The 55636-nt window shown below is 69.0% G+C and carries 49 protein-coding genes and 1 riboswitch (2 of these 50 only partly in view); of the genes, 21 read left to right on the top strand and 28 right to left on the bottom strand.

What is annotated here, in order from left to right; all coding sequences use genetic code 11:
* Both G582_RS0100540 and G582_RS0100545 read right to left on the bottom strand, forming a co-directional pair.
* Window positions 1-1149, bottom strand: the 5' portion of a protein-coding gene (locus tag G582_RS0100540) for a hypothetical protein (protein WP_028838164.1). The gene continues 582 nt to the left of window position 1, outside the view; the window shows 1149 of its 1731 coding nt (coding positions 1-1149); its start codon is at window positions 1147-1149; the stop codon falls past the left edge of the window.
* A 15-nt stretch (window positions 1150-1164) separates the two neighbouring features.
* Window positions 1165-1749, bottom strand: coding sequence for an NfuA family Fe-S biogenesis protein (locus G582_RS0100545; RefSeq protein WP_028838165.1), 585 nt, complete (start codon window positions 1747-1749; stop codon window positions 1165-1167).
* A gap of 77 nt (window positions 1750-1826) precedes the next feature.
* On the opposite strand from G582_RS0100545, the gene G582_RS0100550 reads away from it, so the two are divergent.
* On the top strand, window positions 1827-2168 hold the full coding sequence (locus G582_RS0100550) for a 4a-hydroxytetrahydrobiopterin dehydratase (protein WP_028838166.1): 342 nt from the start codon (window positions 1827-1829) through the stop codon (window positions 2166-2168).
* Between the two features lie 134 nt (window positions 2169-2302).
* On the opposite strand, the gene G582_RS0100555 is transcribed toward G582_RS0100550, so the two are convergent.
* On the bottom strand, window positions 2303-3268 hold the full coding sequence (locus G582_RS0100555; protein WP_051246362.1) for an RluA family pseudouridine synthase: 966 nt from the start codon (window positions 3266-3268) through the stop codon (window positions 2303-2305).
* Between the two features lie 453 nt (window positions 3269-3721).
* Here G582_RS0100555 and G582_RS14920 point away from each other — a divergent pair, with 453 nt between their 5' ends.
* Entirely contained in the window at window positions 3722-6826 is a 3105-nt protein-coding gene (locus tag G582_RS14920) for an Rne/Rng family ribonuclease (RefSeq protein WP_051246365.1), read from the top strand.
* Window positions 6827-6929: 103 nt separating this feature from the next.
* Here G582_RS14920 and G582_RS0100565 read toward each other — a convergent pair whose 3' ends face one another.
* The 3 genes from G582_RS0100565 to G582_RS0100575 form a co-directional block, all read right to left on the bottom strand.
* Window positions 6930-7583: a response regulator gene (locus tag G582_RS0100565; protein ID WP_028838168.1), complete on the bottom strand. Its 654-nt coding sequence runs from the start codon at window positions 7581-7583 to the stop codon at window positions 6930-6932.
* Window positions 7584-7661: 78 nt separating this feature from the next.
* Complete coding sequence (locus G582_RS0100570) at window positions 7662-11027, bottom strand: PAS-domain containing protein (RefSeq protein WP_028838169.1); 3366 nt, start codon at window positions 11025-11027, stop codon at window positions 7662-7664.
* 117 nt (window positions 11028-11144) lie between these two features.
* The gene (locus G582_RS0100575; RefSeq protein ID WP_028838170.1) at window positions 11145-13397 is read right to left on the bottom strand and encodes a TonB-dependent receptor; all 2253 of its coding nucleotides are present in this window, start codon (window positions 13395-13397) and stop codon (window positions 11145-11147) included.
* 155 nt (window positions 13398-13552) lie between these two features.
* Here G582_RS0100575 and G582_RS0100580 point away from each other — a divergent pair, with 155 nt between their 5' ends.
* From G582_RS0100580 to G582_RS0100600, 5 genes are all read left to right on the top strand, one after another.
* Window positions 13553-14956: a GntP family permease gene (locus G582_RS0100580; RefSeq protein WP_028838171.1), complete on the top strand. Its 1404-nt coding sequence runs from the start codon at window positions 13553-13555 to the stop codon at window positions 14954-14956.
* 43 nt (window positions 14957-14999) lie between these two features.
* On the top strand, window positions 15000-16298 hold the full coding sequence (locus tag G582_RS0100585) for a hypothetical protein (protein WP_028838172.1): 1299 nt from the start codon (window positions 15000-15002) through the stop codon (window positions 16296-16298).
* Between the two features lie 31 nt (window positions 16299-16329).
* Window positions 16330-17436, top strand: coding sequence for a DNA polymerase IV (gene dinB / locus G582_RS0100590; protein ID WP_282705135.1), 1107 nt, complete (start codon window positions 16330-16332; stop codon window positions 17434-17436).
* Window positions 17437-17523: 87 nt separating this feature from the next.
* Window positions 17524-18735 carry a PGAP1-like alpha/beta domain-containing protein gene (locus G582_RS0100595; protein ID WP_051246368.1) on the top strand — a complete coding sequence of 404 codons (1212 nt, stop codon included), beginning with the start codon at window positions 17524-17526 and terminating at the stop codon, window positions 18733-18735.
* A 209-nt stretch (window positions 18736-18944) separates the two neighbouring features.
* Window positions 18945-21290 carry a Tex family protein gene (locus G582_RS0100600; protein ID WP_028838175.1) on the top strand — a complete coding sequence of 782 codons (2346 nt, stop codon included), beginning with the start codon at window positions 18945-18947 and terminating at the stop codon, window positions 21288-21290.
* Window positions 21291-21303: 13 nt separating this feature from the next.
* Here the strand turns inward: G582_RS0100600 and G582_RS0100605 are convergent, their stop codons facing one another.
* The 5 genes from G582_RS0100605 to G582_RS14930 are packed head-to-tail and all read right to left on the bottom strand — an operon-like array spanning window position 21304 to window position 25847.
* The gene (locus G582_RS0100605) at window positions 21304-22545 is read right to left on the bottom strand and encodes a serine hydrolase domain-containing protein (protein ID WP_051246371.1); all 1242 of its coding nucleotides are present in this window, start codon (window positions 22543-22545) and stop codon (window positions 21304-21306) included.
* Window positions 22546-22555: 10 nt separating this feature from the next.
* Window positions 22556-23158: a mechanosensitive ion channel domain-containing protein gene (locus G582_RS0100610; protein WP_028838177.1), complete on the bottom strand. Its 603-nt coding sequence runs from the start codon at window positions 23156-23158 to the stop codon at window positions 22556-22558.
* Between the two features lie 54 nt (window positions 23159-23212).
* Window positions 23213-23860 (bottom strand): anaerobic ribonucleoside-triphosphate reductase activating protein, encoded by a 648-nt coding sequence (locus G582_RS14925; protein ID WP_246037207.1) that lies wholly within the window; start codon window positions 23858-23860, stop codon window positions 23213-23215.
* 14 nt (window positions 23861-23874) lie between these two features.
* Window positions 23875-24075, bottom strand: a complete 201-nt coding sequence (gene nrdD, locus G582_RS18535) for an anaerobic ribonucleoside-triphosphate reductase (RefSeq protein ID WP_028838178.1) — start codon at window positions 24073-24075, stop codon at window positions 23875-23877.
* The gene (locus G582_RS14930) at window positions 24072-25847 is read right to left on the bottom strand and encodes a ribonucleoside triphosphate reductase (protein ID WP_051246374.1); all 1776 of its coding nucleotides are present in this window, start codon (window positions 25845-25847) and stop codon (window positions 24072-24074) included. The genes nrdD and G582_RS14930 overlap by 4 nt, the downstream gene beginning before the upstream one ends.
* Before the next feature lie 100 nt (window positions 25848-25947).
* On the opposite strand from G582_RS14930, the gene G582_RS0100630 reads away from it, so the two are divergent.
* Window positions 25948-26133 (top strand): oxidoreductase-like domain-containing protein, encoded by a 186-nt coding sequence (locus G582_RS0100630; protein WP_028838179.1) that lies wholly within the window; start codon window positions 25948-25950, stop codon window positions 26131-26133.
* A 54-nt stretch (window positions 26134-26187) separates the two neighbouring features.
* Here G582_RS0100630 and G582_RS0100635 read toward each other — a convergent pair whose 3' ends face one another.
* From G582_RS0100635 to clpS, 7 genes are all read right to left on the bottom strand, one after another.
* Window positions 26188-26589: an acyl-CoA thioesterase gene (locus tag G582_RS0100635; RefSeq protein ID WP_028838180.1), complete on the bottom strand. Its 402-nt coding sequence runs from the start codon at window positions 26587-26589 to the stop codon at window positions 26188-26190.
* On the bottom strand, window positions 26579-27577 hold the full coding sequence (locus tag G582_RS0100640; RefSeq protein WP_156880180.1) for a ribonucleotide-diphosphate reductase subunit beta: 999 nt from the start codon (window positions 27575-27577) through the stop codon (window positions 26579-26581). The genes G582_RS0100635 and G582_RS0100640 overlap by 11 nt, the downstream gene beginning before the upstream one ends.
* Before the next feature lie 14 nt (window positions 27578-27591).
* Window positions 27592-29991: a ribonucleoside-diphosphate reductase subunit alpha gene (locus tag G582_RS0100645; protein ID WP_028838182.1), complete on the bottom strand. Its 2400-nt coding sequence runs from the start codon at window positions 29989-29991 to the stop codon at window positions 27592-27594.
* A 181-nt stretch (window positions 29992-30172) separates the two neighbouring features.
* Window positions 30173-30411: riboswitch (cobalamin riboswitch) on the bottom strand.
* A gap of 16 nt (window positions 30412-30427) precedes the next feature.
* Entirely contained in the window at window positions 30428-31135 is a 708-nt protein-coding gene (locus G582_RS17015) for a 4'-phosphopantetheinyl transferase family protein (RefSeq protein WP_051246377.1), read from the bottom strand.
* A 66-nt stretch (window positions 31136-31201) separates the two neighbouring features.
* Window positions 31202-31528, bottom strand: coding sequence for a hypothetical protein (locus tag G582_RS0100655; RefSeq protein ID WP_028838183.1), 327 nt, complete (start codon window positions 31526-31528; stop codon window positions 31202-31204).
* 35 nt (window positions 31529-31563) lie between these two features.
* The gene (gene clpA, locus G582_RS0100660; protein WP_028838184.1) at window positions 31564-33843 is read right to left on the bottom strand and encodes an ATP-dependent Clp protease ATP-binding subunit ClpA; all 2280 of its coding nucleotides are present in this window, start codon (window positions 33841-33843) and stop codon (window positions 31564-31566) included.
* 71 nt (window positions 33844-33914) lie between these two features.
* Complete coding sequence (clpS, locus tag G582_RS0100665; protein ID WP_028838185.1) at window positions 33915-34244, bottom strand: ATP-dependent Clp protease adapter ClpS; 330 nt, start codon at window positions 34242-34244, stop codon at window positions 33915-33917.
* A gap of 86 nt (window positions 34245-34330) precedes the next feature.
* On the opposite strand from clpS, the gene G582_RS0100670 reads away from it, so the two are divergent.
* Genes G582_RS0100670 through hflD form a run of 4 tightly spaced genes read left to right on the top strand, consistent with a single transcriptional unit; the run spans window position 34331 to window position 36999 of the window.
* Window positions 34331-34798, top strand: coding sequence for a YbjN domain-containing protein (locus G582_RS0100670; protein ID WP_028838186.1), 468 nt, complete (start codon window positions 34331-34333; stop codon window positions 34796-34798).
* Between the two features lies 1 nt (window position 34799).
* Window positions 34800-35264 carry an NUDIX hydrolase gene (locus tag G582_RS0100675; protein ID WP_028838187.1) on the top strand — a complete coding sequence of 155 codons (465 nt, stop codon included), beginning with the start codon at window positions 34800-34802 and terminating at the stop codon, window positions 35262-35264.
* The gene (gene mnmA / locus G582_RS14940; RefSeq protein WP_051246380.1) at window positions 35261-36391 is read left to right on the top strand and encodes a tRNA 2-thiouridine(34) synthase MnmA; all 1131 of its coding nucleotides are present in this window, start codon (window positions 35261-35263) and stop codon (window positions 36389-36391) included. Before G582_RS0100675 ends, mnmA begins: the two co-directional genes overlap by 4 nt.
* Complete coding sequence (gene hflD / locus G582_RS0100685) at window positions 36388-36999, top strand: high frequency lysogenization protein HflD (protein WP_028838188.1); 612 nt, start codon at window positions 36388-36390, stop codon at window positions 36997-36999. Before mnmA ends, hflD begins: the two co-directional genes overlap by 4 nt.
* 84 nt (window positions 37000-37083) lie before the next feature.
* Here the strand turns inward: hflD and G582_RS0100690 are convergent, their stop codons facing one another.
* Entirely contained in the window at window positions 37084-39999 is a 2916-nt protein-coding gene (locus tag G582_RS0100690; RefSeq protein ID WP_169380528.1) for an autotransporter serine protease, read from the bottom strand.
* A gap of 245 nt (window positions 40000-40244) precedes the next feature.
* Between G582_RS0100690 and G582_RS0100695 the strand changes: the two genes are divergently transcribed.
* From G582_RS0100695 to G582_RS0100705, 3 genes are all read left to right on the top strand, one after another.
* Window positions 40245-41420, top strand: coding sequence for a thiolase family protein (locus tag G582_RS0100695; protein ID WP_028838190.1), 1176 nt, complete (start codon window positions 40245-40247; stop codon window positions 41418-41420).
* A 128-nt stretch (window positions 41421-41548) separates the two neighbouring features.
* Window positions 41549-41848, top strand: coding sequence for a hypothetical protein (locus G582_RS0100700; RefSeq protein WP_028838191.1), 300 nt, complete (start codon window positions 41549-41551; stop codon window positions 41846-41848).
* Window positions 41849-42055: 207 nt separating this feature from the next.
* The gene (locus tag G582_RS0100705; protein ID WP_038052275.1) at window positions 42056-42349 is read left to right on the top strand and encodes a hypothetical protein; all 294 of its coding nucleotides are present in this window, start codon (window positions 42056-42058) and stop codon (window positions 42347-42349) included.
* Between the two features lie 138 nt (window positions 42350-42487).
* Here G582_RS0100705 and G582_RS0100710 read toward each other — a convergent pair whose 3' ends face one another.
* The 6 genes from G582_RS0100710 to rlmD all read right to left on the bottom strand — a co-directional run bounded on the left by G582_RS0100710 (window position 42488) and on the right by rlmD (window position 47159).
* Complete coding sequence (locus G582_RS0100710; protein WP_028838193.1) at window positions 42488-42691, bottom strand: cold-shock protein; 204 nt, start codon at window positions 42689-42691, stop codon at window positions 42488-42490.
* Window positions 42692-42824: 133 nt separating this feature from the next.
* The gene (locus G582_RS0100715; RefSeq protein ID WP_038052278.1) at window positions 42825-43574 is read right to left on the bottom strand and encodes an S-methyl-5'-thioinosine phosphorylase; all 750 of its coding nucleotides are present in this window, start codon (window positions 43572-43574) and stop codon (window positions 42825-42827) included.
* A gap of 56 nt (window positions 43575-43630) precedes the next feature.
* Window positions 43631-44188, bottom strand: coding sequence for a hypoxanthine-guanine phosphoribosyltransferase (locus G582_RS0100720; RefSeq protein WP_028838195.1), 558 nt, complete (start codon window positions 44186-44188; stop codon window positions 43631-43633).
* On the bottom strand, window positions 44185-45252 hold the full coding sequence (nagZ, locus tag G582_RS14945; protein WP_083960878.1) for a beta-N-acetylhexosaminidase: 1068 nt from the start codon (window positions 45250-45252) through the stop codon (window positions 44185-44187). The genes G582_RS0100720 and nagZ overlap by 4 nt, the downstream gene beginning before the upstream one ends.
* Window positions 45253-45780 carry a CYTH domain-containing protein gene (locus G582_RS0100730; RefSeq protein ID WP_028838196.1) on the bottom strand — a complete coding sequence of 176 codons (528 nt, stop codon included), beginning with the start codon at window positions 45778-45780 and terminating at the stop codon, window positions 45253-45255. It abuts the gene before it with no gap.
* A 2-nt stretch (window positions 45781-45782) separates the two neighbouring features.
* The gene (gene rlmD / locus G582_RS0100735) at window positions 45783-47159 is read right to left on the bottom strand and encodes a 23S rRNA (uracil(1939)-C(5))-methyltransferase RlmD (protein ID WP_038052281.1); all 1377 of its coding nucleotides are present in this window, start codon (window positions 47157-47159) and stop codon (window positions 45783-45785) included.
* A gap of 87 nt (window positions 47160-47246) precedes the next feature.
* Here rlmD and G582_RS0100740 point away from each other — a divergent pair, with 87 nt between their 5' ends.
* The 4 genes from G582_RS0100740 to G582_RS0100755 all read left to right on the top strand — a co-directional run bounded on the left by G582_RS0100740 (window position 47247) and on the right by G582_RS0100755 (window position 50356).
* Complete coding sequence (locus G582_RS0100740) at window positions 47247-48857, top strand: carboxyl transferase domain-containing protein (protein ID WP_028838198.1); 1611 nt, start codon at window positions 47247-47249, stop codon at window positions 48855-48857.
* A gap of 117 nt (window positions 48858-48974) precedes the next feature.
* Entirely contained in the window at window positions 48975-49481 is a 507-nt protein-coding gene (locus tag G582_RS0100745; RefSeq protein WP_028838199.1) for a bactofilin family protein, read from the top strand.
* Entirely contained in the window at window positions 49478-49834 is a 357-nt protein-coding gene (locus G582_RS0100750; RefSeq protein ID WP_028838200.1) for a hypothetical protein, read from the top strand. Before G582_RS0100745 ends, G582_RS0100750 begins: the two co-directional genes overlap by 4 nt.
* Before the next feature lie 162 nt (window positions 49835-49996).
* Window positions 49997-50356: a hypothetical protein gene (locus G582_RS0100755; RefSeq protein ID WP_028838201.1), complete on the top strand. Its 360-nt coding sequence runs from the start codon at window positions 49997-49999 to the stop codon at window positions 50354-50356.
* Between the two features lie 72 nt (window positions 50357-50428).
* Here G582_RS0100755 and G582_RS0100760 read toward each other — a convergent pair whose 3' ends face one another.
* The 3 genes from G582_RS0100760 to G582_RS0100770 are packed head-to-tail and all read right to left on the bottom strand — an operon-like array spanning window position 50429 to window position 52760.
* Window positions 50429-50662: a DUF6587 family protein gene (locus G582_RS0100760; protein WP_028838202.1), complete on the bottom strand. Its 234-nt coding sequence runs from the start codon at window positions 50660-50662 to the stop codon at window positions 50429-50431.
* Entirely contained in the window at window positions 50659-52515 is a 1857-nt protein-coding gene (gene feoB, locus G582_RS0100765) for a ferrous iron transporter B (RefSeq protein ID WP_028838203.1), read from the bottom strand. Before feoB ends, G582_RS0100760 begins: the two co-directional genes overlap by 4 nt.
* Entirely contained in the window at window positions 52512-52760 is a 249-nt protein-coding gene (locus G582_RS0100770) for a FeoA family protein (RefSeq protein ID WP_028838204.1), read from the bottom strand. Before G582_RS0100770 ends, feoB begins: the two co-directional genes overlap by 4 nt.
* Before the next feature lie 103 nt (window positions 52761-52863).
* Between G582_RS0100770 and G582_RS0100775 the strand changes: the two genes are divergently transcribed.
* Both G582_RS0100775 and G582_RS0100780 read left to right on the top strand, forming a co-directional pair.
* Window positions 52864-53649 carry an enoyl-CoA hydratase-related protein gene (locus G582_RS0100775; RefSeq protein ID WP_028838205.1) on the top strand — a complete coding sequence of 262 codons (786 nt, stop codon included), beginning with the start codon at window positions 52864-52866 and terminating at the stop codon, window positions 53647-53649.
* On the top strand, window positions 53649-55636 hold the 5' portion of the coding sequence (locus tag G582_RS0100780; protein ID WP_028838206.1) for an acetyl/propionyl/methylcrotonyl-CoA carboxylase subunit alpha. 4 nt of this gene lie beyond the right edge of the window; 1988 of the gene's 1992 nt are visible here — the first part of the coding sequence; it begins with the start codon at window positions 53649-53651; its stop codon lies beyond the right edge, outside the window. Before G582_RS0100775 ends, G582_RS0100780 begins: the two co-directional genes overlap by 1 nt.

Consider the following 55636-nt stretch of genomic DNA (forward strand, 5'->3'; position numbering starts at 1 on the left):
TCCGCTGCCGGCCTGCTTCTGCCCGGCGCCGGAGCTTGCGTTGCGCGCACTGCCCTCCGCCGCGGCGTTGCCGCGATCACCGGCCGCGGCGGTGGCACCACCGGCATCCGGCTTCAACGGCGACTCACGCACCTGCCCGGCCGGCTGTGGCACCCGCAGCGCAGGGGCATCGGCGGTGGGCGCGGCGCGCTCGCGCGGCTGCAGGCGCGGGTCGGGCCGGAACACCTCGATTTCGCGCACCTGTTCCTTCAGTTCCGGCGCACGCAGCTGGGCCTGCCGCTGCGCCGGCTGCAGTGCGCGCGGCGCGGGCGTTTCGAGCATCGGCAGCGACTCCACCTGCGGCTGTAGCTGCGCTTCCCGCAGCGTTGCCTGCGGCAGCGCCACGCTGCGTTCGCGCGGCGGCGGCAGCTTGAATCCGTCCGGCTGCGGCTGCGGCACCTCGCTGACCTGCAGCACCTGCCGCGCTTCCGGCGGCGTGGGCGGCGCCTGCTCCAGCGTCGGCACCGGCCGGCTGGCGTCGATGGCCTGCGGCAGCGGCTCCGCCACCTGCTCCAATACCGGCGGCGCTGCGGTTGCAGCGGCGGCTTCCGGCATCGCCTCCGCCTCCGCCACCGGCGTTGGCGTTGGGGTCGGCGTGGTCCGGACGACGGCTGCAGCGGCGGACGGCCCAGACTGCGCGCCCTGTTCGGCCAGCGCACCGCCGCCGGTCTCCGCGTTGCCGCGACCTATGAAATGCACCTGCACCACCTGACCGGGGTCGTCGTCCTGCCGCGCCAGTTCCGCCAGGTTCAGGTACATCAGCCACAGCAGCGTTACCGCCAGCAGCAGGTGCAGCAGGATGTCGGCCGCGCCCACGCCGATCCGCAGCGCGCGTTCGTCGCGCGGATCGTGCGGACGCCCCAGCCGCTGCAGATGGAAAAACGGCAGTCCCAGCCGGGCAGCCTTGCCTTGCGCCGCGTAGGTGAGGCGCTGCGCCAGCGGCTGTACCCACGCTTCGATGCGCGCGCGCGCGGCGCCGGCATCGGCCTGCGGCTGGGCATCGAACCAGTGCTGCCAGCCGACCGGCATTTCCCCGGGAATGTCGGCATGCCCGCGCTTCAGCAGGCGCCGTTGTTCGAGTGCGGTGATCAGGTCCTGTGCCGTCGTCACGCGCGCCGGGTTCCGTCAGTTCGACATGTACGGCGCACTGCCGCTGGCGTGGTCGGTGACGTCACGCACCCCGGTGACGCCCGGCACCTTGTCCAGCAGGGTTTTTTCGACGCCCTGCTTCAGGGTGATGTCGACCATGCTGCAGCCGTGGCAGCCGCCGCCGAAATTGAGCACCACGATGCCGTCTGCGGTGATTTCGGTGAGGGTGACGTGGCCCTTGTGCATGGCCAGCTGCGGGTTGATCTCGTTCTCGATCACCCAGCACACGCGCTCGACCAGCGAGGCCGACTCACCCGGCGCCACGCCCTTGATCCGCGGCGCGCGGATCTGCAGCTGGCCGCCGGTGGCCATCGTGGCGTAGTCGATTTCGGCGCCGTCGAGGAACGGCACGCTGGGCGCATCCAGCCACAGCGTGAAGCCTTCGCAATCGATTGCCCACTCGTCGCCAGCAAGCTCGTCCGGCTCGGAAAATTCCAGGCGCACGTCGGCACGCGCGGTGCCGGGGTGCTGGGCGGACAGGCGCACGCCGAGGCCGGGAATGGCCTCGCGCTCGATCAGCTTGCGGAAATGGGTCTGCGCGGCTTCGGAAATCTGGATCATCCGGCTATTCTAGCGGCGCGGCGTTGCGGCTGCGTATCGCCCGAATCCCGGTTCAGCCCGCGCACGGAGAGCACACCATGGTCGATCTCATCCCCCTCGCCCAGGCGCGCTGCATTGCCCGCCGCGGCCACGAACACCGGCTGGGCGAAGCCCGCATCCGCGAGCTGCTGCCGCAGCTGCAGGGCTGGGAGCTGCTGGAAAACGACCACGTGCTGGCCAAGACCTTCCGCTTCCACGACTACTACCGGACGATCTCGTTCGTGAACGCGCTGGCCCACGTCGCCAACGCCGAAAACCATCATCCCGACCTGTCGGTGCACTACGACCGCTGTGTGGTGCACTTCTCCACCCACGACGTGGGCGGACTGAGCGAGAACGATTTCATCTGTGCGGCAAAGGCGGACCTGCTGGCGGGCTGAGGGCTTCTCGCAGTGCCCGAGGCGGCGGCAGACCCGGTTCGACACGCCGTGAATACGTCCATGTAGGCTTCTCGGCGACATCCATGTCGCCGAGAGTCGTCCCGGGTCTGCCGCCGCCTCGGGCACGCCGACTGTCACCCCAACCGGTCCAGCACCTCGATCAACTCCGGCACCAGCGGCGCGTTGAGCGAATACGGCGCCTTGCCCCCATCGAGGGCGAACTCCAGGGTGGAAGCGTGCAGGAACAGCCGCTTCAGGCCGACCTGCTCGCGCAACCGCTTGTTGGCGGCTTCGTCGCCATATTTGTCGTCGCCTGCCACCGGATGGCCGATGTGGCGGGCATGGACGCGGATCTGGTGGGTGCGGCCGGTTTCAATGCGGATTTCGCAATAACTCTGCCCGCCGCGCCGCTCGAGCACCCGGAAATGGCTCATCGACGGCTTGCCGGCCGGATTGACCTGCACATGCCGCTCGCCACCCTGGCGCAGGCCGACGTGCAGCGGCGCATCCACGCTCATGGTGCCGTCCGGCATGCGACCGATCAGCAGCGCCAGATAGCGCTTTTCGATGCCTGATCCATGATCTTCACGCAACAATCGCTGCAGTTCTGACAGCGCCGAACGCTTCTTGGAAAGCACCAGCAGGCCGGAGGTGTCGCGGTCCAGCCGGTGCACCAGTTCCAGCGTGTCGCGCGGACGCAGGGCGCGCATCGCCTCGATCACGCCGAAGGAAATGCCGCTGCCACCGTGGCTGGCGATGCCAGACGGCTTGTTGATGGCCAGCAGGCGGGTGTCCTCGAACACGATCGACGCTTCAAGCGCCGCCAGCAGGCCTTTCGGCGGTGAACGTCCGGCATCTTGCTGCGTTTCGAGCCGAACCGGCGGGATCCTGACCTCATCCCCCACTTCCAGCTTGCGTTCGGCCTTGGCCCGGCCACCGTTGATCCGCACCTGCCCGCTGCGCACCAGCTTGTAGACCAGGCTGCGCGGGGCGCCCTTGAGCTGGCCCAGCAGGAAATTGTCCAGCCGCTGGCCGGCACGATCATCGGGAATGCGGACGGTGCGCGCGCCGCTGCTGGGGGGGGTGTCCGGCTGTGTCATCGGGGGTTGATCTGCTACACTCGGGGGGCGATGCAAGGGTTTGATTTCGCAGGAAGTGTCGGGCGGTTGACCGCCCATCCGGCCGAAAGCCGGCCTGCCTGGCGAGCCCCGCCGCAGTGACGTTGCCACCGCCCTCGGGGCGGACATGTTAACGGCTGCGCGGCAAACCCGCCCATTGCCGGCCCCCGCCGTGATTCTGCCCGTTGAACAACGCCCCGTGCGACGCGCCCATTCCCCCCAAAGGCATGCGGTGGCGGTCGCCGGCCCAGCAAGCCCATTACAAGGAAAAAGCGCTCCCGCGGTTCGCCGTGGTGTGGCAGCGCTGGAAAACTCGAAAGCGGCACGGCCAGCGCCCAGCGCGGCCGCACGCTCGGTGGTATCCAGAAGCGAAACGCCCCATGGCGTTCCGCGCGGCACCCGTTACCGGGTGTGGCAGCGCACAAGGAACGCACAATGAAGCGAATGCTCATCAACGCCACGCAGGCGGAAGAACTGCGGGTTGCCATCGTCGACGGACAGAACCTGTACGACATCGACATCGAACAGCCGTCCCGCGACAACAAGAAGTCCAACATCTACAAGGGCCGCATCACCCGGCTCGAGCCCTCCCTGGAAGCCGCGTTCGTCGAATACGGCGGCGAGCGCCACGGCTTCCTGCCACTGAAGGAAATCTCCCGCGACTATTTCCAGGCGGGCGTGGACCACAACAAGGCCGGCATCAAGGAACTCCTGCGCGAAGGCCAGGAAGTGGTGGTGCAGGTGGACAAGGAGGAGCGCGGCAACAAGGGCGCGGCCCTGACCACGTTCATCTCGCTGGCCGGGCGCTACATGGTGCTGATGCCGAACTCGCCGACCGCCGGCGGCGTGTCGCGCCGGATCGAGGGCGACGACCGCGCCGAGCTGAAGCGCGCGATGGATTCGCTGGACATCCCCGACGACATGGGCGTGATCATCCGCACCGCCGGCGTGGGCCGCGACGCGGAAGAGTTGCAGTGGGACCTGGACTACCTGCTCAGCATCTGGCGCGCCATCGCCGAAGCCGCGCTGAGCAAGCCGGCGTCGTTCCTGATCTACCAGGAGTCGCGCCTGATCGTGCGCGCCCTGCGCGACTACATGCGCAGCGACATCGGTGAAATCCTGGTCGATACCCCGGAGATGTACGCCGAGGCGCTGGAGTTCGTCGATCAGGTGATGCCGCACAACAAGCGCAAGCTGAAGCAGTACACCGACGACGTGCCCCTGTTCAACCGCTTCCAGATCGAGTCGCAGATCGAGAACGCCTACGAGCGCACCATCCGCCTGCCCTCCGGCGGCGCGCTGGTGATCGACCAGACCGAGGCACTGACCGCCATCGACGTCAACTCGGCGCGCGCCACCAAGGGCGGCGACATCGAGGAAACCGCGTTCAACACCAATCTGGAAGCGGCCGAAGAAGTCGCGCGCCAGCTGCGCCTGCGCGATCTCGGCGGGCTGGTGGTGATCGACTTCATCGACATGTCGTCCACCAAGCACCAGCGCGAGGTCGAGAACAAGCTGCAGAACGCGCTGAAGTACGACCGCGCCCGCGTGCAGATCGGCCGCATCAGCCGCTTCGGCCTGCTGGAAATGAGCCGCCAGCGCCTGCGCCCCAGCCTGGGCGAGGCCAGCCAGATCGTCTGCCCGCGCTGCGAGGGCCACGGCCGCATGCGCAGCATCGAGTCGCTGTCGCTCTCCATCATCCGCGTCGCCGAGGAACACGCGATGAAGGACAACACCGGCCAGGTGCTGGTGCAGGCGCCAGTGGAGATCGCGAACTTCCTGCTCAACGAGAAGCGCAGCGCCCTGCGCGAGATCGAGCAGCGCCACGACGCCCCCATCGTGATCGTCGCCGACGAACAGCTGCAAACCCCGCATTACGAAGTGACGCGCATCCGCGACAACGAGATGGGCGAGGAAACCGGCCGGCCCAGCTACCAGCGCGGCACCCCGCGCAAGCTGAACACCATCGCCCTGACCAAGGGCCAGCTGAACATCCCGCCGCCGGCCGTCACCAGGGTCAGCCCCGCCCAGCCGGCACCGTTGCGCGATCCCAAGCCGATGCCGCAGGAACCGCAGCAGACGCCCGCCCCGGCGTTCGCCCAGGCGGCGAAGCCGGTCCCGGCCGCGCCCGCCAACGGTGGCGTGATCGGCTGGCTGCGCGGCCTGTTCGGTGCGGCACCCAGCGCGCCCGCGCCGGCGCCGGCGCGCAGCGAAGGCAACGGCCGCCGCGATGAGCGCGGCAATCGTCGCAGCGAGCGTGATGGGCGCGGCAACCGCGATGGCCGTCGTGACGAGGGTCGCCGCGACGACACCCGCCAGCGCGACAACCGCGGCGAAGGCCAGAAACAGCAGAAGCAGAAGCAGCCGCAACAGCAGAAGCTGGACAAGCAGCCGCAACAACCGAAGCAGGAACGCCAGCCGCAGCAGCCGAAACCGCAGGAAAAGGCGCAGCAGTCGGAAAAGGCGCAGCTGCAGAAGCAGCCGCGCCCGCCCCGGCAGGAGCGTCCGGCCATCGAGGCCGCGCAACCGGCGGAAGTCGCCGCAGCTGCGGTGGCCGCAGCGGGGGCGATCGCGGAAAACAGCGCAGCTGCGGTGATCCAGCAGCCGGCCGCAGCTGCGGCCTCGGCCGTGCCGGCCGAGCTGGAATCGATCGTCGAGACCGCCCAGCTGGACACGTCCAGCGACGATGCGCCCGCCGCTGGCGACGATGCGAACGCGGGTGAAGCTGGCGGCAAGCGCCGCCGCGGCCGTCGCGGCGGTCGCCGCCGCCGTCGTGGCAACGGCGACGCCGCCGGCGGTGCCGACGAGGCGATGCTGGACCACGACGAAGCGTTGGACGAAGTGGTGGGCGCCGACACCAACCAGCCGGAATTCGATTTCGATGACATCGAAGCGCCGGCGGCTGCAGCACCGGCGGCCCACAGCGCCTCCCAGGCCGCCCGCGAGCAGCCCGTCGCGAAGGCGGAAGCGTCCACCGCGACGCCGGCAGCCGCCGCGATTGTCGCGATCAGCTCGCCTGTCGCCGAGGTGGCGCCGGTGGCCGCGGAAATCGCAGCGCCGGTCGTGCAGGCGGCTGACGTCGCCAAGGCCGAAGCCGAACCGCTGCCGGCGGCGGACGCCGTGACCGCAACCGCTTCGGTCGAAGTGGAAGCCGAGCGCACCGAAGTCTCCGCCGAGACTGCCGCCGATGCGCCGGTGGCGGTACCCGCGCCGGCGCCGACCGCGATCCCGCAGGCGGCGGACGCAAGCCTGGCCGAACTGGAAGTGGCGCAGGCTGGCCCTGCCGCCGGACCTGGCGCCGCCGCGGAAATGACGCCGGTTGCAGTCGTGGAGCCCGCAGCACCGGCCGTGGCACCGGCCGTCGATCCGTTCGCGGCCGCAGTCCCGGCACCCGCACCGGCTTCGATCCCGGCTCCGGACGTGCCCACCCGCGGGCTGTTCGAATCGCTGCCGCAGGCCGAACCGGCCGCACCGGAAGCGCAGGCAGCCGCTGCGGAAGCTGCGGAAAAAGACGCCGACGAGCCGCAGCGCAGCGCCTGATCCAGGGGCGGCACACAGCAAGACGGATGGCGCCGGGAAACCGGCGCCATCGCATTTGGGTCATTGGAATCGAACGTCGCGGCTGCCCGCTGGCAGCCGCGGCTCAGTGCACGGCCTGCGCCGGATCGATCAGGCCGTACTGGCCCACCAGCCGCGCCAGCGCGATGTTGTCCTGGATGCCGAGCTTCTCGAACAGCCGGGTCTTGTGGGTGTTCACGGTCTTCGCGCTCAGGCTGAGCTGGCGGGCGATGGCTTCCTGCCGCAGGCCCTGGTTCAGCAGCAGCGCGACTTCCAGTTCACGCGGCGTCAGCGTGTCGAACGGCGAGACGGTTTCGCCGTGCAGGCCGGCCAGCGCCATGCCCTGCGCGATCGAACTGGCCAAGTATTTCCTGCCACGCGCCACGTCGCGCACCGCCCGCAACAGCTCGGAAGCATCGCTGGCCTTGCCGACGTAACCGAAGGCGCCCGCCTCCAGCAGCCGGCGCGGCATCGGCCCGTCTTCCAGCACCGACACCGCGATGACGCGGGTGCCGTAATCGCCGCGCACGATGCGCTCGGTCAGTTCCAGCCCGCTGAGTCCGGGCAGGTGCAGGTCGCACAGCACCACGTCCGGCTTGAGCTTGCGGATCTGCGGCAGCGCCGCTTCCGCGCTGTCGGCTTCTCCGACCACCTCGATGTCGCCCTCCGCGCCCAGGATCAGGCGGAAGCCGGCGCGCACCAGCGCGTGGTCGTCAACGATGAATACCCTGATCCCCATCCCGGCTCTCCCCAGTCCGAAGGGCACACGGTAGCGCCCCACCCCGCCGCGGCCAAGCAGGATTTGGCGCGATTGCGGCTAGGAATAATCCGACCCGCGCGCCGCCAGCATCCGGTCCAGCACCGATTTCAGCGCCAGCGGACGCAGCGGCTTCATCAGCAGCGGCAAGCCGGCTTCCTGCGCGGCGCTGCGAACCGCGCCGGTCTGGTCGGCGCTGAGGATCAGGCAGGGCGCGGCCGGAAACGCCGCCGACAGGCGAGCGTGCAGCGCCACGCCATCGTCGCCCTCGTCGAGGTGGTAGTCGAAGATCCACAGGTCGAACGGCGCAGCCGCCAGCACCACCGTCGCGGCGTCGCCGCCTGCTACCGCCAGTGCCTCGCAGCCCCAGCCACGCAGCACCCCGGCCAGAGCGTCGCGCGCCGGCGCTTCGTTGTCCACCACCAGCACGCGCAGCCCGCCAAGCCCGCGCGGCACGGCGCGATGCGGCTGCGCCACCGGCGCGCGCGGCACGTCGATGGCGAAGATGCTGCCGCGGCCCAAGGTGCTGCGCAGCGAGACGTCCGAATCCAGCAGCCGGGCGATGCGGCGGGCAATCGCCAGTCCCAGGCCCAGCCCTTGCCCCGGCGCATCATCGCCACGGCGGAACTCCTCGAAGATCGCCTCGCGCCTGGCCGCATCGATACCGGGCCCGGTGTCGTGGACCTCGATGCGCAGGCCCTCGCCGCTGCGGCGCACGCCCAGCAGCACCCGGCCGCTGGCGGTGTAGCGCAACGCGTTGGCGAGGAAGTTTTGCAGCACCCGCCGCAGCAACTGCGGATCGCTGCGAATCCAGACGCGGGTGGGCACGAACTCCAGCGCCAGCCCGCGCAGCTCGGCCAGCACGCGGAACTGCGCCACCAGCGGATCCAGCACATCGGCCAGCGGGAACGCCCGCGGCTCCGGCACCAGCCCGCCGGCCTCCAACCGCGACATGTCCAGCAGTGTGGTCAGCAAGTCGGTGGTGGAATCCAGCGCGGAGCCGATATGCCGCGCCAGCTCGCGCTGCGCCGGTTCGCCACGCTGCTGCAGGGTGTCGGTGAACAGGTGGGCGGCGTGCAGCGGCTGCAGCAGGTCGTGGCCGATGGCGGCAAGGAAGCGGCTCTTGGCATCGTTGGCGTGCTCGGCCTCGCGCTTGGCGGTTTCCAGCAGCGCGGTGCGCTCGGCCACGCGCTGCTCCAGCGTTTCGTTCACCCGCATCAGCCCGGCCTCGGCCTGGCGGAACTCGGTGACGTCGGTGAAGGTGGCGACGAAACCGCCCCCCGGCATCGGGTTGCCGCGGATTTCGACGATGCAGCCGTCCTTGAACACGCGCTCCGACAGATGCGGCGTGCCCGCGCGCATATGCGCCAGCCGGCGCTCCAGCGCGTCGGTGCCGCGGGCCGGATCGATGCCGGCGATCTCGCGCAGCGCCCAGCGCGCCGCCTCGGCAATCGGCATGCCCACCCGCAGCATTCCCGGCGGGTAGCCGAACAGCTCCTCGTAGCGACGGTTCCACGCGACCAGATGCAGATCGGCATCGACCACGCTGATGCCCTGGCTCATGTTTTCCAGCGCCGCCTCCAGCAGCCGCTGGTTGAAGCGCAGGTCCTGCGAGGCCTCGCCGACGATGGCGGCGACGGTATCGAGGTCGGCGCCGCGGCGGTTGGCATCCTCCACCAGATCGCGGCGCGCCGCGTCCAACAGCAGCCGCGCCGAGGCGCTGCCCAGCACCGCGGCCAGTTCGTGCTCCAGTTTCGATTCGATCCGCGCCGGCACAGGTCCGCTGGCCGGCGCATGCCGCAGCAGCTCATCGACGCGGGGCGCCGGCAGGAAGCGACGCCCCGCGTCGCGCAGGCTGGCGAGGTCGGCGCCGCCTGCCTGCCGATGGCGGGGTGCACCGCGCAGCGCAGCCAGCAGCAGGGTGGCGGCGGTGCCGACGAACAGGCTCACCCCCACCGCGCGGCCCAATCGGCTCCAGCCGGTCAGCCCGAACACCGCATCCGGCGCCAGCCACGACAGCCCGAACGGCCCGTCGCGCAGCCACGCCGGGTCGCCGCCGATGGTGGCCACCAGCATCGGCACCAACATCACCCACAGCCACGCCGCGAACCCGGCCAGCACGCCCGCCGAAGCAGCGACGGCGGGCGTGTGCGGCCGCCAGACCGCGAACGCCAGCGCCGGTGCCAGCGTGGCCAATGCCGAAAACGACACCGCACCGACGTCGGCCAGCGCCTCGTTGCCGCTGACCAGCCGGCTGTAGGCCCAGCCCAGCAGCATCAGCGCGACGATGCCGGTGCGCCGCAGCAGCAGCAGGTCACCGCGATGGTCGCCGCGTCCGTCGTCACCGATGCGGCGGGCCCACGCACTGCGCAGCAGGCCGGGTGCGAACCAGTGGTTGCCGATCATCAGGCTCAGCGTCAGCGTGCTGACGATCACCATGCCGGTGGCCGCGCTGAGCCCACCGAGGAACACCAGCAGGGCCAGCGCGGCATTGCCTTGCGCCAGCGGCAGCGCCAACGCGTACATGTCGGTGGGCACCGCGTCGCCCAGCAGCGCGGCGCCGGCGCGCGCCAGCGCCAACGTGGGGAGTGCGATCAGCAGCAGGTACAGCGGGAATTGCCAGCGCGCCGTGCGCACGTCGGCCTCGTCGCGGCACTCCACCACGCCGACATGGAACTGGTGCGGCATCACGAACATTGCCAGCGCCCCCAGAATGACCAGCGGCATGAAGCCACCCGCCCCCACCGGCGGCGGCGCAGCGGGCACTTCCGGCAGTCCCCGCAGGCCCAGCCACACGAACACACCCAGCGCCAGCATCGCCACCAACTTGAACAGAGATTCGAACGCCAGCGCCAGCACCAGCCCGCGGTTGTGCCCGGCGGCGTTGACCCGGCGGGTGCCGAACAGGATCGCGAACAGCGCCATCGCCAGCGCCACGTACAGCGCGCCGTCGCGCCACAGCGGCACGCTGCCGGCGGTAGGCAGCCCGGTGGTGACGGTGGCCAGGCTCATGGTGATCGCCTGCAGCTGCAGCGCGATGTACGGAATCAGGCCGAGCACGGCGACCAGTGTGACCACCGCCGCCAGCCACGGATCCTTGCCCAGCCGGGTGGCGATCAGGTCGGCCAGCGAAGTGGCATTGCTTTCGCGCGCCAGTCGCACCAGCCGCATCATGAACGCCATCGCCAGCGCATAGAACAGGATCGCGCCGACGAAGGTGGGCGGCAGCGGCCAGCCATAGCGCGCGGCCTGGGTGACGGTGCCGTAGAAAGTCCACGAGGTGCAGTGCACCGCCAGCGACAGCGCGTAAATGTGGCGCCAGTGCTTCTCGAAGACGCCGGGATGCCGCTCCGCCACCAGGCCGGTGCCGAACAGCAGCCCCAGCCACAGCAGCGCCGCGGCCACGACCGCGGCGACGCTCAGCATCGCGCCGCCTTCAGGCATGGGAACGGAAGTCGCTCATGGTCGTGCATGGCCGGCGAGCATAGCGCGACGGCGGGCCGAAGCCCGCCGCCGTGCCGTCTCCACCGGGGGGTTACCGGATCAGAAGTCGTACTTCACGGTCAGGCTGTACTGGCGCGGCGGACCATAGAAACCGGTGTGCACGCCGAGCGCGGAATACAGGTTGTAGCCGGTGGTGAGGTATTCCTCGTCGGCCAGGTTGCTGCCCTGCAGGGATACCGTCCAGGCATCGTTGTACTTCCAGATCAGGCCGGCACCGATCAGGCCGTAGCCATCCTGGGTGATCGGCTGCACGGTCGCCTTGGTGACCGGGTCATAGACGACTTCGGTGGTTGCCACCACGCGGCTCTGGTAGCTGTAGCCCACCCGCGCGGACAGGCTGCCGGCGCCGCCCAGGTCCATGCGGTATTCGGCGTTCAGCGCGCCCGAGAAGTCCGGTGCGTTGGTGAACTCCTGCTGGTCGGCGATGTTGAAGCCCTTGAACATGTAGGTGTCGAACTTCGCGTCCAGCCAGGCCAGGTTGCCGGTGATCGTGAAGTTGTCGGTGGCCAGCCACTGGTACTCGACCTCGAGTCCTTCCACCGTGCCCTCACCCGCGTTGGTGAAGTCACCGAAGAACGCCTTGGTGTTCTGCGGCGTGGTGTACTCGGTGAAGATCGAAAGCTGGATGTCCTTGTACTTGTTGTGGAACGCCGACAGGTTCAGGAACAGCCGCTGGTCCAGCAAGCCCATCTTGGTGCCGACCTCGTAGCTGTCCACCTGCTCGTCCTGGAACGGGTCGGCGGAACGCGGCACCGCGGTGGCCTGCGCGCGGATGTTGTAGCCACCGGACTTGAAACCGCGGGACGCCACGCCGTACACCATGATGTCCGGCGTCACCTGATAGTCCATCGAGATCTTCGGCGACAGGTTCTTGAAGTTTATGGTCTTGTCGAACGCCGCCGCCACCACGCCGCTGGGCTTGCTGAAGGTGCCGTCGGTATAGCCGATGTTCTTGACCACCGCGTGCTTGTCTTCGGAGGTCCAGCGCAAGCCGAGGTCCACGCTGAACTTGTCGCTGACGTCGAAGGTCCAGTCGGCGTAGGCCGCCATGCTTTCGGTGTAGATCGTGCCCTGGGTGTCGCCGAAGGCCAGGTTGAAGAAGTTGTTCAGCACCTGGCCGCCGGCTTCGCCGTCGAACTTGTAGAAGCCGAATACGCCGCGCATGCGGCCGCCTGCGTCGTAGTTCGCCTGCACCTCATGAGTGACCTGCTCGTCGCTGTAGAACGCCTTGACGTCGGCAATCTTGTCCTGGGTGGTATCGAAGTCGATGTTGGTCTCTGTGTCCGACTCGCGCTTGGCCAGCACGTACTTGAACGTCCAATCGTCGTTCATGCGGAAATTCGCGGTGGCCGACGCGCCACTGAGGGTGGTGTCGTTGACGTTCGGCATGCCGTTGCGCACGTCGTAACGGCTCGCCATCGGCGCCTTCGGCCCGGTGCCACCGTACAGCGGGATCGAGTTGAACGGGTTGGGCGCCAGCATCTTCGCGCCGCGCACGCCGGAGGTGTCGTCGACATGGTCGAATGCGAACTGCAGGTCGAACTTGTCGGTGACGTACGCGCCCAGGTTGGCGCGGTACGCGCGGATCTTCTTGTCGCTTACCTGGGCGCCGGTAATGACGTTCTCGCCGAAGCCGTCACGATGCAGGTCGGCCACGGAAATGCGACCGCGCAGGTATTCGCTGCCGCCGAAGCCACCGCCCACCCCTGCCTTGATGTCGCGCTGGCCGTAGTTGCCCACCGTCACCGAGCCGTAGCCGTTGAAGTCGGAGCGCAGCCCCTTGGAGACGTACTTGATCGCGCCGCCGATGGTGTTCTTGCCGTACAGCGTGCCCTGCGGGCCGCGCAGGACTTCGATGCGCTCGACATCGAACACGTCCAGCAGCGCGCCCTGCGGGCGGGCGATGTAGACATCGTCCATGTAGATGCCGACGCCCGGGTCCACGCCCCACAGCGGATCGGACTGGCCGACACCGCGGATGTAGGCGGTGAGCGTGCTGCTGGAACCGCGTGCAGCGTAGATGGTGAGGTTCGGCACCTGCGCGTCGAGATCGGACAGGTCCTCCACGTTGAGCTTGTCCAGCGCGTCCGCGGTGAACGCGGTGACCGCCACCGGCACTTCCTGCAGGGTCTCCTCGCGCTTGCGCGCGGTGACCTTGACGCTTTCCAGCGTCGTGGTCTTCTGGCCGTCCTGCTTGGCCGCAGGGGCGTCTTGGGCCAGCGCGGGCGTGCCCACCAGCAGCGACACGGCCAGCGCGCCGTGGATCGCCATGCTCAATTGCTTGCGTTTCATCACTCCCCCTCCGGGTGCTGCAGGCGGCACGATTACCACCAATGCCCGGCAAGGTAAGCGGCAACGCTTCGCTGCGGCATTGGACGTTCGGACAATGGGCCGGCCCGGCCGCTGCCACGACACTCGCAGCCCTGAATCCGCCGCCGGGGATGGGCATGTCGTTTCTGATCGTGTTGGCCGCGCTGTGCTTCCTGATGCTGGTGGCCTACCGCGGCTACAGCGTGATCCTGTTCGCGCCGGTGGCGGCGCTGGGCGCGGTGTTGCTGACCGACCCCACGCTGGTGGCGCCGATGTTCACCGGCCTGTTCATGGACAAGATGGTCGGCTTCCTGAAACTGTATTTCCCGGTGTTCCTGCTGGGCGCGGTGTTCGGCAAGGTGATCGAACTGTCGGGCTTCTCCAAGGCCATCGTGCAGGCCACCATCCGCGTGGTCGGCGCGCAGCGGGCGATGCTGTCGATCGTGCTGGTGTGCGCGCTGCTGACCTACGGCGGGGTGTCGCTGTTCGTGGTGGTGTTCGCGGTGTATCCGTTCGCCGCGGAGCTGTTCCGCCAGAGCAACATCCCCAAGCGGCTGATCCCCGGCACGATTGCGCTGGGTGCGTTCACCTTCACCATGGACGCCCTGCCGGGCACGCCGCAGATCCAGAACATCATCCCCACCACCTTCTTCGGCACCGACACCTGGGCGGCGCCGGTGCTGGGCACGCTGGGCGGCGTCTTCATCCTGATCCTCGGCCTGTCCTACCTCGACTGGCGCCGGCGCGTGGCTGCGCGCAACGGCGAGGGCTATGGCGATGCGGCCATCCTGGTCAACGAGCCGGCCGCATTCGCCGGTGGCAAGCTGGCCAACCCGATGATCGCGATCCTGCCCCTGCTGGTGGTGGGCGTGGCCAACAAGCTGCTGACGCTGTGGATCCCCGGTCATTACGGCGACAGCGCCAGCTTCGTGCCGGCGGTGATCGGCAATCCCGCGCCGGTGGTGCAGGAAGTGTCCAAGGTCGCGGCGATCTGGGCGGTGGAAGGCGCGCTGCTGGCCGGTATTGCCTGCGTGCTGCTGTTCGCGTGGAAGCCGGTCAAGACCAGCTTCGCCGAAGGCAGCAAGTCGGCCATTTCCGGCGCGCTGCTGGCCGGGATGAACACCGCTTCGGAATACGGCTTCGGTGCGGTGATCGCCGCCCTGCCCGGCTTCCTGGTGGTCGCCAACGCCTTGGGCTCGATCCCGAACCCGCTGGTCAACGAAGCGGTGACGGTCACCGCACTGGCCGGCATCACCGGCAGCGCGTCGGGCGGCATGAGTATTGCCCTCGCGGCGATGGCCGATACCTTCATCGCCAATGCGAACGCCGCCGGCATCCCGATGGAAGTACTGCACCGGGTCGCGGCGATGGCCTCCGGCGGCATGGACACGCTGCCGCACAACGGCGCGGTGATTACCCTGCTGGCGGTCACCGGCCTCACCCACCGGCAGGCCTACAAGGACATCTTCGCCGTCACCTGCATCAAGACGCTGGCGGTGTTCATGGTGATCGGGCTGTTCTACGGTTTCGGGCTGGTCTGACCGGGCTTGCCAGCACCGCGCGTCGCCCGCACCATCGGCGGCCATGAGCGAACCCATCGAAGAAACGCGCCACCTGTCGCGCCGTACCACGCCCACCTGGGAAGTCGAACTGCTGATCTCCGGCGTGGCGGTGTTCGCCATGCTGCAGCTGCCGGGGTGGCTGGATGACCGGATGTTCGCGCTGGAGCCGCGGTTCGACGGCGATTGGTGGATAGTGCTGACACTGCTGTACTTCTACGCCAAGAGCGCGGCAGTGGTGTTGGCCACCACCTTCGCCGTGCACTTGTTCCTGCGTGCGCAATGGATCGCGTTGATCGGCGTGCATTCGGTCCATCCGCAAGGCATCCGGCTGGACCGGCTGAAGATGGGACCGATCCAGCGCGGCATCGAGGCGGCGCGGCTCGACAAGACCGGGGCGGCGATCGAGCGGGCCGACAATCGCTCAAGCGTGGTGTTCGCCGTCGGCGTCAGCGTGGCGCTGATCCTTGCCTTCGTCTGCATCACCATCGGTGCAATGCTGATCCTGGCCACGCTGGCAACCCAGGCCTTGGCCCTGCGAATCGAACCGGCCTGGCTGTTTTTCTGCGCGCTTGCAGCCCTGATGGTTCCGTACATGATCGCGGCCAGTCTTGACCAATATCTGCCCAGCCGGATCCGCCCGGATACCCGCTCCCATCGGCTCCTCACCCGCGTGCTGCGCTTCTACACCCGCATGGGCATGAGCCGCACGAACAACCGGATCATCGCCATCCTCGGCAGCAACGGCGGCGAACGCCGGATGATGGTCACGGTCTTCGGAGTGATGCTGGTCTCGATCATCGGCGTTTACGTCACGTACCTAGCCATGCGCAGCGACAATGCGATCGGCAGCTATGCCGGGTTCCCCGACGCCGATGCGCTGGCCGTCAACCCTGCGCATTACGACGACCAACGCGACCCCGCCCGCGACAACGTGCGCCCCTACCTGCAATCCGCCGTGATCATCGGGCCCTATCTGAAGCTGGTCGTGCCCTATCAGCCCCGTCGCGACGAGGCGGCGATGCGCGACCGATGTGGCAAGGAAACCCGGAAGCTGGCCGGCACCGAACTGGCAATGGCGCAACTGGCATGTCTGCAGGGCCTGCACCCGGCGACGCTGGACGGCAAGCCGCTCACCGACCTGCGCTACGAGATCGCCAGCGACCCGCGCACCGACCGCCCCGCCCTGCTGGCGATGATCGACGTGCGCGAGCTGCCGCGCGGCCGGCACGAGCTGCGCGTGGCCCGTCCGCCGCGCGCCGATCGCAAGCCGGACAAGGACAATCCCGATCCGCGCTTCGATGCGATCCCGTTCTGGCGCTGAGGTAACGCCGGCCGCGCACTAGAATCTGCGGGTGAGCGAAACCCCGCAGCGCAAGATCATCCACGTCGACATGGACGCGTTCTACGCGTCGGTGGAGCAGCGCGACGATCCATCACTGCGTGGCCTGCCGGTGGTGGTGGCATGGAAAGGCGCGCGCTCCGTGGTCTGCGCCGCCAGCTACGAGGCGCGCCGGTTCGGGGTGCGCTCGGCGATGCCGGCGCTGCGCGCCGAGCGGCTGTGCCCGCAGGCGGTGTTCGTGCCGCCGGACTTCACCCGCTACAAGGCGGTGTCGAAACAGGTGCGCGGTATTTTCGAGCGCTACACGGACCGGATCGAACCGCTGTCGCTGGACGAAGCCTATCTCGACGTCACCGTGCCCAAGCGCGACCTCGGCAGCGCCACCGCCATCGCCAGCGAAATCCGCGATGCGATCCGCGAGGAGACCAGCCTCACCGCCTCGGCGGGTATCGCACCCAACAAGTTCCTGGCCAAGATCGCCAGCGACTGGAACAAACCGGATGGCCAGTTCGTGCTCAAGCCGGCGCTGGTGGAGGCGTTCCTCGCACCGCTGGCGGTGGGACGCCTGCCGGGGGTCGGCAGGGTGATGGAAGCAAAACTGGCCGAACTGGGCGTGGCCACCTGCTCGGACCTGCGCGCGCTTGGCGCGGAGGCGCTGGAGACACGCTTCGGCCGCTGGGGCCGACGCCTGCACGAGCTGTCGCAGGGGTTCGATGAGCGCGCAGTACAGACCGGCCGTCCCACCCTGCAGATCTCCAGCGAAGACACTTTCGCCACCGACCTGCTGCTGGACGAGCTGGAGCCGCATATCCAGCGGTTGGCCACCAGCACCTGGGCCGGCTATCTGCGCGAACGCGCGCAGCACCCGGACCGCATCGCCCGCACCGTGGTGCTGAAGCTCAAGACCGCCGACTTCCGCACCCTCACCCGCAGCCTCACCGGCGCGGAGCCGCCAACCAGCGAGGGCGCACTGGCAAATACCGCCTGCGCCCTGCGCGCACGCGTCGGCCTGGCGGCCGGCACGCGCTACCGGCTGGCCGGGGTGGGCCTGTCCGGCTTCGCCGAACCCGACGGCAGCGCGGCCCAGGACGATCTGTTCCGCGGCCCGCAGCCGGGGTAATCCCCACCCAGCGCCCGCACGGCCACGGGTCCGTTCCCGCAGCCGGGTTGGAACTTTCACTCAGCTTGCCCGCGCTAGGGTGGAGGAATGGGCATCACCGCGCACACCGCCGGTTCCACCGGAAACCTCCCGCCGCCGCGGCTGGCGGAAGACCTGCGTGGGATCGCCCAGTTGCTGGTGCAAGCCGTGACTGCCACCACCGACCTCGCCGAAAACGTGCACGCCAACGTACTTGGCCTGCCTGCGCGCCTGCTTGGGGCAGAAGCGACAACGCGCACGCGCGGCATTGCCGGATTTGCCTACGGTGCCGTCCGCAGCGGCGCGTCGCTGCTGGGCGGCGCGGTGGACGGCGTGCTGGCGCCGCTGGCGGACCGCTGGCCGCAGGGCGCGGGGTCGGCGCGCCGCGATGCCTTGCTGGCCGCGCTCAATGGCGTGCTCGGCGACCAGCTCACCACCAACGGAAATCCATTGGCGCTGGCCGCATCGTTGCGCCATGCAGGCCAGACGTTGCCGATCGGCGAACCCCGCTGGGCCAGCGCCCTGTCATCGCCCTCGCCACGCCTGCTGGTGCAGGTCCACGGGCTGTGCATGAACGACCGGCAATGGCGCCGCAATGGCCACGACCACGGCGAGCAGCTGGCCGAAGCGCTTGGCTACACCGCCATCCACCTCCACTACAACAGCGGGCTGCCGATCGCGCGCAATGGGCGCACGTTCTCCGCACTGCTGCAGCAGCTGCTGGATGGCTGGCCGGTGCCGGTGGAGCGCTTCGCCATCCTCGGGCACAGCATGGGCGGGCTGGTGACACGCGCCGCGATGCACGAGGCCACGCTGCGCTCGCAGCCCTGGGTACAGCGGTTGGACCAGGTGGTGTTCCTCGGCACCCCCCACCACGGCGCACCGCTGGAGCGCGCCGGCCATTTGCTGGAACAGGCGCTCGGGCTGTCGGCGTGGACGGCGCCTTTCGTGCGCATCGGCGATCTGCGCAGCGCCGGCATCCGCGATCTGCGCCACGGCAGCATCAGCGACCTTCCGCTGCCTCCTCGCCAAACCCTCCCGCTGCCGGCCGGGATTCGTGCCTACGCAGTGGCGGGCTCCAGCGGGTCGAACACGCGGATCGGGCGCGCGCTGCGCGGCGACGGGCTGGTGCCTGTCGCCAGTGCACTCGGCGAGCATCGCGATCCGCGCCGGCGCCTGGCGATTGCCCCCACCCGCCAACGGGTGGTGGAGAACACCGGACATCTGGGCCTGCTCGACAGCCAGGAGGTCTACCTCCATCTGCGACGTTGGCTGGCGTAGCCCCGAACGGCGCCCATGCCCTGCGTTTGCGCCAGCAAAAGGTCCAGAGTGAAATTTTTCGCCAGACGAGATTCGGCTCAGCGCCTGCAGTCGGCGAAAAATTCGCGCCGCCCCCTTTCTCCTGACCCCTTTTGCCGCCTGTCAAGCTGTCGCGCACTGCTAGCGACGGCGACAATGGTTGCTTCGCTCCGCAGCCGCATCGACTTCGCATGAACGACATCTCCCCCGCCCTCGCCCGCAAGATCGCTTCCACGATCGCCGATGAAATCAACGCCCAGCCCGCGCAGGTGCAGGCGGCGGTGGGACTGCTGGACGAAGGCGCGACCGTGCCCTTCATCGCGCGCTACCGCAAGGAAGTGACCGGCGGGCTGGACGACACCCAGCTGCGCAATCTGGAAACCCGGCTGACCTACCTGCGCGAAATGGAAGACCGCCGCGCGGCGATCCTGTCCAGCATCATCGAGCAGGGCAAGCTGACCGACGAGCTGCGCGCCGACATCGAGGCCGCCGACAGCAAGTCGCGCCTCGAAGATCTGTACCTGCCGTACAAGCAGAAGCGCCGCACCCGCGCGCAGATCGCCCGCGAAGCGGGGCTTGCGCCGCTGGCCGACGGCCTGCTGGCCAACCCGGATCTGGTGCCGGAGGAATTCGCCGCCGGCTTCGTTGATGCCGACAAGGGCGTCGCCGATGCCAAGGCCGCGCTGGAAGGCGCGCGCGCGATCCTGATCGAACGCTGGGGCGAGGACGCCGCGCTGCTGGGCGAGTTGCGCAGCTGGCTGGAACGCGAGGGCCTGATCCGCGCCAAGGTGGTGGAAGGCAAGCAGCTGGCCGGCGAGAAGTTCCGCGACTATTTCGACCACGCGGAATCCCTGGCGAAGATTCCCTCGCACCGGCTGCTGGCGCTGCTGCGCGGCCGCCGCGAGGAATTCCTGCAGCTCGACCTCGACCCCGGCAGCGATGCCGAGGCCGGCCACCAGTACGCCGAGGGCCGCATCGCCCTGCACGCCGGCATCGACGCACGCGGCCGCGCCGCCGACACCTGGCTGCGCAACGCGGTGCGGCTGGCCTGGCGCGCCAAGATCCACATGCACCTGCTGCTGGACCTGTTCAACCAGGCGCGCGAGAAGGCCGAGGGCGAAGCCATCGCGGTGTTCGGCGACAACCTCAAGGACCTGCTGCTGTCCGCGCCCGCGGGCCCGAAGGCAGTGCTGGGTCTTGACCCCGGCCTGCGCACCGGCGTCAAGGTGGCGGTGGTGGACGCCACCGGCAAGCTGGTCGCCACCGACACCATCTATCCGCATGAACCGCGTCGCCAATGGGACCAATCGCTGACAACGCTGAAGAAGCTCTGCCTCGCCCACGGCGTGCAGCTGATCGCTATCGGCAACGGCACCGCATCGCGTGAGACCGACAAGCTGGCCGGCGACCTGCTCAAGCTGGTGCCGGAGCTGAAGGCGCAGAAGATCGTGGTGAGCGAAGCCGGCGCATCGGTGTACTCGGCCTCGGAACTGGCGGCGAAGGAGTTCCCGAACCTGGACGTGTCGCTGCGCGGCGCGGTTTCCATCGCCCGTCGCCTGCAGGACCCGCTGGCCGAGCTGGTGAAAATCGAACCCAAGGCGATTGGCGTCGGCCAGTACCAGCACGACGTCGACCAGTACCGCCTCGCGCGCGCACTGGATGCGCGGGTGGAGGACTGCGTGAACGCCGTCGGCGTGGACGTGAATACCGCCTCCGGCGCGCTTCTGGCGCGCGTCTCCGGGCTGTCCGCCACGGTGGCCGAGAACATCGTCGCGCACCGCGATGCCAATGGCGCGTTCAAGTCGCGCAAGGCGCTGCTGAAGGTGCCACGCCTCGGCGAGAAGACCTTCGAGCAGTGCGCCGGCTTCCTGCGCATCATGGACGGCGAGCAGCCGCTGGACGCCTCGTCGGTGCACCCGGAGGCCTATCCGGTGGTCGAACGCATCCTCGCGGCCGGCGGCAAGTCGGTGAAGCAGATCATCGGCGACACCGCATTCCTGCGCTCGCTCAAGGCTACGCAATTCACCGACGAGCGCTTCGGCGAACCCACCGTGCGCGACATCCTGAAAGAGCTGGAAAAGCCAGGCCGCGACCCGCGCCCGGAGTTCAAGGCCGCCACCTTCGCCGACGGCGTGGAGGACATTCGCGACCTCAAGCCCGGCATGGTGCTGGAAGGCGTGGTCAGCAACGTTGCCGCGTTCGGCGCGTTCGTGGACATCGGCGTGCACCAGGACGGACTGGTGCACATCTCCGCGCTGTCCGACCGCTACGTGAAAGACCCGCGCGAAGTGGTGAAGGCCGGCGACATCGTCAAGGTCAAGGTGCTGGAAGTGGACGTGGCGCGCAAGCGCATCGCGCTGACCCGGCGCATGGACGATCCCGTGGGCGAAGCCCGCACCGATGCACGTCGCGACGAGCGTCCTGCCCGTCGCGATGGCGGTGCCGCGCGTGGCCCGCACCCTGCCGCACCGGCACAGCAGAAGGCGCCCTTCAACAGTGCAATGGCCGATGCCCTGAAGGGCCTCAAGCGCGGCTGATCGCCGCACAAGGTCAGAGGTCGAACGCCAGCAGGTCCAATCCGGTCGCCGCGCGCACCACGCGGCGATACAGCACGTTGCCGTTGGCGGCATTGGTCATCGCCACCAGCGCGCGGCGCCGGCGCGCATCGCCCAGCGCGAAGGTCTTGAAGATGCCGCCGTTGCTGCCGGAGTGGTAGAACACCGGCCCACGCGCGGTGGCTTCGAGATTCCAGCCCAGGCCCTTCTCGGTCCAGCGGCCGGGCACGTCGATCTGCCGCCGCAGCATCGCCTCGCGGGTGGTGGGCTTCAGCTCCCATGGCTGCGGATCCGAGTGCACCATCAGCGCCATGAACCGCGCGTAGTCCTGCACGGTGCAGCGCAGGCTGGCCGCCGCATTGGCCAGGATGTCGCTGGGCCAACTCACCAGCCCCGGCCGCGCGACAGCCTGCGTCTCGGGCATCGCACGCCCCGCGTCGGCATAGCGCCACGCGGACAGCGGCTTGCCGATGCGATCCGCCAGCGGCAGAACCGTATTCCAGGCATCACGCAACATCTGCGGCGGCACCACGATTGCGCCATCGTCCGATTGCCGATGGCCGTACACCGACCGCGCTGCGAGGCTGGCATCCCAGCCGTAGCTGCTGTCGCGCATGCCGGCCGGCTCGAACAGCAGGCGATGCATGGTCTGGTCCAGGCTTTCGCCGGTGAGCTGCTCCACCGCCAGCTGCAGCCAGACGAAGGCCTCGCCGGAATAGTCGATGCGCGTGCCCGGCGCGACCGCGGGTTCGAGCGGTTCGTTGGCCGGGTCCTTGCGCCAGTCCGGCAGGCCGGTGGAATGGCGCAGCACGTCGCGCACGGTGATCTGCGCCAACCACGGCGATTTGCCCAGATACGCCGGCCTGGCGTAACCCATCAGCGGCGCGTCCAGTGCCAGCACGCCGCGGTCCACCAGTTGCAGCACCGCGTAGGCGAACATCGGCTTGCTCAGCGAGGCCGCCTCCCACACCGTGTCATCACCCACCGGCATGCCGCGTCCGGCATGCGCCAGGCCGAAGCCGCGCGACCATGCCAGCCCGCCGTCCTCGACCACCGCGATGGCGATGCCCGGCACGCCCAGCGCCTGCATCTGCCGCGGCAGCTCGCGCAGGAAATCGTCGGCAGGGATCCAGTCCGCATCCGCGTCGATGGTGGGCGCGGCGCGCAGGCCCAATGGCCCCAGCACCGACAGCGCCAGGCCGGAACCCAGCAGGCGGCGGCGCGAGATCGCGGGCATGGTCGGGTTCCTAGGGTTTGTCATCGCAGCGGCGCGCACCGCCGTCGGCCGCGCGCGGCGGCGGCGGCTCGCCGCTCCAGCGCCGCACCGCACGCTGGAAAAACTGGCTGTTGGGCACCCGCAGCTGGCTTTCGAAACCGTCGGCATGGCGCTCCAGCAGGGTCACGTAGACCAGGTTGATGTCGATCACTTGCCCGCCCAGGCCCGGCTTCTCGCCGTTGTCCAGCACTTCGATGTGGTCGAACAGGCGGAACGGGCGGGTCACCAGAATCAGGAACGAACAGAAAATGTTGGTGAGCACGCTCCAGGCGGCGAAGAACGCCACCGCCGCCACCGCGGCGAAGCCGGTGAACGCGCCCCACAGCACCCCGGCGGACACGCCGAAGCGCTCCAGCACCATCAGCAGCGCCGCCATCCCGATCAGGAACGTGGCCACCCGACGCGCGCCCATCACCACCATCGGCGGCAGCTCGTAACGCGCGGCCAGGCGTGCGATCAGCCGCCGCACCAGCCAGCGCAATGCCCACGCCGCCAGCAGGATCGCCAGCACCTGCAGCGCCACCACGACGTATTCGATCCTGGACTGCATCCAGGCGGACAGGGATTCCTCCATGTCGCCATGTTACCCGCGCGCCAGCCCGTCCCGGCGCTGCTGGGAACGCGGGATTCAGCCGCGACGGAAACAGAAGCGCTCGAACCCCGCACCCAGCCGCTGCAGGTCCAGCGTGGCTTCCGCCACCAGCCCGCGCCCTTCCTCGCGGCATTCCTGCAGCGCCCAGTGACGCACGCCGCGCGCGAACAGGTCTTCCGCCAAGCCATACAGCGCCGGCAGCGGGAACAGCCCCGGATGCCAGGTGGTCCGGCATTCGTAAGCCACGCCGCTGGCCAGCACCGCCTCCAGCGCCTCGCCCACCGGACGCGCGCTGTCGCGGCGGCCGGTCACCGCGTCGTAATGCGCGTCGGGCGCCTTGATGTCCAGCCCGATCCAGTCCAGCTGCGGCAGCAGCTGGCGCAGGCGTGCCGGATACATGCCGCCGGTATGCAGGCCGACCTGGTAGCCCATCGCCTTCACCTGCGCGATGGCGTCGGGCAGCGCGGCCTGTGAGGTCGGTTCGCCGCCGGAGAACACCACCGCGTCGAGCAGGCCGACGCGGCGGTGCAGGAACGCTTCGGCCTGCGCCCAGGCAACCCCGCCCTGCCCACGCGCCGGCAGCAGTTCGGGGTTGTGGCAGTAGCCGCAGCGCCAGGGACAGCCCTGCAGGTACAACACCGCCGCCAGCCGACCGGGGAAGTCGATGCTGGTCAGCGGCGTCATCCCGCCGACGCGGATCATGCGGCGGCGGCGGCCAGGGTGGCGCGCGGGCGTTCGCTGAAGAAGCAGCGCTCGGCGTGCTCGCCCTGCTTGCCGATGTTGAAGCTGGACACCGGGCGGTGGTAACCCATCACCCGGGTCCACACTTCGCAGCGCTGGCGGTCTTCGTTGCGCAGCGAAGCGGCGGCGGATATTGCGGAATTGGCGATGTTGTTCATGCGGAAATCTCCTCGTGGAACGTGACGTCGGTAATGGTCGGCGCGGCGGCCGCCTGCAGTTCCGCCAGCAGCCGCTCGTCGCAGCGCGGGCAGAATTCGTGCTCGCCCGCCAGGTAGCCGTGCTCCGGGCAGATCGAGAAAGTTGGCGTGATCGTGATGTAGGGCAGGCGGAAGCGGCTCAGCGCGCGCCGCACCAGGTCGCGGCAGGCATCGCCGCTGGACAGGCGTTCGCCCATGTACAGGTGCAGCACGGTGCCGCCGGTGTAGCGCGACTGCAGCGCTTCCTGCCGCTCCAGCGCTTCGAACGGGTCGTCGGTGAAGCCCACCGGCAGCTGCGAGGAATTGGTGTAGTAAGGACGGTCGCGGCTGCCCGCCTGCAGGATGTCCGGCCAGCGGCGGCGGTCCTCCTTGGCGAAGCGGTAGGTGGTGCCTTCGGCCGGCGTGGCTTCGAGGTTGTAGAGCTGGCCGGTGGCTTCCTGGAACTCCACCATCCGCGCACGAACGTGGTCGAGCAGGCGCAGGGCGAAGGCATGGCCCCACTCGCTGGTCAGGTCGTGCGCATCGGAGGTGAAGTTGCGGACCATCTCGTTGATGCCGTTCACCCCCAGCGTCGAGAAATGGTTGCGCAGGGTGCCGAGGTAGCGCTTGGTGTACGGGTACAGGCCGTCGTCGATCAGCTGCTGGATGGTGGTGCGCTTGATCTCCAGGCTGCGCCGGCCCAGCTCCAGCAGCTCGTCCAGCCGAGCGAACAGCCCGGCCTCATCGCCGCGGTGCAGGTAGCCCAGCCGCGCGCAGTTGACCGTCACCACGCCCAGGCTGCCGGTCTGCTCGGCGCTGCCGAACAGGCCGTTGCCGCGCTTGAGCAGCTCGCGCAGATCGAGCTGCAGGCGGCAGCACATCGAGCGGATCATCCCCGGGTCCAGCTCGGAATTGATGAAGTTCTGGAAGTACGGCAGGCCGTATTTCGCGGTCATGTCGAACAACAGCCGCGCGTTTTCCGACTCCCACGGGAAGTCGGCGGTGATGTTGTAGGTGGGGATCGGGAAGGTGAACACCCGGCCGCGCGCGTCGCCCGCGCTCATCACCTCGATGTAGGCGCGGTTGATCAGGTCCATCTCCGCCTGCAGCTCGCCGTAGGTGAACGGCATCTCCTCGCCGCCGATGAACGGGGTCTGGTGGCGCAGGTCGGCGGGACAGATCCAGTCGAAGGTGAGGTTGGTGAACGGCGTCTGCGTGCCCCAGCGCGAGGGCACGTTGAGGTTGAAGATCAGCTCCTGGATGCACTGGCGCACGTCGTCGTAGGACAGCGCGTCCTTGCGCACGAACGGCGCCATGTAGGTGTCGAACGAGGAGAACGCCTGCGCGCCCGCCCATTCGTTCTGCAGGGTGCCGAGGAAGTTGACGATCTGCCCGACCGCCGACGACAGATGCCTGGGCGGGCCGGCCTCGACCTTGTTGGGCACGCCGTTGAAGCCTTCGTACAGCAGCGTGCGCAGCGACCAGCCAGCGCAGTAGCCGGAGAGCATGTCGAGGTCGTGGATGTGCAGGTCGGCCTCGCGATGGGCGCGGCCGATCTCCGGCGGATAGATCTTCTCCAGCCAGTAATTGGCGGTCACCTTGCCGGCGACGTTGAGGATCAGCCCGCCCAGCGAATAGCCCTGGTTGGCGTTGGCATTGACCCGCCAGTCCGCGCGGGTCAGGTATTCCTCGACCGAGCTGACCGGATCGACCAGGCTGCGCCCGGCCATGGCTGTGGAACTGCTTGGTTGCATCGTCCTCTCCTTGAACTTGCGACAAATTGATTTGCGGAAAGCACCGGCCAGCGCCACCGGCTCATTTCCGCCTCATGCACGGGCATGGATAATTGCGGCCATGCCGATTCCCCTGCCCCGCCTCGATCCCGATCCGCGCCCGCAGCCGCCGGAAGCGCCGCTGCCCAGCGACTGCTGCGACAGCGGTTGCGATCCCTGCGTCAACGACACCTACGCCGAAGCGCTGGCGCATTACCGGCAGACGCTGGCGGCGTGGCTGGCCCGCCATCCCGACGCCCACCGATAGGCGCGCCGCGGCGGCGCGCTGCTTCCCGCGCGATCTGGCGCTCGCGGCGCGCTGCTACGGCGGGTGCTCGGACAGTGCCGGGATCCCGGTCGGCCGCCCGCGCCCGTCCAGCGCGATCATCGTGAAGCGCCCGCGCGTGCACAGCTCGCGCTCGCCGCCCAGCAGGTCCTCGGCGATCAGCTCCACCTCCACCTGCATCGAACTGCGGCCGACCTCGACGATCCGCGCCAGCACTTCCACCAGCTGGCCCTGGCGGATCGGCAGGCGGAAATCCACCTGCTCCGAACGCGCCGTCACCACCGTCCGCCGCGCGTAGCGCGAGGCGGCGATGAACGCGGCCTTGTCCATCCACGCCAGCGCCTGCCCGCCGAACAGCGTGCCCAGGTGGTTGGCATGGTCGGGGAAGACGATCTCCTGCAGCTTCGCCTCGAGCGGACGCACCGGGTCAGAAGGCATGGTCGAACTCCACCTCGCCCTGCACCCCGACCTGGTAGGCGGACACCCGGCGCTCGAAGAAATTGGTCAGCTCCTGCACGTCCTGCAATTCCATGAACGGCAGCGGATTGCGCACGTGGTACTGCCTGGCCATGCCGAGCTTGGCGAAATGCTGGTCGGCGCAGTGCTGCAGGTACTGGCGCATGTCGCGGATCGAAATGCCGGCCACGCCGCCGGACAGCACGTCCTCGGCAAATTGCACCTCGCATTCGATGGCCTCGGCGAGCATGTCGCGCACCTGCCGCTCCATCTCATCGTCGAACAGGTCCGGCTCCTCGGCGCGGATGGTGCGCACGCATTCGAAGGCGAAGTCCATGTGGCAGCTTTCGTCGCGGAACACCCAGTTGGTGCCGGACGACAGTCCCGGCAGCAGGCCGCGCGAACGGAAGTAGTAGACATAGGCGAAGGCGGCGAAGAAGAACAGGCCCTCGATGCAGGCGGCGAAGCAGATCTGGTTGAGCAGGAACTGGCGGCGCTGCGCGCGGGTCTCGATGCGCTGCAGGCCTTGCAGCGAGTCGATCCACCTGAAGCAGAACTCGGCCTTCTTGCGGATCGCCGGGATGTTCTCCACCGCCGCGAACGCCTTGAAGCGCTCCTCCGGGTCGGGCAGGTAGTTGTCCAGCAACGTCAGGTAGAACTGTACGTGCAGCGCCTCCTCGTACAGCTGGCGCGACAGGTACATGCGCGCTTCCGGCGCATTGAGGTGCTGGTACAGGTTCAGCACCAGGTTGTTGGAGACGATGGAGTCGCCGGTGGCGAAGAACGCCACCAGCCGGTGGATCAGGTGGCGGTCGGCCGGCGACATCTTCGAATGCAAATCGGCGATGTCGATCTGGAAGTTGATCTCGTCCACCGTCCAGCTGTTGCGGATGGCGTTGCGGTACATCTCGTAGAAGCCCGGGTAGCGCATCGGGCGCAAGGTCAGCTCGAAGCCGGGATCGAGCAGCATCTGCGGGGCGGCGCTCACTGGCAGGCCTCGCAGGCTTCCGGATTCTCCAGCGAACAGGCCACCGCCTGCGCCGGCGCGATGCCGGATACGGTGGTCTTGGCGATCTTCGTCGCCGGGCGCGAACGCAGGTAATAGCAGGTCTTGATGCCCCGTTTCCACGCGTACATGTACATGGACGACAGCGCGCCGATGTTCGGGCTTTCCATGAACAGGTTGAGCGAGGCGGACTGGTCGATGAAGGCGCCGCGCTCGGCGGCCATGTCGATCAGGCTGCGCATCGGCAGCTCCCACACGGTGCGGTAGACGTGGCGCAGGGTTTCCGGGATCTGCGCGAGGTTCTGGATCGAGCCGTCGGCCAGCTTGATCGCGTCGCGCATCTCCGGCGTCCACAGGCCCAGCTGCTTCAATTCGGCGACCAGGTAGCGGTTGACCTGCAGGAAGTCGCCGGACAGCGTCTCGCGTTTGAACAGGTTGGACACCTGGGGCTCCACGCATTCGTAGCAGCCGGCGATGGAGGCGATGGTCGCGGTCGGGGCGATGGCGATCAGCAGGGAATTGCGCAGGCCGTGCTGCTGGATGCGCGCGCGCAAGGCATCCCAGCGCGCGGCGTTGTCGGGAGTGACATCCCACGCATCGAACTGCAGCTCGCCGACGGACGCGCGGGTGTCGGCGAACGAGGCGTGCGCGCCGCGCTCAACGGCCAGCTCGCAGGACGCGTCCAGCGCGTGGAAATAGATCTCCTCGGCGATCTTCCTCGACAGCGCGCGGGCGGCTTCGGAGTCGAACGCCAAGCGCATGCGGAAGAACACGTCCTGCAGGCCCATGCAGCCCAGCCCCACCGGCCGCCAACGCAGGTTGCCGCGGCGGGCCGGTTCGATCGGATAGAAATTGAGGTCGATCACCCGGTCGAGCTGGCGCACCGCCAACCGCACGGTTTCGGCCAATTTCTCGAAATCGAAATCGCCATGCGCGTCCAGGTGGTGCGCGAGGTTGATCGAGCCGAGGTTGCACACCGCCGTTTCCTCGGCGCTGGTGACCTCCAGGATCTCGGTGCACAGGTTGGACAGGTGGATGACGTTGTGCGGGCGCAGGGTCTGGTTGCCGGCGCGGTTGCACTTGTCCTTGAAGGTCATCCAGCCGTTGCCGGTCTCGGCCAGTGTGCGCATCATCCGCGCGTACAGCTTGCGCGCCGGGATCGTGCGCGCCGCCCGGCCCTGCGCCTCGGCCTGCAGGTAGGCGCGCTCGAAATCCGCGCCGTGCAGGTCGGTGAACTCCGGCACCACGTGCGGATCGAACAGCGACCAGTCTTGGCCAGCCTCCACCCGCTGCATGAACAGGTCCGGCACCCAGTTGGCGAGGTTGAGATTGTGGGTGCGGCGCGCCTCGTCGCCGGCGCTGTCGCGCAGTTCAAGGAAGTCCTCGATGTCGGCATGCCAGGTTTCCAGGTAGACGCAGGCTGCGCCCTTGCGCTTGCCGCCCTGGTTGACCGCCGCCACCGACGAATCCAGGGTCTTCAGCCACGGAACAATGCCGTTGGAATGGCCGTTGGTGGAACGGATCAGCGAGCCGCGCGAACGCACCCGCGAATAACTCACGCCGATCCCGCCGCTGAACTTCGACAGCTGGGCGATCTCGCCGTAGCGCGCGTAGATCGACTCCAGCGAATCCTGCGGAGAATCCAGCAGGAAGCACGACGACAGCTGCTCATGGCGGGTGCCGGCGTTGAACAGGGTCGGGCTGGACGGCAGGTAGTCCAGGTGGCCCAGCCGCTGGTACAGCGCCAACGCTTCCGGCACGTCCTCGCTCAAGGCGCTGGCGATGCGCAGGAAGAACTGCTGCGGTGTCTCGATCACCTTGCGGGTGTGCGGGTGGCGCAGCAGGTAACGGTCGTACAGGGTGCGCAGGCCGAAATAGTCGAAACCCAGGTCCAGCGCCGGGTCGATGGCATCGTTGAGCTTGCGCGCGTTGGCCTGTACGAAGCCGAGCAGGCGGTCGTTGATCAGGCCCACTTCGTGGCCGCGGCCAACCGACTGCGAGAACGCGTGGATCTCCTGCCCGGAGACTTCCTTGGCGATGCAGCCGGCCAGCAGGCGCGCGGCCAGCCGGCCGTATTCGGGTTCCTCGCCGATCAGCAGCGCGGCGGTGCGGATCGACAGCTCGTCCAGCTCCTGCGTGGTGGCGCCGTCGTACAGGCCGGAAATGGTGCGGGTGGCCACGCGCATCGGATCGACCGCATGCAGGCCTTCGCAGCAGCGCTGGACGGCGCGCACGATCTTGTTGAGATCGACCGGCTCGGTGCTGCCGTTGCGCTTGGTCACCGCCATGGCGGTGGCGGTGGGTGGCGGGGTGAGGTCGAACGCGGGCGCGGCGGCCGGGGCTTCGGCGGGCGCTTCGGCAATCAAGGTCTGTGACATCTGGCGTCTCCATGCGGATGCACGGGCCCGGCCTGTCCCTCGCAGGCGCGGATGGCATCGGAAACGTCAGGGTGGAAGCGCGGTGTCGCACGGCCTGCGATCCGGCACGGCCTGCGTGCACGGCGACCCTGCTGCACCAGCCATCTCCCCCCGGAGATTCTTCGGCCGGCACCGCGCGGCGTGCTTCGCGCGGCTGTCGGCAGGTCTTCGGACTCGTGGATGTGGCGGGCCATGGGCCCGGCCGCCTTGGTCGCCGCTTCCCAGGGCCACCGCCCCAGTGCGAATCGCGACTTCGTCTCCACCTACCGCTGCGGGGCAGTGCCGGGATTGGCGCGCCATTCCGAAAGAATGCACGCCGCACCGGCTTCCCTTTTCATCCGACAGGTTGTGCCCGCCAGAACCGACGACCCCAAGATAAGGGGGATGCCGCAGCCGGTCAATCCTGACCCTGCGAGTTCCCGACGCTCTCGGTGAAGTGCCAGCAGGCCGGCGACCCGGCCACGCCTTCGATCCGCTCCAGCCGCGTTCCGGGCGTCAGCGCCAGCGCCAGCGCGCCATTGCCGAAGCGCCAACCGAACGCTTCCGCAGCGGCCGGGCTGGCAGGCCGCGCAGTGAGCGCGCGCGCGGCGCGGGGTTGCAGGCCCGCGCCGCTACGCTTGCCGTGCGCCTCCTTCAACGTCCACAGCGCGTGGAAGACGTCGGCGCGCATCGCCGGGTCCGCGGCTTCTACGCGCTCGCATTCCTCCGGTGAGAACACGAAGCGCGCGAGCGCGTTCCAGTCGCGCACGCGCCGCGGCAGTTCGATATCCACGCCTACCGGCGCGCCGGCCAGCGCCAGTGCCAGCCAGTCGCCGCTGTGGCTCAGCGACACCTGCAGCGGCGCGGCATCGCCATCCACCCGCAGCAGCGGCCGGCCATCCGCGTACGCGTCCAGCGCAATCCGGCCCACGTCCAGCTGCAGCCACTGCGCCGCCAGCGCGCGCGCCTGCCAGTGTCCGGCCAAGAATGTGTCGCGCCGCGACGGCGAGGTGATCGCCTGCAGGCGCTGGCGCTCGGCGTCGCTCAGCCAGTCCCGCCCCTGCGCGCCCGCTTCGGCGGCGGCCACGGCAATGGGCAGCAGGTGCAGGCGGGCGGCGGGATGCATCGGAGGAAGGCGCTGGATATCAGCCGGCGCCGCGCAGCGCGGGTCGGGCGAAGCCTGTGGCGTTCATCACGAAGCCGGGCCGATCCGGACCGTGGCGTCGCGCTCACGTGCGCCCCTTGCCGCGAGGCAGGTCACCGGCACGTCTTCGCCCCCTGCCCGGATCTTGCCTTCCGCATGCAGGGTGTTGCCGCTTTCGAAGTGGCGGCCGGTCCACTGGTAGGTGGTGACGCCCTGCCCGGCGTAATGGGCGCGCGCCTCCTGTTCGCACCAGGGCAGCAACTGGCTGGCGGCGGCGAACACGATCTCGTGCTCCGGGTGCTGCACCGGCCTGTCGCTGCCGGCGGAGGAAGCGCCCGCAAACGCGAGGGCGAAGACGGCGACCATGGTGCGCATGCGACCTCCTGCGTTGATGTGATGCCCTCGCCGCGTCAGGCCAGCATCGCCGGCAGCAGCTTCTCGGGTTCGGCCTGCACGTCCAGCACCAGCTCGCCGTCCACCGCGTCCAGCGCCACCCGGCCGCCCTCGACCAGCTTGCCGAACAGCAGTTCGTCGGCCAGCGGGCGCTTGATCTTGTCCTGGATCAGCCGCGCCATCGGGCGCGCGCCCATCAGCGGGTCGAAGCCCTGCTGGCCCAGCCATTCGCGCGCGGCCGCGGTGGCAGTCATGGTCACCTGCTTCTCGTGCAGCAGCGCTTCCAGCTCGATCAGGAACTTGTCCACCACCCGCAGGATGTGCTCGAAGCCCAGCGCCTGGAACTGGACCACCGCGTCCAGCCGGTTGCGGAACTCGGGGGTGAAGCCACGACGGATCGCCTCCATCGCATCCGGGCTGTGGTCCTGCTTGGTGAAGCCGATGCTGCGCCGCGCCGCCTGGGTGGCGCCGGCATTGGTGGTCATCACCACGATCACGTTGCGGAAATTGGCTTCGCGGCCGTTGGTGTCGGTCAGCGTGCCGCGGTCCATGACCTGCAGCAGGATGTTGAAGATGTCCGGGTGTGCCTTTTCGATCTCGTCCAGCAATAGCACGCAGTGCGGTGTCTTGACGATCTTCTCGGTCAACAGGCCACCCTGGTCGAAGCCCACGTAGCCGGGAGGCGCGCCGATCAGGCGGCTCACCGAATGCGGCTCCATGTATTCGCTCATGTCGAAGCGGATCAGCTCGATCCCCAGCTGCATCGCCAGCTGGCGGGTGACCTCGGTCTTGCCCACGCCGGTGGGACCGGCGAACAGGAAGTTGCCGATCGGCTTGTCGGGGTTGCCGAGACCGCTGCGCGCCAGCTTGATCGCGCTGGCTAGCGTCTCGATGGCCGGGTCCTGGCCGAAGATCACCATCTTCAGGTTGCGCTCCAGGTGCTGCAGCACGTCCTTGTCGGAGGCGCTGACCTGCTTGGCCGGGATGCGCGCCATCTTGGCGACGATGGTCTCGATTTCCTCCACGTCGATCAGCTGCTTGCGCGCTTCCACCGGCAGCAGCCGCTGGCGCGCGCCGGCCTCGTCGATCACGTCGATCGCCTTGTCCGGCAGCAGGCGGTCGCCGATGTGCTTGACCGACAGGTCCACCGCGGCGCGGATCGCCTCGTCGGCATAGGCCACGTCGTGGTGCGCTTCGTACTTCGGCTTCAGGCCCTTCAGGATCTCGACGGCCTCGCCCACGGTGGGCTCGACGATGTCGATCTTCTGGAAGCGCCGCGCCAGCGCGCGGTCCTTCTCGAACACGCCGCGGTATTCCTGGAAGGTGGTGGAACCGATGCAGCGCAGCTCGCCGTTGGCCAGCACCGGCTTGATCAGGTTGGAGGCGTCCATGGTGCCGCCACTGGAAGCGCCGGCGCCGATGATGGTGTGGATCTCGTCGATGAACAGGATCGCTTCCGGCTGTTTCTTCAGCGCCGCCAGCACGCCCTTCAGGCGCTTCTCGAAATCGCCGCGGTACTTGGTGCCCGCCACCAGCGCGCCGAGGTCCAGCGAATAGATCACCGCCCCGGCCAGCACGTCCGGCACCTCGCCATCGACGATCCGCTTGGCCAGCCCTTCCGCCAGCGCGGTCTTGCCGACGCCGGATTCGCCCACGTACAGCGGATTGTTCTTGCGCCGGCGGCACAGCACCTGGATGGTGCGCTCGATTTCCTCGGCGCGGCCCACCAGCGGATCGATGCGGCCGGCGCGCGCGGCTTCGTTGAGGTTGCTGGCGAACTCGGTGAGCGGATCGCCCTTGCCCTCGCCTTCGCCGGCCTCGCCCTTGCCTTCGCTGTCCTGCGCGGACTGGCTGGGCTCGTCCTCGTTGCGGGCGATGCCGTGCGACAGGTAATTGACCACGTCCAGCCGGTGCACGTCCTGTTGATTGAGGAAATACACCGCGTGCGAGTCTTTTTCACCGAAGATCGCCACCAGCACGTTGGCGCCGGTCACTTCCTTCTTGCCCGAGGACTGCACGTGGTAGACCGCGCGCTGCAGCACGCGCTGGAAGCCGAGGGTGGGCTGGGTGTCGCGGCCGTCGTCGTCGGCGAAGCGGCTGACCGACACCTCGATGGCGTTGTCCAGCTCGTCGCGCAGGCGCGGCATGTCCGCGCCCACCGCGCGCAGCACCGCTTCGGCGGAGGGGTTGTCCAGCAACGCCAGCAGCAGGTGCTCCACCGTCATGAACTCGTAGCGCGCCTCGCGGGTGCGCTTGTAGCACTGGCCGATGGTTTGCTCGAGATCCTTGCTGAACATGAAAACCTGCCTTCGGTTACGTCAGCTCCTATGTAGGGCGCATTCCGCCCCGGGACAAGTGCCGAACCCGGTCAGGCCCGCTCCATCGTGCACAGCAGCGGGTGCTGGTTCAGCCTGGCGTACTCGTTGACCTGCGCCACCTTGGATTCTGCAATCTCGCGGGTGAACACCCCGCACACGCCGCGGCCGCGGGTATGCACGTGCAGCATGACCTGGGTGGCGCGCTCCAGTCCCATCGAGAAAAACCGCATCAGCACGTCGACCACGAAGTCCATCGGGGTGTAGTCGTCGTTGAGCAGCAGAACGGTGTATTGCGGTGGGCGCGCCACTTCCGGGCGCGCCGGCGCCACCACGGTGCCGTGGTCGTGATCGCGTTGCGGCTTGTCGGGCAGGTTCGGCATGGGCAAATTATACGTTGCGCTGCTCCTGAGCCGCAGGCGCTCCCCCTCCACCCTTACCCTGCCCACCCACCCACCGGAGAACCTACATGCGCCTGTCCTCGCTCGTTCTGGCTTGCCTGCTCCCCCTCGCCATACTCCCCGCCCATGCCGGCGATGCGTCCGTCGAATCGCGGCTGGATGCGCGTGGCATCAAGTACGAGATCGATGGCGATGGCGACTACAAGGTGGTGGTGTCGTACAAGGCGGAAAACCGCACCCAGCTGGTGTTCGTCTCCGGCGCCAGCGAGTCGATCCAGGGCCTGCTGGTGCGCGAGGTATTCTCCCCCGCCGGCAAGGTGGGCGCGGATGCCATCGCCGGCAAGGCGCTGGCGCTGCTCAACGAAAGCCGCACGCTGAAGATCGGTGCGTGGGAAATCGCCGGCGACGTGCTCTATTACGTGATCAAGTTGCCCGACAACGTCGACGCCACCCAGCTGGAAGCCGCCATCGACATCGCCGCGGAAACCGCCGACAACAAGGAAATCGAACTGTCCGGCAAAAGGGACGAACTCTGACATGAGCTATCGCGAAGGCCGCTTCTGGCAGCCGGACGTGACCGTGGCCACCCTGGTGGCGCGCGACGGCCAGCTGCTGTGCGTGGAGGAACGGGCGGGCGGACGGCTGGTGCTGAACCAGCCCGCCGGCCACCTGGAGCCCGACGAAAGCCTGGTCGACGCCGCGCTGCGCGAAACCCGCGAGGAAACCGGCTGGCACGTGCACATCACCCATCTGGTAGGCACCTACCAGTGGAAGGCGCCGCAAACCCAGCGCCATTACCTGCGCTTCGCCTTCGCTGCCGAGCCGCTGGAGGAAATCCCGGGTGCCACCCTGGACGAGGGCATCGTGCGGGCGTTGTGGCTGACGCCGCAGCAGCTGCAGGCGGAAACCGCGCGTCACCGCAGCCCGCTGGTCTGGCGCGCGGTCGCCGACTATCTGGGCGGCAGCCGGCATCCGCTGTCGCTGGTGCGGCAGCTGCCATGAACGACGGCGGGCGGCGCATCGTCGTCGGCATCTCCGGCGGCGTCGACTCCTCGGTCGCCGCGCTGCTGCTGCGCGATGCCGGCTATGAAGTCACCGGCCTGTTCATGCAGAACTGGACCGATGATGGTTCCGGCGGATGCCGCGCCGAGGACGACCGCCGCGACGCGGTGGCGGTCTGCGGCGCACTCGGCATCCCGATCCGCTTCCGCGACTTCTCGAAGGAATACTGGGACGGCGTGTTCCGCCATTTCCTCGACGAATACGCCGCCGGCCGCACGCCCAACCCGGACGTGCTGTGCAACCGTGAAATCAAGTTCAAGCATTTCCTCGATGCCGCCCGCGAGCTGGGGGCGGATGCCATCGCCACCGGCCACTACGCCCGCGTCGATCACGACGGCCACAGCTTCCGCCTGCTTCGCGCAGTGGATCGCAGCAAGGACCAGAGCTACTTCCTGCACCAGCTGGGCCAGGCCCAGCTGGCGGCCACGCACTTCCCGCTGGGTGGCCTGCACAAGCGCGAGATCCGCCGGATCGCCGCCGAACACGGCCTGCGCACGGCGGAAAAGAAGGACTCCACCGGCATCTGCTTCATCGGCGAGCGCGATTTCCGCAGCTTCCTGGCGCAGTACCTGCCGGCGCGCGAAGGCGAGATGCGCAGTCCCGACGGTGCCCGCATCGGCAGCCACCCGGGGGTGTTCTATTTCACCCTCGGCCAGCGCGAAGGCCTGAACATCGGGGGCGTGCGCGGCCGTCCGCAGGCGCCGTGGTTCGTGGTGGCCAAGGACGTGGAGCGCAACGTCCTGTATGTCGACCAGGGCCACGACAACCCGTGGCTGCAGTCGCATGCATTGCGCAGCGAAACCGCGCACTGGATCGCCGGCAGTCCGCCCGCCGCGCGCTTTTCCTGCACCGCCCAGACCCGCTACCGGCAGCCGGACGAGGCCTGCGAGGTCGAGGTGCAAGGCGACGGCACGCTTGCCGTGCGCTTCGATCGCCCGCAGCGCGCGGTCACCCCCGGTCAATCGGTGGTGCTCTACGATGGCGACCATTGCCTGGGCGGCGCGGTGATCGCCGCCACCGACGCGCCCTTCCCCAACCCCGACTCCAGCGAGACAACTCCCGCATGAGCAATACCATCGACGACCGCGTGCTTGCCCTTGCCGGCCTGGTACAGGCACTGGCACAGGTGCGCCGCATCGCCGACACCGGCCAATCGGAAACCCGCCAGGTGCAGGCCGCGCTGGACAGCGTGTTCCGCATCGACGCCAGCAGCGCCGAAGCCGTCTACGGCGACGCAGGCAACCTGCGCGGCGGCCTGCGCCTGCTGCGCGATTACCTGTCCAAGGGCAACAAGGACGAGGCGCTGGGCCGGCTGGCGCTGGCCGTGCTGCAGCTGGAGCGCCGCTTCGTGCGCAGCGGCGGCATCACCTCGAAGGTGCAGGCAGGGCTGCGCCAGCTGGCCGGCGACGCGCAGGCGCAGGGCAGCGCGCACCCGGATGTCATCGTCGAACTGGCAAAGCTCTACGCCGACACCATCAGCAACCTGCGTCCGCGGGTGATGGTGCAGGGCAATCCGCACTACCTCGGCCAAGCCGGCGTGGTGTCCGAGATCCGCGCGCTGCTGTTGGCCGCGCTGCGCTCCGCGGTGCTGTGGCGGCAGATGGGCGGCAGCCTGTGGGACTTCGTGTTCCAGCGCCGCGCGATGGCGGCCGCGATCGACGCGCGAATGGCCTGAGGGCGCTCCTGCACCGCGCCTCGCACGGCCTAACACTGCAGGCGCCACTACCCCACGCCACCACTGGCGCGGGGTAGCCCCGCATCAGAAGCGGTACGTCCCCCACAGCGAGGCCATGCCGTCGGCACCGAGCTCCCCGTTGCGGCGGCTCAGGTCGAAGCGGAACGTGGCCTTGCCCCCGAACGCCGCGCTCATGCCCAGCGCAAACAGCTGGCTGCGTTCGCCCAAGCCCATTCCCTGCATTGGCGCCCACTGCTCCACGCCGGTGAAGCTGGCCTCGAACAGCTGGCCGCTGGACGACAGCGTGCGCTGCCACTCGACGCGCGCGTCGGCGCGCAGATCCACGCCACCCACGCGCCAGGCGCGCTCGCCGCGCACGCCCGCAAAACCCTGCCAGCGGCGGCTGTCCCAAGCGTTGGCGCGCAGGCCGAAGCCGCTGTCGCCGCTTTCGACGAAGCCGTCGTTGGCCACCCGCACGAATTGCGCGCCGAGGTACGGCGTCAGCGCCAGTCCGCCCACATCCAGACGCCGGCCGACCTCGCCGAACGCCGCCTGGTAGTCGCCGGACAGCCGGGTGGCCGCGGTGTCGCGCAGCCCGCCCAGCAGCAACTCGCGCTGCATCTGTCGCTGGAACGTGCCGGAAGCCAGCTGCGCCTGCGCCTGCCAGCCGCCGCGCCAGCCGGCCGCGTACAGCTGCACCTCGCGCTGGTGGCCGCGGCTGCGGTCACCACTGCCGTCCAGCCAGCCGGACTGCTCCAGCCGGTTCATCGCCATGCCCAGCAGCGCCGTGCGGCCCAGCCGCCAGTCGTTGCCGATCATGCTGCCGGTCGCATCCATACCCAGCTGGCCGAAACCGGCACGGCCCAGCTCGCCGCTGGCGGCCAGATCGCGGGCCCAGCCGCCGGCCTGCGCGGGCGCCTGCGCAAGCGTGTCGACGCGCTGGCCCAGCGCGCGCCGGCCGGCGTCGATGGCATCGAAGGTCATCGCCGCCGACGCCGCATGCAGCTCGCCGGACAGGCTGCGCAGCGAGGCATCCGCATTGGCCACGCTGGCAGACTGCTGCAGCGCGCCGGCGGCATCGATGAACGCCGTGCCGATGCCGATAGGCGTCCCTCCGCCCAGCTGCAGGTCGATCGCCTGCATCGCCGACTCCACCCGCGCCGCCGAAGCCACGCTGGCACCGGTCAGGCCCATGCCCGCCACCGCCTTGGTCACGTCGATGCGGTTGATGTTGAGGAAGACGTTGTTGGGGTCGTAGGCCAGCGCCGCGTCAAGGAACACGTTGGGGGCCGCGCGCAGCGAGACGAAGGTGCCGCTGACGCCGCCGGTGGCGTTGATCAGGGTTTCCTTCGAGGTGGTGGTGTAGCCGCTCTTCACCCCCAGGATCGACATGGTGCCGTTGACGCTTGCCGACCCGGTGACCTTCAGCGCACTGCCCAGCCACACGCCCAGGTTGCCGCTGCCGGACTGGCTGAAGTTGCCCGCGATGCTCGCCGGGGTGGTGGCACCACTCAGGAACATGCCGCTGTTGGCGACGTTGCCGCCGAACGCGCCGCTGCCCCAGACCTTGGCACCGCTGGCGATGGACAGGTTCGACCGCAGCCCCTTGCGCAGATCCAGTCCGCCCGCATTGACCTGGGTTGCGCCGGTGAAGCGGCCCGCTTCGGTCAGGGTCAGGGTGCCGCTGCCGCCCTTGACCAGCCCGCCGCTGCCGACGATCTCGTTGCGCCACACCGAGTTGCCGGAGAACGCGACGCTGAAATCGCCCCAGGCGAAGTTGCTCGGCCCCATCGCCGCCTTGGTCACGTCCAGCAGGCCCCAGCCGAACACGGCGTCAACACCGGCGGCGCCCAGGTCCTTGGCACCGCCGAGGATGGCCTGCCGCACCTGGTCGTTGCTGAAGTACGGAAAGGCTGCCCACACCACCGCCGCCGCACCCGACACCTGCGGTGCCGCATAGGACGTACCGCCGCCTTGGTACAGGCCGCTGGTGGCCTGCGAGGTCGCATCCGGATCGATGAACACCACGTTGCCCGGCGCCACCAGGCAGTAGTTCATCGCCGGGCCGCACTCCTGCGAATAGTCGGTCAGCTGGGTGGGACTGAGCGGATCCAGCGCACCGACCGTCAGCCAGCCTTTTTCGAGGATGGCGTCGTTCGCCAGCGTCGGCAGCATCGCGTTGTCCGAAGGCTGCGGGCGGAACCGCGCATCGCGGCCACTGTTGCCGTTGGCGAACACGATGATGCCGCCGCGGTTGACGGTGAAGTCCCTGTACGCGGCGGCCAGTTCCTGCGACAGCGCCGGATCGCTCCAGTACAGCCCGCCCCAGGAATTGTTGATGATCTTCGCGCCGGCGTCGGCCAGTTGCTTGTGCAGGTAGACGAAATCCTCGCCCAAGCCTTCACCGGCGTGGATCTCGTTGCCCGCACCGGAGCCGTCATCCTTCGGCGGTGCATCGCTGATGATGCGCGAGGACACGATGGTGGCGTTCTGGGCGACGCCGCCGCCCCAGGTATCGGTCTGGCCGCTGTTGCTGCCGTCGCTGTTGAGGTAGTTGCCGATAGCCGGCCTGCCAGCGGCCAGCGAGGCCACCACGGTGCCGTGGCCGACCTTGTCGTCGACGCTGAGGTCGTTGCCGCAGGCTGCCGTCGTGCAAATGTTGATGAAATTCTGGGTCACCCGCCCGGCGAGGGTGGGATGGTTGCGGTTGACCCCGGAGTCGAGCAGGCCGATGGTGATGCCCTGTCCCTTCAGCCCGGCGCCCAGCGCGCCCGCCGCATTGGTCAGCAGCAGGTGGCGGTTGAGGCTGTTGTTGGCGAGGGAAATCGGGCCGGCGAGGGCCGCAACCGCAGGCGGATTGACCACCAGCGAGGCATCGTTGGCGACGTTCGGTGCGAAGCCGGGGCCGGACGGCGTGATCGGCGGCGGCGTGGGCCGAATACTGCTGCCTCCCCCGCCCCCGCCGCAGGCCGACAACGCCAGCGCGATGGCGGCAGGCAACAAGGTTCCGGCCAGCCGGAGCTGCCGCCGCGACGCAAGATTGCTGTCCATTTTTCCCCCGACTCGATGCGTAACCGCGCCATCCGGCACGGCTTTCTGGATAGCGACTTTGTAAGCCCACTCGCCCGTTCGCGCAACGCCGGGCGCGCGCCGGCCAGCTGAATGCGGCAGCGCAACATCGACGCCGTTTCGAGTGATAATCGGGGTTTGCCGGCCTGTCCGGCCCAACGCAACCGGAGCTTTCCATGAGCGACGTCGTCATCGTCGGTGCCAAGCGCACCGCCATCGGTTCCTTCCTCGGCCAGTTCACCGGCACGCCCACCCCCACGCTGGGCAGCGCCGCCATTGCCGGCGCGCTGGCGCAGTCCGGGCTGGCCGCCGACCAGGTGGACGAGGTCATCATGGGCTGCGTGCTGCCGGCCGGCCTTGGCCAGGCCCCGGCGCGCCAGGCTTCGCGTGCGGCCGGCATCCCCGACGCCGCCGGCGCCACCACCATTAACAAGGTCTGCGGTTCGGGCATGAAGGCGGTGATGCTGGCCCACGACATCATCAAGGCCGGTTCCGCCAAGGCGGTTGTGGCCGGCGGCATGGAGTCGATGACCAACGCCCCGCACCTGCTCAACGGCTCGCGCACCGGCGTGCGCTACGGCAGCGCCGAGTTCCTTGACCACATGGCCTTTGATGGCCTGACCAACCCCTACGACGGCAAGGCGATGGGCATCTTCGGCGATGCCGCCTGCGCCAAGTACGGGTATGACCGCGCCGCCATCGACGCGTTCTCCGCCGAAAGCGCCCGCCGTGCGCAGGCCGCGCAGGCCTCCGGCGCGTTCGCCGCCGAAATCGTCCCGGTCACGGTCAAGACCCGCAGGGGCGAGGCAGTGGTCGACAAGGACGAGGAGCCCGGCAAGATCGATCTCAACAAGATCCCCGAGCTGCGCCCCGCGTTCGGCAAGGAAGGCGTGCTGACCGCCGCTTCGTCGTCGAAGATTTCCGACGGCGCCGCGGCGCTGGTGGTGATGTCAGCCGAGGCCGCCGCCGCCGCCGGGGTCAAGCCGCTGGCGCGGATCGTCGCCCATGCCACCCATTCGCAGGCCCCGGAATGGTTCACCACCGCTCCGGTGGCGGCGCTGCAGTCGGTGCTGGCCAAGGCCGGCTGGAGTGTGGCGGACGTGGACCTGTTCGAGGTCAACGAGGCGTTCGCCTGCGTGGCGATGGCGCCGATGAGCGACCTCGGGATCGCGCACGACAAGCTCAATGTCAACGGCGGCGCGCTGGCGCTGGGCCACCCGATCGGCTGCAGCGGTGCCCGCCTGCTGGTCACCCTGACCCATGCCCTGCAGGCCCGTGGCGGCAAGCGCGGCGTGGCCTCGCTATGCATCGGCGGCGGCGAAGCGACCGCGGTGGCCATCGAGCTGGCGTGAGCCTTTCGGCGACCTGAAATGAAAAAAATACAGCCAACCGCTTGACACGCGGCTACGGCTTGTCATCATGGTGAAGCACGCATTGTCTGCGTTGCTCCAGATTTTATTCACGACGAGGAAACCGCATCATGTCGATCAACAAGATCCTGCTGGCGATGGCTCTGGGCCTGGCCCTGACCGCGTGCAGCAAGTCCGAGCCGGCTGCTGACGCCGCCGCCAGCGCCGAGACCCCGGCCGCTGACGCCCAGGCCGCCGCCGACTCCGCTGCTCAGGCTGCCGACGCTTCGGCCGAAGCCGCCCCGGCTGACGCTGCCGCCGCTCCGGCGGAAGCCGCTCCGGCTGACGCCGCTGCTGCCCCGGCCGAAGCCCAGGCTGCCGCCGACGCCGCCGAGCAGGCTGCGACCACGGCTGAAGAAGCCAAGAAGTAATCGGGTCGGCGGAGAACATCTCGCCCGATTCGTTACCCAAAAATCGGGAAAGCCGTCGGTACGCCGACGGCTTTTTCGTGTCCCGGAGCCCCGGGGCTGTTTCGAGTCAGTGAACGACCCGCCGGCGCATGCCGGATCGCTAAGCGCACTGGCGTTGTCTGATCCCAAATCCGCTGTTTTTCAGTCAACCCTACCCAGGAGATTTTCATGAACACCAAGCTTTTCGCGCTCCTCGCCGCTGGCGTCCTCGCTCTGTCGGCCTGCAAGAAGGACGAGGCTCCGGCCGCTGACGCCGCTGCTCCGGCCGACGAAGCCGCTGCCCCGGCCGACGCCGCTGCCGCCGAAGCCCCGGCCGCTGACGCTGCTGCTCCGGTCGACGCCGCTGCTGCTCCGGTTGACGCCGCCGCTGCTCCGGCAGACGCCGCTGCCCCGGCTGCCGACGCTGCCGCTCCGGCTGCCGACGCTGCCGCTGCTCCGGCTGCCGAAGGCGAAGCGGAGTAATCGCCTGCCGGCTCCCAGCCGGCAAAGGAAAGGCCCGCCCTCACCGGCGGGCCTTTTTCTTTTGCGGAACCCGTGCTCATTCCGACACAAAAAACCCCGCACTTGGCGGGGTCTGGAATTTGCTGGCGTGTACCGGCCTCAGGCGGGCTTGACCCCGGCGGCCTGGGCACCCTTCGCGCCCTGCTGCACTTCATAGCTGACCCGCTGACCTTCCTGCAAGCTGCGGAAGCCATTGGAATCGATGGCGGAAAAATGCACGAACACATCGGCGCTGCCGTCCTCGGGGGCGATGAAACCGAAGCCCTTGGCGTCATTGAACCACTTCACGGTGCCGTACTGCATGGTTGCGAAGACCTCTTGCGAAAGCGTGTGGTGATGGACTGGATGGAAACGTGCCGACCAGCGGCACGGCGCGAGTATGCAACAGCGGCACGCCCACGCAACCATCCAGAACGCACTTCGGCCCGTTTGGCGGTCAGCCCGCCAGCACCCGCCGCAGCAGTTCCGGCACGCCCGCCATCGCCGCCGATACGTTGTCGAGCACATCCTGCAGGGTGATGACCTCGTCCACCTCCGGGCCCGCGCCCGCCGCCCAGTTGGCGACGATGGCCAGGCAGGCGTAATCCAGCCCCAGCTCGCGCGCCAGGCCGGCCTCGGGCATGCCAGTCATGCCGACCAGGTCGCAGCCGTCGTGGCGCATGCGCGCGATCTCGGCGCGGGTTTCCAGCCGCGGCCCCTGGGTGGCGCCGTAGCAGCCACCATCGACCAGCGCCACGCCGGCCTGCGCCGCCGCTGCGACCACCTGCCGGCGTAGCGACGGGGTATAGGGATCGCCGAAGTCGACGTGCAGCACCTCGCTGCCCGGCTCCTCGCACAGGGTGGAAATGCGGCCCCAGGTGTAGTCGATCAGCTGCTCCGGGCAAGCCAGCACGCGCGGACCGAAGCGCTCGGTGATGCCGCCGACGGTATTCAGCGCCAGCACGCGGGTGGCGCCCAGCGCCTTCAGCGCGGCCAGGTTGGCGCGGTAGTTGATCCGGTGCGGCGGCAGCGAATGGCCTTCGCCATGGCGGGCCAGGAAAGCCACCCGCCGGCCCGCATAGGTACCGGCGCGTACCGGCCCGGACGGCGCGCCGTAGGGCGTGACCGGCTGGTGGGTTTCGACGTCGGCCAGTTCGCCCAGCGCATAAACGCCGGTGCCGCCGATGACGGCGAGTTCGATGGTCATCCTTGCTTCCTCCAACTCATTCGATCTGTATCGCACGCGAGCACGATGCAATATCGCTAGTCGCCCAGCGCATAGATCGCCGGCAGGTTGCGGCCCTGCTCGTGGTAATCCATGCCGTAGCCGAACACGTAGGCATCCGGCACCTGCACGCCGACATGGTCGGCGGCGATGCCCTCGACGCAGCGGTCGTGGACCTTTTCCGCCAGCACCGCGATGCGCACGTCGGCCGCGCCCTGGTCCTCGCACCACTGCTTCACCGCCAACAGGGTGTGGCCTTCGTCGAGGATGTCGTCCGCCAGCAGCACCTGGCGCCCGTGCATCGGCGTGGCCGGGCGGTGCAGCCAGGCCAGGCCCGAGCCGCTGGTCTGGCCGCGGTAGCGGGTGGCGTGCAGGTAGTCGAACTCCAGGTCCAGCCCGCGCTCGCCCAGCGCGAACGCCAGCTGCGCGGCGAACGGCAGGCCGCCGTTCATGACCGTGATGTACAGCGGCACATCGCCCTCGGCGTAGGCCGCGCGGATCTCGCCGGCCATGCGCACGATGGCCTGTTCCAGCACCGGGCGGTCGAACAGAACCCGTGCCGACGCCAGCGCGTCGCCCAGTTTCGGTGTGCTCATGCCACGTCTCCCATGTTGGTGGCGCCCGACAGGATGTCGGTCGCCAGTGACGGCGCGCGCACGTCTTCCAACCGCGCCTGCACGCCGGCACGGCGCGCGTCGGCCAGCAGCCCGTCCCATCCCAGCGCGCCGCGGCCGAGCAGGCCGGCCAGCGCCATCGTGTTGAGCCGGCGGCCTTGGATCGCCGCCAGCGCCTCGTCCACCTGCTGGGTGTGGCTGACCAGCACCACGTCGCAGCCGGCGTCCAGATGTGCGTCGATGCGCGCCTTGATTCCGCCCACCGCGCCGGCCGCAGCCATGCCGATGTCGTCGGAAAACACCACCCCGCGGAAGCGCAGGCCGCCGTTGACCACGTCACCGCGCAGGATCTCCTCGATCCAGCGCCGCGAACAGCCGGCAGGCTCAGAGGCCACCTGCGGATAGGTGACGTGCGCGGTCATCACCGCGTCGGCGCCGGCAGCGATACCGGCGGCGAACGGCACCAGGTCGTGCGCGCGGATCTCGTCCAGCGTGCGCGGGTCGATGGCCGCGTCGTGGTGGGTGTCTTCCAGCACCGAGCCATGGCCGGGGAAGTGCTTAAGCGTGGCGGCCATCCCGGCTTCGTGCATGCCTTGCACGTAGACGCGGGCGAACGCAGCCACCACCTCGGGATCGGCGGCGAACGCGCGGTCGCCGATCGCGCGGTTGCCGCGCGCCAGGTCCAGCACCGGGGCGAAGCTGAGGTCCACGCCGCTGGCGCGCATCTCGCTGGCCATCAGCCAGGCGTGCTCGCGGGCCAACGCCAGCGCCGCCTGCACATCGCGCTGGTACAGCGCCTCGAAGCCGTGCAGCGCCGGCAGCTTGCTGTAGCCATCGCGGAAGCGCTGCACGCGCCCGCCTTCCTGGTCCACGCAGATCAGCTGCGGGCGCGGCGCGGCTTCGCGGATCGACTGCGTCAGCTCCGCCACCTGCGCGCGCGAGGCGAAGTTGCGCGCGAACAGGGTCAGGCCGGCGCAGGCGTCGTGCTGCAGCCAGTCGCGCTCGCGCGCGGTGAGTTCGTGCCCGGTGATACCGATCAGCAGCATTCAGCGTCCTTCCATGAGGTCCTGCGCCTGCCGCTCGTCGTCGCGCCACTGCGAGAACGGACGCGAGGCCAGCGCAAGATTGTAGTAGCGCGCGGCATGGGTGGCTTCGACGCCGGCCCAGTCGGGCCGGGCGAAGGTTTCGTCCTCGCCCGCCAGTTCGATCTCGGCCACCACCAGCCCGGTGTTGTCGCCGAGAAATTCGTCGACCTCCCACAGGTGGCCGGCGTGTTCGACGTAATGGCGGTTCTTCTCGACCAGCCCGCCCACGCAAAGCTCGAGCAGCGCGCGGGCCTCCACCACCGGCACCGGGTATTCGAACTCCTGCCGGGTCGTGCCCAACTCGCGCGACTTGATGTTGAGGAAGGCGGCGTCGCCTTCGATGCGCACCCGCACCGAGGCGCGCATCGCGCCGGAATCCACCAGCGCCAGGTCGTTGAGGTAGCCCTGCGCCATCGGCACCACCTTGTGCGCCGCCGCGCGCCAGGCGTCGCTGCGGGGCAGGAACTTGCGCTCGATTTCGATGCCCATGCTCAGTTCTTCTTCGGCGGAACGAACACCGCAATGGATTCCACGTGCGCGGTATGCGGGAACATGTCCATCACCCCCGCCTCGCGCAGCGTCCAGCCGGCCTCGTTGACCAGCCAACCGGCGTCGCGCGCCAGCGAGCCGGGGTGGCAGCTGACGTAGACGATCTTTTTCAGGCCCTTCAGCGGCAGCTGCTTGAGCACCTCGATCGCGCCGGCGCGGGCCGGGTCCAGCAGCAGCTTGTCGAAACCCTGCTTCAGCCACGGCTGCCCCGCCAGGTCCTGGGCCAGGTCGGCGGCAAAGAACCGCACGTTGCCCATGCCGTTGTGCTCGGCATTCAGGCGCGCCCGCGCCACCAGCCCCGCATCGCCCTCCACCCCGATCACCGCACCGTCGCCGGACGCACGCGCCAGCGGCAGGGTGAAGTTGCCCAGCCCGCAGAACAGGTCCAGCACGCGCTCGCCCGGCTGCACGTCCAGCAGGTCCAGCGCGCGGGCGATCATCGCCTCGTTCAATTTGGCATTGACCTGGATGAAGTCGAGCGGGCGGAACAGCAGCTCCACGTCCCACTGCGGCAGCCGGAACGAGAGCTGCGGCGCCTCGCCGCCGAGCGGATGCACGGAATCGTTGCCGCCGGGCTGCAGGAAGATGGTGAAGCCCTGCGCCTGCCCGAACGCCGCCAGCTTGTCCTTGTCCGCATCCGACAGCGGCTGCAGGTGGCGGAACACCAGCGCGATGGCGGCATCGCCGGCAATGAATTCGATCTGCGGGATGTCGCGGCGCGCGTCCATTCCGTCCACCAGCGCAGCCAGCGCGTCCAGCTTGAAGCCCAGCTGCGGGATGACGGTATGGCATTCGCGCAGGTCAGCAACGAAACGCGGATCGGTTTCGCGGAAACCCACCAGCGTCTTGTCCTTCTTTTCCACCCGCCGCACCGACAGCCGGCCCTTGCGCCGATAGCCCCAGGCCTCGCCGCGCAACGGCGGCAGCACCGACGCAGGCGCCACGTGGCCGATGCGCTGCAGGTTGTCCAGCAACACCTGCTGTTTGGCTTCGATCTGCCGGTCTTCGGACAGGTGCTGCAACACGCAGCCGGCGCAGACGCCGAAATGCGGGCAGCGCGGGATGACCCGGTCCGGCGAGGCGATGAGCACCTCCAGCGTCTTCGCCTCGTCGAAGTGCTTGGAGCGTGCGGTCTGCTGCACGCTGACGGTTTCGCCCGGCAGCGCGCCGGCCACGAACACGGCCTTGCCAGCCTGCGCCTGGTCTTCGGGCCAGCGGGCGACGCCGCGGCCGTCGTGGCCGAGCTTTTGAATTTCAACGGTCTTGGGAGTCTGGTCGAGGCGGGCCACGGGGCAGGAGGACAGTGGATAGCCGGTCATTGTCGCAGACTGCAGCGGCGCGCCCATGCGAGGGGGGCCAGCGCAGGCAGTATCCTTGGCGTTTTGCCGCCGCACCGGACCTACTGCATGCCCGCGCTGACCTCGCAACTCGATCCCCGCTCGCAGGACTTCCTCGACAACGCCGCCTTCCACCGCGAACTGGTGGCCGAACTCGACCGCCGGCTGGCGCGCGCGGCCGACGGCGGCGGCGAGAAGGCGCGGACGAAGCACACGGCGCGCGGCAAGCTGCTGCCGCGCGAGCGCATCGACGCCCTGCTCGACCCGGGCTCGCCGTTCCTGGAAATCGCGCCGCTGGCCGCCGAGGGCATGTACGACGACGCCGCGCCGGCCGCCGGGATGGTTTGCGGCATCGGCCGGGTGATGGGCCAGGAAGTGGTGATCGTCGCCAACGACGCCACCGTCAAGGGCGGCACCTACTTCCCGATGACGGTGAAGAAGCACCTGCGCGCGCAGGAAGTGGCGCGCGAGAACCGCCTGCCCTGCGTCTACCTGGTCGACTCCGGCGGCGCCTTCCTGCCGCTGCAGGACGAGGTGTTCCCGGACAAGGAGCATTTCGGGCGGATCTTCTACAACCAGGCGCGGCTCTCCGCCGAGAACATCCCGCAGATCGCCGTGGTGATGGGCAGCTGCACCGCCGGCGGCGCCTACGTGCCGGCGATGTGCGACGAGTCGGTGATCGTGAAGGAACAGGGCACGATCTTCCTCGGCGGCCCGCCGCTGGTGAAGGCGGCCACCGGCGAGGTGGTGGATGCCGAAACGCTGGGCGGCGCCGACGTGCACACCAGCATTTCCGGCGTGGCCGATCATTTCGCCGAGGACGACAGTCACGCGCTGGAGATCGCGCGCGGAATCGTGGCTTCGCTCAACCGCAAGAAAGTGCTGCCGGTGGCGGCGCAGCCCGTGCGTGAGCCGCTGTATGCGGCGGAAGAGCTGTACGGCATCGTGCCGAAGGACGCGCGCCGGCCGTTCGACATCCGCGAGGTGATCGCGCGCATCGTCGACGGCAGCGAGTTCCAGGAATTCAAGGCGCGCTACGGCAAGACCTTGGTGACCGGCTTCGCCCACCTGCACGGTTACCCGGTCGGGATCGTCGCCAACAACGGCATCCTGTTCGCCGAGTCCGCGCTGAAGGGCGCGCACTTCATCGAGCTGTGCAACCAGCGCGGCATCCCGCTGGTGTTCTTGCAGAACATCACCGGCTTCATGGTCGGCAAGAAGTACGAGCAGGCCGGCATCGCGAAGGACGGCGCCAAGATGGTGACCGCGGTGGCCTGCAGCCACGTGCCCAAGTTCACCGTGGTGATCGGCGGCAGCTTCGGCGCCGGCAACTACGCGATGTGCGGCCGTGCCTACGGCGCGCGCTTCCTGTGGATGTGGCCGAACGCGCGCATTTCGGTGATGGGCGGCGAGCAGGCGGCGTCGGTGCTGGCCACGGTCAAGCGCGACGGCATCGAGGCCAAGGGCGGCATCTGGACGCCGGGAGAGGAAGACGCATTCAAGGCGCCAATCCGCGACCAGTACGAAACCCAGGGCAACCCGTACTACGCCACCGCGCGGCTGTGGGACGACGGCATCATCGACCCCGCCGACACCCGCCGGGTGCTGGGGCTGGGGCTGTCGGCCTCGCTCAATGCGCCGATCGAGGAGCGCACCCGCTTCGGCGTGTTCCGCATGTAGCCGGTGCTGTGACTTCCATCGCATTCAATGGGTTGCAGCAGCAACCTGTCCTGTTCAGCAAAGAAGTCGTCGCAAATCGGTGGTAGCCTCGGATCTTCTTCCCGAGGAGATTCGTGCATGGCCATCTGGAAAGACCCCGCACCGGCTGCCAAGGCCAGCGAGCCCGCCCGCTTCGAACTGGGCACACCCGAGCCGCAGGCACCCGCCGAGCACATTCCGGCGCCGGCAGCGCCCGCTCCGATCCGCGCGGTGGAAACCGCGGCGCGGGAGTCGGTGATCGCCGCCGACCTGACCATCGAGGGCAAGATCGAAGGCGCCGGCCACGTCCGCATCGCCGGCAAGTTCAAGGGCGACATCAAGGTGCAGGGCAACCTGACCATCGACCAGGGCGCCAAGGTGTCCGGCGGCGTGTCGGCCAACAAGGTCACCCTGGCCGGCGAGCTGGACGGCAACATCACCAGCGCCCAGCAGGTGGACGTGCTGCCCAGCGGCGCGATCAACGGCGACCTCAAGGCCGGCAGCCTGACCGTGGCCGCCGGCAGCCGCATCCGCGGCCATGTCGAATGCGGCTGGGGCAAGGACGACAAGCCGGCGGCGAAGACGGAGAGCGGCAGCGCCGCATGAGCGCGGCGCGCCCCGGCGTGGCGGGCGCCACCCGCACCTGCCCGCACTGCAAGGCGACCATCCTGGAAAGCTCGGCGGTCTGCCCGGCCTGTCGCGGCCACCTGCGCTTCGACGCCCCTGCCACCGACGCGGCGCAGCGCTTCGTGCCGCTGAAGGTGGAAGGCACCCTCAACGCGCCCGACGACGGCGCGTTCGAGTACACCATGGTGGTGGTGATCCGCAACGAACGCGGCGAGGAAGTCGGCCGCCAGGTGGTCGGCGTAGGCGCAGTGTTCCCGGGCGAAGCGCGCAGTTTCAGCGTGGCGGTGGAAGCGGTGCCGGCATCGCCGGGCAAGCGCCGGGTGAAGCATTAGCCATACCGGTTTGCGCAGCAGCGGTTCCTGCCAGCCTGCATTCCGTCTTCACACTCCCTGTTCTAAGATCCGGGTCGCCGCCCTTGCGTGCGGTTCCACGGTTCGGGTACGCGTCGATGGCGCGGCCCGGATCGCCACTTTCCACACCCAGGAGTCTGTTTGATGAACGCCAAAATTTTTGTTGCCCTGGTGGCGGCCACGCTGGCGCTGACCGCCTGCAAGAACGAAACCGCCACCGCCCAGAACGAGGCCGCTGAAGCCAGCGCCGCCGCCGAGCAGGCCGCGGATGCCACCGCGAACGCGGCGGCGCAGGCTACCGACGCCGCCGCGGCTGCGACCGGCGAGGCGGTCGGCGAGGTCGGCGCCAACGTCGAGCAGGCCGCCGATGCGGCCAAGCAGGCCAGTGCCGAAGCCGCAGCCACTGCCGCGAACGCCACCGCGGACGCCGCGCAGTCGGCAGCGGACGCCGCCAATGAAGTGGCGCAGAAGGCCGAGAACGCGGCCGACGAAGCCAAGAAGTAACCGCCGGCGCGGTTGCTGCATCACCACAAGGCCCGCACATGCGGGCCTTGTTTCATCCGGGCGCCAAGACCGCTAGCCGCAGCCGTTGCAGCCGCCGCAGTCCTTGCCGCCGCTCTGCCCCGGCGGCGCGATCTTCCTCGCCAGCGCGCGCAGCCAGGCCGGCCGGGCCTCGCCCAGCAACGGCAGGGCGATGGCGATGCGCAGGCGCCTCGTGGCGTTCGGAAACTGCTTGCGCATCACCACCACCACGCTGGCCAGCACCGCCAGCGCGATGACGAGATATTGCGCGAGCAATCCCGCGGTCATCCGCCCGCCCCAAACGCCAGCGCGATCCGATAGGTCGCGAACGACGCCAGATAGGCCAGCGCGAACAGATAGCCCGCGGCGAACGCGGTCTGCTTCCACGAATGGGTTTCGCGCTTGATCGTAGCGAGGGTGGAAATGCACTGCGGTGCGTAGATGAACCACACCAGCAGCGACAGCGCGGTGGCCAGCGACCACTGGCTCTGGATGATGGGGGTCAGCGCCTGGATCGTCGCGTCTTCGCTGGTCGCCGACAGCGCATAAACCGTGGCCAGCGACGACACCACCACCTCGCGCGCGGCCATGCCCGGGATCAACGCGATGCAGATCTGCCAGTTGAAGCCGATCGGCGCGAACACCACGGTCATCCAGTGGCCGATGCGCCCGGCGAAGCTGTAGTCGATCGCCGGCGCGGTGGCATCGACCGGCGCGCCGGGGAAGGACAGCAGGAACCACAGCAGGATGGTCAGCGCAAGGATGATCCCGCCCACCCGCTTGAGGAAGATCATCGCCCGCTCCCACAGCCCGATGGACAGGTCGCGCAGGTGAGGGATGCGGTAGGACGGCAGTTCCAGCAGCAGCGGATGCTCGCTCTTGTCGCGCCGCCACAGCTTCATCGTCCACGCCACCGCCAGCGCGCTGAGGATGCCGGCCGCGTACAGGCCGAATAGCACCAGCCCCTGCTGGTTGAACCAGCCCACGTCCTTCGCCGGCACGAACGCACCGATCAACAGCGCATACACCGGCAGCCGCGCCGAACAGGTCATCAGCGGCGCGACCAGGATGGTGGCGATGCGGTCGCGCGGGTCCTGGATGGAGCGCGTCGACATGATCCCCGGCACCGCGCAGGCGAAGCTGGACAGCAGCGGGATGAAGCTGCGCCCGGACAGGCCCGCGGCCGCCATCATCCGGTCCAGCAGGAAGGCGGCGCGCGGCAGGTAGCCGGACTCCTCCAGCGCCAGGATGAAGGCGAACAGCACCATGATCTGCGGCAGGAACACGATCACCCCGCCCAGCCCGGCGATCACGCCATCCACCAGCAGGCTGCGCAGCGGGCCGTCCGGCAGGGTGCCGCCCACCAGCCCGCCGAACCAGCCGGTGGCGGCTTCGATAGCGTCCATCATCGGCGTGGCCCAGGCGTACACCGCCTGGAAGATCAGGAACATCACCACGCCCAGCGCCAGCAGCCCGAACACCGGATGCAGCAGCCAGCGGTCCAGCGCGTCGTCGATGGCGGCGGTGCGGCGCGGCATGGTCACCGCCAGCGCCAGCAGCCGGCGCACTTCTTCGTGCAGGGCCTCGTCGGCCACCGGCTCGCGCGATTCAGGCAGGGCGGGCAGCGGGCCTTCCAGACGATCCAGCAGCGCGCGCGCGCCGTCGCGGCGCACCGCCACCGTTTCCACCACCGGCAGTCCCAGTTCGCGCTGCAGCACGTCCACGTCGATGGCGATGCCGCGCCGGCGCGCGGCGTCGATCATGTTCAGCGCCACGATCACCGGCCGTCCCAGCGCGCGCAGTTCCAGCGCGAAACGCAGGTGCAGGCGCAAGTTGGTGGCATCGACCACGCAGACCAGCAGGTCGGGCGCGGCCTCGCCCGGATAGAAGCCGCGGATCAGATCGCGGGTGACCGCCTCGTCCAGGCTGGCGGCATTGAGGCTGTAGGCGCCGGGCAGATCCAGCACCGCGTAGCTGCGGCCCGACGGCGACAGCAACCGCCCTTCCTTGCGCTCGACGGTGACGCCGGCGTAGTTCGCCACCTTCTGGCGGCTGCCGGTCAACAGGTTGAACAGCGCGGTCTTGCCGCAGTTGGGGTTGCCCACCAAGGCAATGCGCGGCAGCGCGGCGGCCTCGCTCATGCCGCACTGTCGCTGGCGCGCAGCCGCACCCGCGCGGCCTCGGCGCGGCGCAGGGCGAAGCGGGTGAAACCCACCTGCACCAGCAGCGGCTCGGCACCCAGCGGCCCGGCCGCGACCACCACGACGTCTTCGCCGGCAACGAAGCCCAGCTCGCGCAGGCGGCGCGCTACCGGGTCGCTGGGCATCTGTTCCTCGACGGCATCGACGACTGCCGGCCTGCGCTTGGGAAGTTCGGTCAATCGCATGTAAACCGCACCACAGGAACAAATGGGAATTGTTCTCAATTCTAGCATTCCCACGCTCCCGCTATCATGTGTTGGATCAAATTCCGGAGCGATCGATCCGCCCATGAGCCAAGCCCTGCAACTTGACCGCGACGGCGCCGTCGCCCGCCTGCGGATGACCCGCGCGCAGGTGCACAACGCCTTCGACGCCGGCCTGATCGCCGGGCTGACCACCGCGCTGGCCGGGCTGGCCGACGATCCCGCGGTGCGGGTGGTGGTGCTGGAAGCCGAGGGCCCCTCGTTCTCGGCCGGCGCCGACCTCAACTGGATGCGCGGCATGGCCGCCGCCAGCGAGGCCGGGAATCGCGACGACAGCCTCGCCCTCGCCCGCCTGATGCGCACCCTGGACGAACTGCCGAAGCCGACCATCGCCGCCGTGCAGGGATCCGCCTTTGGCGGCGGCGTGGGGCTGGTGGCCTGCTGCGACATCGCCATCGGCGCGGCCGGGGCGAAGTTCGGCCTGACCGAAAGCAAGCTCGGCCTGCTGCCGGCGGTGATCTCGCCCTACGTCATCAGCGCCATCGGCCCGCGCCAGGCGCGCCGCTGGTTCGCCAGCGCCGAGATCTTCGACGCCGCCGAAGCGCTGCGCATCGGCCTGCTGCACCAGGTCGTCGACGCCGACGCGCTGGGCGCGGCCGTGCAGCGCCAGATCGACCTGCTGCTGAAGGCCGGGCCGGTGGCCTCCGCCTCCGCCAAACAGCTGGTGCGCGCCGTCTGCGCTCACACAGACGGCGCGAAACACGACGCAGACAACGCCGCCCTGATCGCCCGCCTGCGGGTCTCGCCCGAGGGCCAGGAAGGCCTGTCGGCCTTCCTCGACAAACGCAAGCCGAACTGGATCCAAGCCTGATGTTCTCCACCATCCTGATCGCCAACCGCGGCGAGATCGCCTGCCGCGTGATCCGCACCGCGCGCAAGCTCGGCATCCGCACCGTGGCGGTTTTTTCCGAAGCCGACGCCGATGCCCAGCACGTGCGGCTGGCGGACGAAGCGCACTGCATCGGCGGCCCGCGCCCGCAGGACAGCTACCTGCGCGGCGATGCGATCCTCGAAGTGGCATCAAGGACCGGCGCCCAGGCGATCCACCCCGGCTATGGCTTCCTGTCCGAAAACGCGGACTTCGCCGACGCAGTGGCGGCCGCCGGCATCGCCTTCATCGGCCCGTCCGGCAGCTCGATGCGCAAGATGGGCAGCAAGGCCGGCGCCAAGGACCTGATGGCCGCCGCGGGGGTGCCGGTGGTGCCGGGCTATACCGGCGAAGACCAGTCGCCCGACCTGCTGCAGCGCGAGGCCGACCGCATCGGCTATCCGCTGATGATCAAGGCCGCGCACGGCGGCGGCGGCAAGGGCATGCGCATCGTGCGCGCGGCCGGCGAATTCGCCGCCAACCTCGAAAGCTGCCAGCGCGAGGCGAAGAACGCGTTCGGCAAGGACCGCGTGCTGCTGGAACGCTACATCGAGCATCCGCGCCACATCGAGATCCAGATCTTCGGCGATGCCCACGGCGGCGCCATCCACCTCGGCGAGCGCGAGTGCTCGGCGCAGCGGCGCTACCAGAAGGTGCTGGAGGAATCTCCCTCGCCCTTCCTCACCCCCGAACTGCGCGCGGCGATGGGCGCGGCGGCGGTGCAGGCCGCGCACGCGATCGACTACGCCAACGCCGGCACGGTGGAGTTCATCGTGGCGCCCTCGGGCGAGTTCTTCTTCATGGAGATCAACACCCGCCTGCAGGTGGAACACCCGGTTACCGAGGAAGTCACCGGGCTCGACCTGGTCGCGTGGCAGCTGCGCATCGCCGCCGGCCAGCCGCTGCCCCTGCAGCAGCAGGACATCGTCCAGCGCGGCCATGCCATCGAAGTGCGGCTGTATGCGGAAGACCCGGACGCCGGCTTCCTGCCCGGCTCCGGCACCCTGCAGACGCTGCACCTGCCGGCACCGTCCGCGCATGTGCGCATTGACTCCGGCGTGGTCGAAGGCGACAACGTCACCATCTTCTACGACCCGATGATCGCCAAGCTCATCGTCCACGACAGCGACCGCCCGCGCGCGCTGGCGCGGCTGCGCGAGGCGCTGGCGCAATGCGTGATCCGCGGGCCGAAATCGAATGTCGGCTTCCTTGAACGCCTGATCCGCCATCCGGCGGTGGTCGAAGCCCGCATCGACACCGGCTATCTGGACCGCCATCTGGACGAGTTCCTCGCCCCGCCGCGCGAAGACGCCGCGCTGCTGCTGGCCGCCGCCACCCTGCAGCTGCTGCTGCAGGAAGGCGCTGCCCGCGACGCCGCCGCGCAGGCCAGCGATCCCACTTCGCCCTGGGCCAGCGCCGACGGCTGGCGGCTGGGCCATGCCAGCACCCGCCGGCTGGCGTTCGGCAACGGCGAGCGCATCGAACTGACCGCGCACGGCCATGGCGGCGAATACCGCATCGAACGCGATGGCGCCTCGCACCTCGTGTCCGGCGCGCGCTTGGACGGCGACGCGCTGACCCTGCGCCTGGAGGGCGGCATGCGCCGCTTCCGCGCCATGGCCGACGGCGACGATGTGCTGGTGCACGACGGCGATGCGCGCCTGCGCCTGCGCATCGAACCGATGTACCGCAGCCTGGCCGGCGCCGATACCAGCGCCGAAAGCCGCATCCGCGCGCCGATGCCGGGCCGGGTGGTGCTGGTGCAGGCCGTCGCCGGCGATGCCGTGCAGGCCGGCGACGTGGTGCTGGTGCTGGAGGCGATGAAGATGGAGCTGGCGCTGAAGGCCCCGCGCGACGGCGTGCTTGCGGAAATCCGCGCGCAGGCCGGCGAGTTCGTCGAAGCCGACGCGGTGCTGGCAACACTGGAGCC

The organism is Thermomonas fusca DSM 15424 (assembly GCF_000423885.1).
Lineage (GTDB): Bacteria > Pseudomonadota > Gammaproteobacteria > Xanthomonadales > Xanthomonadaceae > Thermomonas > Thermomonas fusca.

What these genes read in the sequence shown, in the direction of transcription:
- G582_RS0100545 (WP_028838165.1), bottom strand. Translation starts at nt 1,749, where the DNA reads ATGATCCAGATTTCCGAAGCCGCGCAGACCCATTTCCGCAAGCTGATC.
- G582_RS0100550 (WP_028838166.1), top strand. Translation starts at nt 1,827, where the DNA reads ATGGTCGATCTCATCCCCCTCGCCCAGGCGCGCTGCATTGCCCGCCGC.
- G582_RS0100555 (WP_051246362.1), bottom strand. Translation starts at nt 3,268, where the DNA reads ATGACACAGCCGGACACCCCCCCCAGCAGCGGCGCGCGCACCGTCCGC.
- G582_RS14920 (WP_051246365.1), top strand. Translation starts at nt 3,722, where the DNA reads ATGAAGCGAATGCTCATCAACGCCACGCAGGCGGAAGAACTGCGGGTT.
- G582_RS0100565 (WP_028838168.1), bottom strand. Translation starts at nt 7,583, where the DNA reads ATGGGGATCAGGGTATTCATCGTTGACGACCACGCGCTGGTGCGCGCC.
- G582_RS0100570 (WP_028838169.1), bottom strand. Translation starts at nt 11,027, where the DNA reads ATGCTGAGCGTCGCCGCGGTCGTGGCCGCGGCGCTGCTGTGGCTGGGG.
- G582_RS0100575 (WP_028838170.1), bottom strand. Translation starts at nt 13,397, where the DNA reads ATGAAACGCAAGCAATTGAGCATGGCGATCCACGGCGCGCTGGCCGTG.
- G582_RS0100580 (WP_028838171.1), top strand. Translation starts at nt 13,553, where the DNA reads ATGTCGTTTCTGATCGTGTTGGCCGCGCTGTGCTTCCTGATGCTGGTG.
- G582_RS0100585 (WP_028838172.1), top strand. Translation starts at nt 15,000, where the DNA reads ATGAGCGAACCCATCGAAGAAACGCGCCACCTGTCGCGCCGTACCACG.
- G582_RS0100595 (WP_051246368.1), top strand. Translation starts at nt 17,524, where the DNA reads ATGGGCATCACCGCGCACACCGCCGGTTCCACCGGAAACCTCCCGCCG.
- G582_RS0100600 (WP_028838175.1), top strand. Translation starts at nt 18,945, where the DNA reads ATGAACGACATCTCCCCCGCCCTCGCCCGCAAGATCGCTTCCACGATC.
- G582_RS0100605 (WP_051246371.1), bottom strand. Translation starts at nt 22,545, where the DNA reads ATGCCCGCGATCTCGCGCCGCCGCCTGCTGGGTTCCGGCCTGGCGCTG.
- G582_RS0100610 (WP_028838177.1), bottom strand. Translation starts at nt 23,158, where the DNA reads ATGGAGGAATCCCTGTCCGCCTGGATGCAGTCCAGGATCGAATACGTC.
- G582_RS14925 (WP_246037207.1), bottom strand. Translation starts at nt 23,860, where the DNA reads ATGACGCCGCTGACCAGCATCGACTTCCCCGGTCGGCTGGCGGCGGTG.
- nrdD (WP_028838178.1), bottom strand. Translation starts at nt 24,075, where the DNA reads ATGAACAACATCGCCAATTCCGCAATATCCGCCGCCGCTTCGCTGCGC.
- G582_RS14930 (WP_051246374.1), bottom strand. Translation starts at nt 25,847, where the DNA reads ATGCAACCAAGCAGTTCCACAGCCATGGCCGGGCGCAGCCTGGTCGAT.
- G582_RS0100630 (WP_028838179.1), top strand. Translation starts at nt 25,948, where the DNA reads ATGCCGATTCCCCTGCCCCGCCTCGATCCCGATCCGCGCCCGCAGCCG.
- G582_RS0100635 (WP_028838180.1), bottom strand. Translation starts at nt 26,589, where the DNA reads ATGCCTTCTGACCCGGTGCGTCCGCTCGAGGCGAAGCTGCAGGAGATC.
- G582_RS0100640 (WP_156880180.1), bottom strand. Translation starts at nt 27,577, where the DNA reads ATGCTGCTCGATCCCGGCTTCGAGCTGACCTTGCGCCCGATGCGCTAC.
- G582_RS0100645 (WP_028838182.1), bottom strand. Translation starts at nt 29,991, where the DNA reads ATGTCACAGACCTTGATTGCCGAAGCGCCCGCCGAAGCCCCGGCCGCC.
- G582_RS17015 (WP_051246377.1), bottom strand. Translation starts at nt 31,135, where the DNA reads ATGCATCCCGCCGCCCGCCTGCACCTGCTGCCCATTGCCGTGGCCGCC.
- G582_RS0100655 (WP_028838183.1), bottom strand. Translation starts at nt 31,528, where the DNA reads ATGCGCACCATGGTCGCCGTCTTCGCCCTCGCGTTTGCGGGCGCTTCC.
- clpA (WP_028838184.1), bottom strand. Translation starts at nt 33,843, where the DNA reads ATGTTCAGCAAGGATCTCGAGCAAACCATCGGCCAGTGCTACAAGCGC.
- clpS (WP_028838185.1), bottom strand. Translation starts at nt 34,244, where the DNA reads ATGCCGAACCTGCCCGACAAGCCGCAACGCGATCACGACCACGGCACC.
- G582_RS0100670 (WP_028838186.1), top strand. Translation starts at nt 34,331, where the DNA reads ATGCGCCTGTCCTCGCTCGTTCTGGCTTGCCTGCTCCCCCTCGCCATA.
- G582_RS0100675 (WP_028838187.1), top strand. Translation starts at nt 34,800, where the DNA reads ATGAGCTATCGCGAAGGCCGCTTCTGGCAGCCGGACGTGACCGTGGCC.
- mnmA (WP_051246380.1), top strand. Translation starts at nt 35,261, where the DNA reads ATGAACGACGGCGGGCGGCGCATCGTCGTCGGCATCTCCGGCGGCGTC.
- hflD (WP_028838188.1), top strand. Translation starts at nt 36,388, where the DNA reads ATGAGCAATACCATCGACGACCGCGTGCTTGCCCTTGCCGGCCTGGTA.
- G582_RS0100695 (WP_028838190.1), top strand. Translation starts at nt 40,245, where the DNA reads ATGAGCGACGTCGTCATCGTCGGTGCCAAGCGCACCGCCATCGGTTCC.
- G582_RS0100700 (WP_028838191.1), top strand. Translation starts at nt 41,549, where the DNA reads ATGTCGATCAACAAGATCCTGCTGGCGATGGCTCTGGGCCTGGCCCTG.
- G582_RS0100705 (WP_038052275.1), top strand. Translation starts at nt 42,056, where the DNA reads ATGAACACCAAGCTTTTCGCGCTCCTCGCCGCTGGCGTCCTCGCTCTG.
- G582_RS0100710 (WP_028838193.1), bottom strand. Translation starts at nt 42,691, where the DNA reads ATGCAGTACGGCACCGTGAAGTGGTTCAATGACGCCAAGGGCTTCGGT.
- G582_RS0100715 (WP_038052278.1), bottom strand. Translation starts at nt 43,574, where the DNA reads ATGACCATCGAACTCGCCGTCATCGGCGGCACCGGCGTTTATGCGCTG.
- G582_RS0100720 (WP_028838195.1), bottom strand. Translation starts at nt 44,188, where the DNA reads ATGAGCACACCGAAACTGGGCGACGCGCTGGCGTCGGCACGGGTTCTG.
- nagZ (WP_083960878.1), bottom strand. Translation starts at nt 45,252, where the DNA reads ATGCTGCTGATCGGTATCACCGGGCACGAACTCACCGCGCGCGAGCGC.
- G582_RS0100730 (WP_028838196.1), bottom strand. Translation starts at nt 45,780, where the DNA reads ATGGGCATCGAAATCGAGCGCAAGTTCCTGCCCCGCAGCGACGCCTGG.
- rlmD (WP_038052281.1), bottom strand. Translation starts at nt 47,159, where the DNA reads ATGACCGGCTATCCACTGTCCTCCTGCCCCGTGGCCCGCCTCGACCAG.
- G582_RS0100740 (WP_028838198.1), top strand. Translation starts at nt 47,247, where the DNA reads ATGCCCGCGCTGACCTCGCAACTCGATCCCCGCTCGCAGGACTTCCTC.
- G582_RS0100745 (WP_028838199.1), top strand. Translation starts at nt 48,975, where the DNA reads ATGGCCATCTGGAAAGACCCCGCACCGGCTGCCAAGGCCAGCGAGCCC.
- G582_RS0100750 (WP_028838200.1), top strand. Translation starts at nt 49,478, where the DNA reads ATGAGCGCGGCGCGCCCCGGCGTGGCGGGCGCCACCCGCACCTGCCCG.
- G582_RS0100755 (WP_028838201.1), top strand. Translation starts at nt 49,997, where the DNA reads ATGAACGCCAAAATTTTTGTTGCCCTGGTGGCGGCCACGCTGGCGCTG.
- G582_RS0100760 (WP_028838202.1), bottom strand. Translation starts at nt 50,662, where the DNA reads ATGACCGCGGGATTGCTCGCGCAATATCTCGTCATCGCGCTGGCGGTG.
- feoB (WP_028838203.1), bottom strand. Translation starts at nt 52,515, where the DNA reads ATGAGCGAGGCCGCCGCGCTGCCGCGCATTGCCTTGGTGGGCAACCCC.
- G582_RS0100770 (WP_028838204.1), bottom strand. Translation starts at nt 52,760, where the DNA reads ATGCGATTGACCGAACTTCCCAAGCGCAGGCCGGCAGTCGTCGATGCC.
- G582_RS0100775 (WP_028838205.1), top strand. Translation starts at nt 52,864, where the DNA reads ATGAGCCAAGCCCTGCAACTTGACCGCGACGGCGCCGTCGCCCGCCTG.